This window comes from Ruegeria sp. AK4, assembly GCF_056541025.1.
The window spans coordinates 1-51,297 of record NZ_JBQFXS010000024.1; the positions used below are offsets into that span (position 1 = coordinate 1).

The 51,297-nt window shown below is 59.1% G+C and carries 60 protein-coding genes and 1 pseudogene; 44 read left to right on the forward strand and 17 right to left on the reverse strand.

Annotated elements, in window-relative coordinates; genetic code table 11:
* Positions 1–141: 141 nt before the first annotated feature.
* The 13 genes from ACR0EZ_RS22615 (at position 142) to ACR0EZ_RS22675 (ending at position 12,429) form a co-directional block, all read left to right on the forward strand.
* Complete coding sequence (locus ACR0EZ_RS22615; protein WP_480617060.1) at positions 142–1,089, forward strand: hypothetical protein; 948 nt, start codon at positions 142–144, stop codon at positions 1,087–1,089.
* An 84-nt stretch (positions 1,090–1,173) separates the two neighbouring features.
* A complete protein-coding gene (locus ACR0EZ_RS22620) occupies positions 1,174–2,130 on the forward strand; it encodes an AAA family ATPase (protein ID WP_480617061.1) in 957 nt (318 codons plus the stop codon).
* Positions 2,127–3,032 (forward strand): DUF58 domain-containing protein, encoded by a 906-nt coding sequence (locus ACR0EZ_RS22625; RefSeq protein WP_480617062.1) that lies wholly within the window; start codon positions 2,127–2,129, stop codon positions 3,030–3,032. Before ACR0EZ_RS22620 ends, ACR0EZ_RS22625 begins: the two co-directional genes overlap by 4 nt.
* Positions 3,029–3,391 carry a hypothetical protein gene (locus ACR0EZ_RS22630; RefSeq protein ID WP_480617063.1) on the forward strand — a complete coding sequence of 121 codons (363 nt, stop codon included), beginning with the start codon at positions 3,029–3,031 and terminating at the stop codon, positions 3,389–3,391. Before ACR0EZ_RS22625 ends, ACR0EZ_RS22630 begins: the two co-directional genes overlap by 4 nt.
* On the forward strand, positions 3,384–4,346 hold the full coding sequence (locus ACR0EZ_RS22635; protein WP_480617064.1) for a VWA domain-containing protein: 963 nt from the start codon (positions 3,384–3,386) through the stop codon (positions 4,344–4,346). Before ACR0EZ_RS22630 ends, ACR0EZ_RS22635 begins: the two co-directional genes overlap by 8 nt.
* Positions 4,346–5,242, forward strand: a complete 897-nt coding sequence (locus ACR0EZ_RS22640) for a VWA domain-containing protein (RefSeq protein ID WP_480617065.1) — start codon at positions 4,346–4,348, stop codon at positions 5,240–5,242. Before ACR0EZ_RS22635 ends, ACR0EZ_RS22640 begins: the two co-directional genes overlap by 1 nt.
* Positions 5,239–5,913, forward strand: a complete 675-nt coding sequence (locus ACR0EZ_RS22645) for a hypothetical protein (RefSeq protein ID WP_480617066.1) — start codon at positions 5,239–5,241, stop codon at positions 5,911–5,913. Before ACR0EZ_RS22640 ends, ACR0EZ_RS22645 begins: the two co-directional genes overlap by 4 nt.
* Complete coding sequence (locus ACR0EZ_RS22650) at positions 5,910–7,091, forward strand: hypothetical protein (RefSeq protein ID WP_480617067.1); 1,182 nt, start codon at positions 5,910–5,912, stop codon at positions 7,089–7,091. The genes ACR0EZ_RS22645 and ACR0EZ_RS22650 overlap by 4 nt, the downstream gene beginning before the upstream one ends.
* Positions 7,092–7,200: 109 nt before the next feature.
* Entirely contained in the window at positions 7,201–7,920 is a 720-nt protein-coding gene (locus ACR0EZ_RS22655; RefSeq protein ID WP_480617068.1) for a response regulator, read from the forward strand.
* Between the two features lie 9 nt (positions 7,921–7,929).
* A complete protein-coding gene (locus tag ACR0EZ_RS22660; protein WP_480617069.1) occupies positions 7,930–9,087 on the forward strand; it encodes an FIST N-terminal domain-containing protein in 1,158 nt (385 codons plus the stop codon).
* A 2-nt stretch (positions 9,088–9,089) separates the two neighbouring features.
* Positions 9,090–11,345, forward strand: coding sequence for a hybrid sensor histidine kinase/response regulator (locus ACR0EZ_RS22665; RefSeq protein ID WP_480617070.1), 2,256 nt, complete (start codon positions 9,090–9,092; stop codon positions 11,343–11,345).
* A 47-nt stretch (positions 11,346–11,392) separates the two neighbouring features.
* Positions 11,393–12,067, forward strand: a complete 675-nt coding sequence (locus tag ACR0EZ_RS22670) for a hypothetical protein (RefSeq protein ID WP_480617071.1) — start codon at positions 11,393–11,395, stop codon at positions 12,065–12,067.
* Positions 12,064–12,429, forward strand: coding sequence for a hypothetical protein (locus ACR0EZ_RS22675; RefSeq protein ID WP_480617072.1), 366 nt, complete (start codon positions 12,064–12,066; stop codon positions 12,427–12,429). Before ACR0EZ_RS22670 ends, ACR0EZ_RS22675 begins: the two co-directional genes overlap by 4 nt.
* 18 nt (positions 12,430–12,447) lie before the next feature.
* Here the strand turns inward: ACR0EZ_RS22675 and ACR0EZ_RS22680 are convergent, their stop codons facing one another.
* A complete protein-coding gene (locus ACR0EZ_RS22680) occupies positions 12,448–13,260 on the reverse strand; it encodes a quinoprotein dehydrogenase-associated SoxYZ-like carrier (protein ID WP_480617073.1) in 813 nt (270 codons plus the stop codon).
* Between the two features lie 122 nt (positions 13,261–13,382).
* Between ACR0EZ_RS22680 and ACR0EZ_RS22685 the strand changes: the two genes are divergently transcribed.
* Positions 13,383–14,414: a quinoprotein relay system zinc metallohydrolase 2 gene (locus tag ACR0EZ_RS22685; protein WP_480617074.1), complete on the forward strand. Its 1,032-nt coding sequence runs from the start codon at positions 13,383–13,385 to the stop codon at positions 14,412–14,414.
* Between the two features lie 6 nt (positions 14,415–14,420).
* Here ACR0EZ_RS22685 and ACR0EZ_RS22690 read toward each other — a convergent pair whose 3' ends face one another.
* Positions 14,421–15,029, reverse strand: coding sequence for a hypothetical protein (locus tag ACR0EZ_RS22690; RefSeq protein ID WP_480617075.1), 609 nt, complete (start codon positions 15,027–15,029; stop codon positions 14,421–14,423).
* Positions 15,030–15,193: 164 nt separating this feature from the next.
* On the opposite strand from ACR0EZ_RS22690, the gene ACR0EZ_RS22695 reads away from it, so the two are divergent.
* The 7 genes from ACR0EZ_RS22695 (at position 15,194) to ACR0EZ_RS22725 (ending at position 21,433) form a co-directional block, all read left to right on the forward strand.
* A complete protein-coding gene (locus tag ACR0EZ_RS22695; RefSeq protein ID WP_480617076.1) occupies positions 15,194–16,306 on the forward strand; it encodes an S-(hydroxymethyl)glutathione dehydrogenase/class III alcohol dehydrogenase in 1,113 nt (370 codons plus the stop codon).
* 1 nt (position 16,307) lies between these two features.
* Entirely contained in the window at positions 16,308–17,141 is an 834-nt protein-coding gene (fghA, locus tag ACR0EZ_RS22700; RefSeq protein ID WP_480617077.1) for an S-formylglutathione hydrolase, read from the forward strand.
* A 55-nt stretch (positions 17,142–17,196) separates the two neighbouring features.
* Positions 17,197–17,553 carry a c-type cytochrome gene (locus ACR0EZ_RS22705; protein WP_480617078.1) on the forward strand — a complete coding sequence of 119 codons (357 nt, stop codon included), beginning with the start codon at positions 17,197–17,199 and terminating at the stop codon, positions 17,551–17,553.
* A 132-nt stretch (positions 17,554–17,685) separates the two neighbouring features.
* Positions 17,686–19,488 carry a lanthanide-dependent methanol dehydrogenase XoxF5 gene (gene xoxF5 / locus ACR0EZ_RS22710; RefSeq protein WP_480617079.1) on the forward strand — a complete coding sequence of 601 codons (1,803 nt, stop codon included), beginning with the start codon at positions 17,686–17,688 and terminating at the stop codon, positions 19,486–19,488.
* A gap of 64 nt (positions 19,489–19,552) precedes the next feature.
* Positions 19,553–20,056: a c-type cytochrome, methanol metabolism-related gene (locus tag ACR0EZ_RS22715; RefSeq protein ID WP_480617080.1), complete on the forward strand. Its 504-nt coding sequence runs from the start codon at positions 19,553–19,555 to the stop codon at positions 20,054–20,056.
* Complete coding sequence (locus ACR0EZ_RS22720; RefSeq protein ID WP_480617081.1) at positions 20,040–20,882, forward strand: substrate-binding domain-containing protein; 843 nt, start codon at positions 20,040–20,042, stop codon at positions 20,880–20,882. Before ACR0EZ_RS22715 ends, ACR0EZ_RS22720 begins: the two co-directional genes overlap by 17 nt.
* A complete protein-coding gene (locus tag ACR0EZ_RS22725) occupies positions 20,879–21,433 on the forward strand; it encodes a PQQ-dependent catabolism-associated CXXCW motif protein (protein ID WP_480617082.1) in 555 nt (184 codons plus the stop codon). The genes ACR0EZ_RS22720 and ACR0EZ_RS22725 overlap by 4 nt, the downstream gene beginning before the upstream one ends.
* A 1-nt stretch (position 21,434) precedes the next feature.
* Here ACR0EZ_RS22725 and ACR0EZ_RS22730 read toward each other — a convergent pair whose 3' ends face one another.
* From ACR0EZ_RS22730 to ACR0EZ_RS22740, 3 genes are read right to left on the reverse strand one after another with little or no spacing between them, the layout of a single operon-like run.
* Entirely contained in the window at positions 21,435–22,253 is an 819-nt protein-coding gene (locus ACR0EZ_RS22730) for a quinoprotein dehydrogenase-associated SoxYZ-like carrier (protein WP_480617083.1), read from the reverse strand.
* Positions 22,250–23,194 carry a YncE family protein gene (locus ACR0EZ_RS22735; RefSeq protein WP_480617084.1) on the reverse strand — a complete coding sequence of 315 codons (945 nt, stop codon included), beginning with the start codon at positions 23,192–23,194 and terminating at the stop codon, positions 22,250–22,252. Before ACR0EZ_RS22735 ends, ACR0EZ_RS22730 begins: the two co-directional genes overlap by 4 nt.
* Positions 23,181–23,720, reverse strand: a complete 540-nt coding sequence (locus tag ACR0EZ_RS22740; RefSeq protein WP_480617085.1) for an SRPBCC family protein — start codon at positions 23,718–23,720, stop codon at positions 23,181–23,183. The genes ACR0EZ_RS22735 and ACR0EZ_RS22740 overlap by 14 nt, the downstream gene beginning before the upstream one ends.
* A gap of 306 nt (positions 23,721–24,026) precedes the next feature.
* Here ACR0EZ_RS22740 and ACR0EZ_RS22745 point away from each other — a divergent pair, with 306 nt between their 5' ends.
* Genes ACR0EZ_RS22745 through ACR0EZ_RS22775 form a run of 7 tightly spaced genes read left to right on the forward strand, consistent with a single transcriptional unit; the run spans position 24,027 to position 29,239 of the window.
* The gene (locus tag ACR0EZ_RS22745) at positions 24,027–25,208 is read left to right on the forward strand and encodes an ABC transporter substrate-binding protein (RefSeq protein WP_480617086.1); all 1,182 of its coding nucleotides are present in this window, start codon (positions 24,027–24,029) and stop codon (positions 25,206–25,208) included.
* Positions 25,209–25,220: 12 nt separating this feature from the next.
* Entirely contained in the window at positions 25,221–26,192 is a 972-nt protein-coding gene (locus ACR0EZ_RS22750; protein WP_480617087.1) for a YVTN family beta-propeller repeat protein, read from the forward strand.
* Positions 26,193–26,211: 19 nt separating this feature from the next.
* Positions 26,212–26,649, forward strand: a complete 438-nt coding sequence (locus ACR0EZ_RS22755) for a cupredoxin domain-containing protein (protein WP_480617088.1) — start codon at positions 26,212–26,214, stop codon at positions 26,647–26,649.
* Positions 26,650–26,663: 14 nt separating this feature from the next.
* Positions 26,664–26,912 carry a PepSY domain-containing protein gene (locus tag ACR0EZ_RS22760; RefSeq protein WP_480617089.1) on the forward strand — a complete coding sequence of 83 codons (249 nt, stop codon included), beginning with the start codon at positions 26,664–26,666 and terminating at the stop codon, positions 26,910–26,912.
* Positions 26,913–26,924: 12 nt separating this feature from the next.
* Positions 26,925–27,890: an ABC transporter substrate-binding protein gene (locus tag ACR0EZ_RS22765; protein ID WP_480617090.1), complete on the forward strand. Its 966-nt coding sequence runs from the start codon at positions 26,925–26,927 to the stop codon at positions 27,888–27,890.
* Positions 27,891–27,896: 6 nt separating this feature from the next.
* Positions 27,897–28,646, forward strand: a complete 750-nt coding sequence (locus ACR0EZ_RS22770; protein ID WP_480617091.1) for an ABC transporter permease — start codon at positions 27,897–27,899, stop codon at positions 28,644–28,646.
* Positions 28,643–29,239 carry an ABC transporter ATP-binding protein gene (locus ACR0EZ_RS22775; protein WP_480617092.1) on the forward strand — a complete coding sequence of 199 codons (597 nt, stop codon included), beginning with the start codon at positions 28,643–28,645 and terminating at the stop codon, positions 29,237–29,239. The genes ACR0EZ_RS22770 and ACR0EZ_RS22775 overlap by 4 nt, the downstream gene beginning before the upstream one ends.
* Before the next feature lie 4 nt (positions 29,240–29,243).
* On the opposite strand, the gene pqqE is transcribed toward ACR0EZ_RS22775, so the two are convergent.
* The 9 genes from pqqE to ACR0EZ_RS22820 all read right to left on the reverse strand — a co-directional run bounded on the left by pqqE (position 29,244) and on the right by ACR0EZ_RS22820 (position 36,321).
* Positions 29,244–30,353 (reverse strand): pyrroloquinoline quinone biosynthesis protein PqqE, encoded by a 1,110-nt coding sequence (pqqE, locus tag ACR0EZ_RS22780; protein ID WP_480617093.1) that lies wholly within the window; start codon positions 30,351–30,353, stop codon positions 29,244–29,246.
* Positions 30,353–30,625 (reverse strand): pyrroloquinoline quinone biosynthesis peptide chaperone PqqD, encoded by a 273-nt coding sequence (gene pqqD / locus ACR0EZ_RS22785; protein ID WP_480617118.1) that lies wholly within the window; start codon positions 30,623–30,625, stop codon positions 30,353–30,355. Before pqqD ends, pqqE begins: the two co-directional genes overlap by 1 nt.
* Positions 30,625–31,374, reverse strand: a complete 750-nt coding sequence (gene pqqC / locus ACR0EZ_RS22790) for a pyrroloquinoline-quinone synthase PqqC (RefSeq protein WP_480617094.1) — start codon at positions 31,372–31,374, stop codon at positions 30,625–30,627. The genes pqqD and pqqC overlap by 1 nt, the downstream gene beginning before the upstream one ends.
* On the reverse strand, positions 31,371–32,267 hold the full coding sequence (gene pqqB / locus ACR0EZ_RS22795; protein WP_480617095.1) for a pyrroloquinoline quinone biosynthesis protein PqqB: 897 nt from the start codon (positions 32,265–32,267) through the stop codon (positions 31,371–31,373). The genes pqqC and pqqB overlap by 4 nt, the downstream gene beginning before the upstream one ends.
* Before the next feature lie 24 nt (positions 32,268–32,291).
* A complete protein-coding gene (pqqA, locus tag ACR0EZ_RS22800) occupies positions 32,292–32,393 on the reverse strand; it encodes a pyrroloquinoline quinone precursor peptide PqqA (protein WP_480473037.1) in 102 nt (33 codons plus the stop codon).
* A gap of 102 nt (positions 32,394–32,495) precedes the next feature.
* Positions 32,496–33,179, reverse strand: coding sequence for a response regulator transcription factor (locus tag ACR0EZ_RS22805; protein ID WP_480617096.1), 684 nt, complete (start codon positions 33,177–33,179; stop codon positions 32,496–32,498).
* Positions 33,180–33,188: 9 nt separating this feature from the next.
* The gene (locus tag ACR0EZ_RS22810) at positions 33,189–34,790 is read right to left on the reverse strand and encodes a sensor histidine kinase (protein ID WP_480617097.1); all 1,602 of its coding nucleotides are present in this window, start codon (positions 34,788–34,790) and stop codon (positions 33,189–33,191) included.
* A complete protein-coding gene (locus ACR0EZ_RS22815) occupies positions 34,787–35,578 on the reverse strand; it encodes an ABC transporter permease (RefSeq protein ID WP_480617098.1) in 792 nt (263 codons plus the stop codon). Before ACR0EZ_RS22815 ends, ACR0EZ_RS22810 begins: the two co-directional genes overlap by 4 nt.
* Entirely contained in the window at positions 35,575–36,321 is a 747-nt protein-coding gene (locus ACR0EZ_RS22820) for an ABC transporter ATP-binding protein (protein ID WP_480617099.1), read from the reverse strand. The genes ACR0EZ_RS22815 and ACR0EZ_RS22820 overlap by 4 nt, the downstream gene beginning before the upstream one ends.
* A gap of 181 nt (positions 36,322–36,502) precedes the next feature.
* Between ACR0EZ_RS22820 and ACR0EZ_RS22825 the strand changes: the two genes are divergently transcribed.
* From ACR0EZ_RS22825 to ACR0EZ_RS22840, 4 genes are all read left to right on the forward strand, one after another.
* Positions 36,503–36,940, forward strand: a complete 438-nt coding sequence (locus ACR0EZ_RS22825) for a thiosulfate oxidation carrier protein SoxY (RefSeq protein WP_480617100.1) — start codon at positions 36,503–36,505, stop codon at positions 36,938–36,940.
* A gap of 15 nt (positions 36,941–36,955) precedes the next feature.
* Positions 36,956–37,285, forward strand: a complete 330-nt coding sequence (gene soxZ, locus ACR0EZ_RS22830) for a thiosulfate oxidation carrier complex protein SoxZ (protein ID WP_480617101.1) — start codon at positions 36,956–36,958, stop codon at positions 37,283–37,285.
* 72 nt (positions 37,286–37,357) lie between these two features.
* Positions 37,358–37,687 carry a c-type cytochrome gene (locus ACR0EZ_RS22835; RefSeq protein WP_480617102.1) on the forward strand — a complete coding sequence of 110 codons (330 nt, stop codon included), beginning with the start codon at positions 37,358–37,360 and terminating at the stop codon, positions 37,685–37,687.
* Between the two features lie 24 nt (positions 37,688–37,711).
* Positions 37,712–38,980: an FCSD flavin-binding domain-containing protein gene (locus ACR0EZ_RS22840; protein ID WP_480617103.1), complete on the forward strand. Its 1,269-nt coding sequence runs from the start codon at positions 37,712–37,714 to the stop codon at positions 38,978–38,980.
* A 158-nt stretch (positions 38,981–39,138) separates the two neighbouring features.
* Here ACR0EZ_RS22840 and ACR0EZ_RS22845 read toward each other — a convergent pair whose 3' ends face one another.
* A complete protein-coding gene (locus ACR0EZ_RS22845; protein WP_480617104.1) occupies positions 39,139–39,783 on the reverse strand; it encodes an IS6 family transposase in 645 nt (214 codons plus the stop codon).
* Between the two features lie 88 nt (positions 39,784–39,871).
* On the reverse strand, positions 39,872–40,552 hold the full coding sequence (locus tag ACR0EZ_RS22850) for a GntR family transcriptional regulator (RefSeq protein WP_480617105.1): 681 nt from the start codon (positions 40,550–40,552) through the stop codon (positions 39,872–39,874).
* Between the two features lie 125 nt (positions 40,553–40,677).
* Between ACR0EZ_RS22850 and ACR0EZ_RS22855 the strand changes: the two genes are divergently transcribed.
* From ACR0EZ_RS22855 to ACR0EZ_RS22910, 12 genes are all read left to right on the forward strand, one after another.
* Complete coding sequence (locus ACR0EZ_RS22855) at positions 40,678–41,184, forward strand: TRAP transporter small permease (protein WP_480617106.1); 507 nt, start codon at positions 40,678–40,680, stop codon at positions 41,182–41,184.
* Positions 41,185–41,187: 3 nt separating this feature from the next.
* A complete protein-coding gene (locus ACR0EZ_RS22860) occupies positions 41,188–42,474 on the forward strand; it encodes a TRAP transporter large permease (protein WP_480617107.1) in 1,287 nt (428 codons plus the stop codon).
* A gap of 19 nt (positions 42,475–42,493) precedes the next feature.
* Complete coding sequence (locus ACR0EZ_RS22865) at positions 42,494–43,504, forward strand: DctP family TRAP transporter solute-binding subunit (protein WP_480617108.1); 1,011 nt, start codon at positions 42,494–42,496, stop codon at positions 43,502–43,504.
* 21 nt (positions 43,505–43,525) lie between these two features.
* Positions 43,526–44,494, forward strand: coding sequence for a C-terminal binding protein (locus tag ACR0EZ_RS22870; protein ID WP_480617109.1), 969 nt, complete (start codon positions 43,526–43,528; stop codon positions 44,492–44,494).
* Positions 44,488–45,147 carry a bifunctional 4-hydroxy-2-oxoglutarate aldolase/2-dehydro-3-deoxy-phosphogluconate aldolase gene (locus ACR0EZ_RS22875; RefSeq protein WP_480617110.1) on the forward strand — a complete coding sequence of 220 codons (660 nt, stop codon included), beginning with the start codon at positions 44,488–44,490 and terminating at the stop codon, positions 45,145–45,147. Before ACR0EZ_RS22870 ends, ACR0EZ_RS22875 begins: the two co-directional genes overlap by 7 nt.
* Positions 45,144–45,794, forward strand: coding sequence for an RraA family protein (locus ACR0EZ_RS22880; RefSeq protein ID WP_480617111.1), 651 nt, complete (start codon positions 45,144–45,146; stop codon positions 45,792–45,794). Before ACR0EZ_RS22875 ends, ACR0EZ_RS22880 begins: the two co-directional genes overlap by 4 nt.
* A 69-nt stretch (positions 45,795–45,863) precedes the next feature.
* A complete protein-coding gene (locus ACR0EZ_RS22885; RefSeq protein ID WP_480617112.1) occupies positions 45,864–47,054 on the forward strand; it encodes an L-dopachrome tautomerase-related protein in 1,191 nt (396 codons plus the stop codon).
* Positions 47,055–47,114: 60 nt separating this feature from the next.
* Complete coding sequence (locus ACR0EZ_RS22890; RefSeq protein WP_480617113.1) at positions 47,115–48,032, forward strand: sugar kinase; 918 nt, start codon at positions 47,115–47,117, stop codon at positions 48,030–48,032.
* Positions 48,033–48,035: 3 nt separating this feature from the next.
* On the forward strand, positions 48,036–48,740 hold the full coding sequence (locus tag ACR0EZ_RS22895; protein WP_480617114.1) for an SDR family NAD(P)-dependent oxidoreductase: 705 nt from the start codon (positions 48,036–48,038) through the stop codon (positions 48,738–48,740).
* Positions 48,741–48,754: 14 nt separating this feature from the next.
* On the forward strand, positions 48,755–49,282 hold the full coding sequence (locus ACR0EZ_RS22900) for a 2,4'-dihydroxyacetophenone dioxygenase family protein (RefSeq protein ID WP_480617115.1): 528 nt from the start codon (positions 48,755–48,757) through the stop codon (positions 49,280–49,282).
* Positions 49,260–49,706: a methylglyoxal synthase gene (locus ACR0EZ_RS22905; protein ID WP_480617116.1), complete on the forward strand. Its 447-nt coding sequence runs from the start codon at positions 49,260–49,262 to the stop codon at positions 49,704–49,706. The genes ACR0EZ_RS22900 and ACR0EZ_RS22905 overlap by 23 nt, the downstream gene beginning before the upstream one ends.
* A 168-nt stretch (positions 49,707–49,874) precedes the next feature.
* On the forward strand, positions 49,875–51,005 hold the full coding sequence (locus tag ACR0EZ_RS22910; RefSeq protein WP_480617117.1) for a glycine cleavage T C-terminal barrel domain-containing protein: 1,131 nt from the start codon (positions 49,875–49,877) through the stop codon (positions 51,003–51,005).
* Between the two features lie 75 nt (positions 51,006–51,080).
* Here the strand turns inward: ACR0EZ_RS22910 and ACR0EZ_RS22915 are convergent.
* Positions 51,081–51,209: pseudogene (locus tag ACR0EZ_RS22915) on the reverse strand (IS6 family transposase); the annotation flags it as partial.
* Positions 51,210–51,297: the final 88 nt, after the last annotated feature.

The following is a 51,297-nucleotide window of genomic DNA, read 5'->3' on the forward strand; positions in this document are numbered from 1 at the left end:
AATTCACGCCCGGACTCCATCCGTTTCAGCAGTTTGTTCAACTAGCAGGATAACCAACCCACCTGCGCCATCTCCCCAGCCTTCAATGAAATTTGCGACAGAACCCACACTTGGATATATGTAGAACTCCGGTTACGCTGAATGAAAATTCAGAGGTACAGCGTGCGGCGTTTCATCCTTCAGATCGCAGCGATCCTGATTTTCGCCGGGGAGCTTCATGCCGAGAAACAGGATTATCTTGAGCTTGCCCGGCGTGGCTGGGGGTACGAGCTTCGCGCCACGATGCTGGGTCGCGACTTGGCCATTCCGGTCCACATCAATGGACGGGACCTTGCCGGAGCCTCGCTGTGCCTAGTTGGGGAACGGCCGCATCCGCTGACGCTGGCGGTTCTGAACACCTTTCGGGACCTTTTGAAGCACAGCTATGGCCATCCCACGCCAATGCGGTATGCGGGACGGTCCGCCAGCGATTGCGGCACCGGGCGGAGCGTGGTTCTGCGCCTTTACTCGGGATATCCGCCGGAACGGGAACTGTCTTCGGACCTGGATTGGCTGAGCGAAACCCATCAGCTTGGCCTGCCTGCCGGGCGCAGATATCTGGTGACATCTCCGGCGATGGCGCAAACCTTCTTTGGCCATCGCGGACAAGGGACACATCTTGTGGTCAAGCAACCGGCGCATGGCCGGCCCGACCTGTTGGAGGCTGCGTTCCACAAATCGATCCTGCTGGAAGAGCTTTTCCAGTCTTACACGTTCGGCATGGACATTCTGCTTAGCGACAGGACAGCCGGGTTTTTGTCGAAGCTGCAAGAAACGCCGGTGAACCTGCACCGGTTTCCATGGAACTCGCACGCTTTCATGCGGGCGCTGCTGAATTCCAACCCCGGCGGACTATGTGCCTTTGACGTGTTCATGCTGCACGCGGTAGCTCAGTCGCCGGTGGATCAGACCATTGATCCGGGGTTCATCGACTATATCGATGACGAATATGATCGCCTTTGGGCCCAAACCGATGAAACGCTGACGGACCCGCAGTTTGCGTCTCTGTTCGACGATGGCTGCACCCGCGCGGTTCAGGTTTCAAGGTAATACCATCGGGTGTATTTTGCGAGGCAGGGGACTCCGGTTAGCCTGTATTTGGGTCCCGTACCGTCGGAACCCAGGGGAGGTCATATGGACACAAGGCCTGAAAACCCGCCGCGCGCGATTGCGGAGGTGTCGGGGTATCTGTCGCAAGGGCTTGTCGGGCACGAGCATCTGGTCGAAAGCCTGCTGATCGCGCTGCTCGAAGGGGGGCACCTGCTGGTCGAGGGCGCACCCGGTCTGGCCAAGACCCGCGCGGTCAAATGGTTGGCGAACGCTGTCGAAGGCAGCTTTGCCCGCATACAATGCACACCCGACCTGATGCCATCCGACGTGACCGGGACACCGGTCTATCAGCCGCAGGAAGGCCGGTTCGAATTTGTTCCCGGGCCGGTTTTTCACACTCTGGTTCTGGTTGATGAGATCAACCGGGCCCCGCCCAAGGTCCAGTCCGCTTTGCTGGAATCGATGGCGGAACATCAGGTGACCGTCGGGAATGAGACCCACGCTTTGCCCGATCCGTTTCTGGTTATAGCCACCCAGAACCCGATCGAACATGACGGGACCTTTCCCTTGCCCGAGGCGCAGTTGGACAGGTTCCTGTTGCATGTGGTTCTGTTGCTGCCGGATATAGAGACCGAGCGGCAGATACTCGATCTGGTGATCTCCGAAACACAGGACGGCCCACCCGACGTGCAGCGCATGACGCTTTCGGAATTGCGGGCTGCGCGGGCCGAGGCGCGCGCGGTGCATGTGGCCCCGGAATTGCGCGACTACATCGTGCGCCTTGTATCTGCGACGCGCCAAGGGGAACTGGCCGAACACATAGAACATGCGGTCTCGCCGCGCGGGTCGCTGGCGCTGGCGTCGGCCGCACGGGCGCGCGCCTATCTGCGCGGCCGTGACTTTGCCTTGCCCGAGGACGTGGCCGCCGTGGCCCCAGACGCGCTGGCTCATCGGATGGTTCTGACCTGGCGCGCGGTTGCGGATGGTCGCAAGCCGCGCGGATTGGTTGCGGATATTCTGAACACGGTCGAACCGTTGTGACCGCCGTTCTGTCCCTTGCCGGTGTGACTTTGACCTCGGACGCGTTGATTTCATTGAGGCGCGTGGCTTTGACGTCCCAGGCCGATCCGCCTGTGGTTGCCTTGCCCGGCGGGTTCCTGACACGAAAGCGCGGGCCGGGCGTTGAGGTGGCCGATGCGCGGGAATATGTGGCCGGTGACGATATCCGTCATCTGGACCGGGGGACAACCGCACGCACCGGGCGGCTGCATGTGCGTCAGTTTCAGGAAGAACGCGACCGGGTCTCGCTGCTGGTGGCCGATTTTCGTGCGCCGATGTTCTGGGGGTTGCAGCGGGCTTTTCTGTCCGTTGCAGCCGCCGAGGCGCTGGTTCTGATCGGCTGGCACCTGATTGAAAGCGGCGGGCGTGTTGGTCTGTTGGCACTTACGACCGGGGTGCCGATCGTCATTCCGCCACGCGGCAGAACCCGCGGCATGCTGGATGTGATCGGCGGCCTGGTGCAGGCCCATGGGCGCAGCCTTGCATCACTGCAAAACGGTCGGGATGACGCGCGATCACTGGAACAGGCGCTGGAAGGTGTGGAACGCCTGACCCGATCCGGGTCAGAGGTCATTGTCGCCTCGGGCTTTGATACGCCGGATGCCGCTTTGGCGGATCGGCTGGACCGGATCGCCCATCGGCGCAGCCTGCGGCTTATCCTGATCACCGAAAGCAAGGCCCATGACATGCCACGCGGCTGGTATCCCATGCGGTTGCCCGACGGGCGGCAGAAACGCGTCTATCTGACCGGAGCCGAAACCGACGGTGAGCTGTTGTATCAGAACATCGAGACTCATCAGGCGCTTGTTCTGAACGCAAGTGATCCGGTGGAAGACACCGGTCAACGCATTGCGCTTGCGTTATCGGAAAGGTTTGCCGCATGAGCGAAACGGCGATGTCCGACACCACAATGCTGGCCAGCCTGCGGGACATACGTTTACCGGCAGAAGCCGCAGGTGGCGTTTGGGCGGACTATGCGGTGGTCATCGGCCTGTCGGCACTTATTGCCATCTGCGTCGTAATTGTGTTGCGGGTGTTAAGCACCCGGCGGCCCGCGACCCGGGTGGGCCACGAGGTTGAAGACGTCACAGGCTGGCCGGAAGACCGGCTCAGGGTGGCGCTGCTGCACCAGCTTCGCGAGCAGAACCCGCAACGGTACTCGGAACTCTCAAAAGGTCTCTATCGCCCGGACGGCGAACCAAGTCTTGCGACTTTGAAGGATGAGGTGGCGCATAGTGTTTGAGCTTGCCGATCCCTGGGTGTTGCTTCTTCTGCCTGCCCCGTTGCTGATCGCGCGTCTTCTCAACGCGCGGCCCATGCTGGATCGCGGCTTCCCGGTTCCCGAACGTATCGGCGCGATGCTTGACGCCGCAAGCGCTGGCGGTGATCCCGGCAGGCGCAGGTTCGTAGATCAGGCATTATTATGGGCCATCTGGATCCTGCTAGTTTTTGGGCTGTCCGGCCCGCGTGAACTGACGCCGGTGAGCGCGCTGAAAGTCTCGGGCCGTGATCTTGCGATTGTTCTGGATCTGTCCGGATCAATGGTGCGAGACGATTTTTATCTGGACGACCGCCAGATCACACGGCTTGAGGCGGTCACGACCGTAGGTGCAGATTTCGCCAGACGCCGGGCAGGGGACCGGGTCGCGCTGATTGTCTTTGGGTCCGAGGCCTATTTCGCCACCCCGTTCACCTTCGATACCGAAGCTGTGGCCAACCGGATCGAAGAAGCCAGCATCGGCATTTCGGGCCGTGCAACGAACATCTCGGACGGTCTTGGACTGGCGTTGAAAAGGCTGGCAGACAGTCGGGCGGCATCCCGGGTCGTCATTCTGCTGTCGGACGGGGTAAACAATGCCGGCGCCACCAATCCGCGCGGTGTCGCGGAATTGGCCGCCGGGATGGGGGTGCGTGTCCATACCATCGCCTTAGGGCCGAAAGACCTGGACAGCGCTGCGGTCGGTGAGCGCGGTGTGGTCGACGCGGCAACCCTGCGGGCCATTGCGCAGGTGTCGGGCGGTGAAAGCTTCCGCGTCAAAACCACCGATGATCTGATTGAGGTCACACAGGCGCTGGATCGACTGGAAGCCAACGACAGCGCGGGTCTGACTGCCGAGGTCTATCGCGACTACTGGACCTGGCCCGCCGCGCTGGCCGCAGCCCTGGCGCTTTTGGCAGCGTGGAGGCATTCGGGATGATGGAAACGGATTTCAGCCTCCTCAGACCCTATTGGATGCTGGCTGTTCCGGTTGTCGCAGGTCTGGCCTGGTGGGTTCTGTCAAGCGCCCGTGGATTTGGTACGTGGGACAAGGTCGCTGACGCCGCATTGATGCAGGCGATGGCGGCAATTGGCCGGATCGAAGGGGCGTCCTTGCCTCTGACGCGGATTGCGCAGCTTTCGGTCGCCGGGCTCTGCGTGATTGCCCTGACCGGTCCGGCGATCGAACGGCGTGGCGCCGAGACCTATCGAAACCTGGACGGGGTTTTGTTTCTGGTCGATGCGTCGGCAAGTGTGTCCGACAGCGAGCGCTGGCCGCAAATGCTGACCATGGGGCGATTCGGTGTCAGTGCGTTGGGGTCACGGCCCGGCGGGATCATCGTTTTTGCGGGCGACGCCTATGTCGCGACCGACATGACAACCGATCATCGGCAATTGGGCCAGACCTTTTCTCTGATTGATGCCGATACCGTGCCGGACAAAGGCTCGCGCCCCGAGCGCGCGCTGGCATTGGCCGCGCAGCGGATGGATGAGGCCGGTATTCTGGGCGGTGACGTGGTTCTGTTCGCCGATGGCGAAGGTCTGGGGGTGGCTTCGCTGCAGGCTGCCGCCGCGCTAGCGGATCGAGGTGTCAGAGTGTCCCTGGTTTCGCTGGACGAACCCTCCGCGCAGATCCAGACCCATGCCAGCGTCGGCAGTGGCGCGGTTTTCACATTGGATCAGACCGATGATCTGGGGGGGTGGTTGTCCGAAGACGCCGCGACGCGGCTGGAGAAGTCGGATTTCCCGGTGCTCTTCTGGCACGATCTGGGGCGATATCTGCTGTTCCTCGCGCTGTGCCCGATGCTGCTGCTGTTTCGGAGGGAACGGGCATGAAGTGGCTCGCGGTCTTCAGCGCGGCCCTGATTGCCATTGCGATTGCACTGGGGGGCGCGGCCCCGTTTGGCCGGGTCGCCCTGGCGCTTGGGATGAATACGGTTGCCGCCCATCTGTTTGAAGACCCGGATTGGCAGGGTGTGGCCCTATACCGAGCGGGCGAATTCGATGAAGCGGCGCTGGCATTTGAGGATGCAGGGTCGTTGTATAACCTCGGGAATGCTCAGGTTCATGGCGGTCGCATCGCCGCCGCGCTAGAGGCTTATGATCAGGCGATTGTGACGGGTGACGCGGACGCGCACGCCAATTTCGATGTTGTCGCCGCCTTTTACGCAGGTCTGCAGATCGATCCCGAAGCGCTTGGTCTGTCCCCCGAGCGAAAAACCGGGCCTCAGGCGGACAGCTTTATAGCGCGCGGTAATGCGCGTGCGGCGGGCACGGGCAGCGAGGTCACCAATTCCAACACGATGCTCGGGCTGGCGGAACTGGACAGTCGCGGGCGTCTTGGGGTGCGTCGTATTTTTGACGACAAATTCATGGTGGCGGATGAACGATGGCTCAACCAGTTGTCCGACGTGCCGGGGGAATTCATGGCCGCCCGGATCGCGCAGGAACACAAACGCCGGGTAAAACTGGGGCTTTCACCGCCGGAACCGGAGGACGCGCAATGAAGTGGTTGGTTCTTGCATGGCTGTTTTTTCCTCTGCAGGCATTGGCGCAATCGAAAACCGTTTTGCCGTCGGAACTGTCGATTGAGGTGACGGTCGAGGACAGCAGCGTCGTGCCGTTCACACGCGAGATGATCCTGATCACCATTCGGGGCGTGTATCGGCGTCATATTACGCGGGAAAAGCTGATACAGCCGGATTTCGATGGTTTCAGCTGGGCGCAGCTTGGGCCGGATCACTGGACCGAGGAACGGATCAACGGGCGGAACTTCAAGGTTTTCACCCGGCGCATGGCGGTCTACCCGGTCAGGTCCGGTGAACTGACCATTGGTCGGTTCACCCATAGCTTGACGCTGACGGATGAAAGTGACGACTGGTTCGAACATAACATCCAGTCCGAACCGCTGACCATCGAGGTCGCCGAGGCCCCGGCCTCGGCGGACTGGTGGTTTCCCGTGCGTGACCTGCAAATCTGGGACCAGTGGTCGAACGCACCGGATCAGCTGTCGCCGGGTGAGGGCGTTCTGCGTGTTATCCGGATTGAGGCGCTGGGGGCGACGCCCGAGATGGTTCCCCCGATGCCCGATCTGCGCTCACCTTCCGCCATGATCTTTGCCCATCCGGAAAAACGGTTGGTGGAACTGACACCGGAAGGTCCGGTGACCTATGCTTTCTGGCGCTGGACCATTCGGCCCGGCAATGACACGTCGGGCATCGTGGAACCCCTGCAACTCAGCTACTTTGACACCGTCGCGCGCGAGGCGCGCGAGGTTACAATCTCGGCGCAGCGGGTGGCCTATGGGGCCATCGCAAACAGTGAAATCGCCGAGGCATCCCCACCTGTTCCCTCCGCCGCCCGGTTACCAGGCTGGCCGGCATTTGTTCTGGCTGTAATCGTGTTCGCGGCCGCTGTGTGGATGGGCATGTCGGGTCGCAAGCTGACCGGTTTGAAGGCGTTGCAGCGCTTTGCGGCCTTTGATCCTCTGGCGCGGGATCTCAGGGCGTGCGCCAGAAACGGAAGCGCCCGCGGTGTGCGTCAGGCCGCGGCTTCAATCCTGCGGCGCGATGGGCCATCACCGGCGCGCGTTGCGCAGTTGCAGGACTTTGACCGATGCTGTTTCGATCCAAAATCTCCGGCGCCCGATTTGCAGCGGTTTGCCGGGACGTTCCTGCGCAATTGACCCTTCATGAACGGCAAGGTTCTGTTTATTGGCGCATTTTTTCCGGTTTCATCCTGAAACAGTTGAACTGACGCGGAATTGCTGTACCTTTCCCAGCGGAGGAAAAACAATGCATACGGTGGGGTACTCCAAAGCGGTGGACCAGGTGTCCAACGTTTTGATTGTGGATGATCATCCGCTTTTTAGCGATGCGCTGGCTGCAGCATTGCAACTGAGTTTCGACGACTGCTGTATCAAAAAAGCAAGCACGCTGAAACAGACGTTCGAAGTGCTCGGCGGTGGCTTCAAAGCTGACCTGATCATGTTCGACCTGAAGCTGCCGGATGTGACCGGTATTTCGGGGTTCCAGCAGTTGCGCGACCGGTGGCCCTCGGTCCCGGTTCTGGTGATCTCGGCGCTTGCGTCGGGTGAACTTGTCCGGTCTTTGCTCGACTATGGAGCCATGGGGTTTCTGCCCAAGGACACCTCGGCGCAGACGCTGAAATTCGCCATTCAGGAAGTTGTCGCAGGGCGCAGGTACATACCGGCAGAGTACAGCCATGCGGAAGAGCCGAAATCGCCTGAAAACACGGTGTATCAGTCAAGCCCCGAGCTTTCGACACTGACACCGCAACAGGTGCGTATTCTCAAGCTTATCTGCGTGGGAAAGTCGAACAAGCAGATCGCATATGAACTGTCTTTGGCAGAAGCCACCGTCAAAGCGCATATCACCGCTTTGCTGCGCCGTCTGGGGGTTCGCAACCGAACGCAGGCCGCTGTTCTGGTCGACTCTGTCATGGCCCGGCAAACACGACATGAGCCGGAGGTCAAATCCTTTCTGCAACACTGAGGATCGCAAATGCGGGACCTGAAGCTAGGACCAAACTTCATCGCGATTGGCAGGTCGCTTGCCTCGGACCCGCATGCCGCCGTCGAAGAGGCATGTGCGGATATCGACAGCCAGAAATCCTGCTTTGTGCTGGCATTCATTCCAAACAGGCTGGACCCGGCCGAGGTATCGCGCGGTCTGAACCGAAAACTGTCCGGCGTGCCGGTTTTTGGGTGCACCACCGCCGGGCAGATCACCGAGCTTGGATATGAATCTGATGCCCTGCTTCTGCTGTCCTTTCCAAAATCGAACTTCCGCTGCTCGTCCATCCTGTTCGAAGAACTCAGACCATTAAACTCCACGGAAATCGCCGCAGTTGCGCAACGCCAGGCCGAGCGTTTCCGGCACACTGCAGGCTGGAACAGGCTGGCGCTGGTGTTTTCAGACGGGCTGTCGAAACAAGAGGACCTGCTGGTCTCGACGCTTGAGGCCGTTCTGGATGGCCTGCCGATTTTTGGCGGATCAGCGGGTGACGGTCTGCAATATGAAGAAACGTTTATTCTACACAGCGGCAGGTCCTACAGCAATGCCGCTGTCTTGCTGCTGATTGAAACCAACCTGAGATTCCAGGGCATTGGGTTTGATCACTTCCTGCCCATCGGATCCGAGATCATCATAACCGATGCCGACCCGGACGAGCGCATGGTCTATGAGATAAACGGCGCGCCTGCGGCGCAGGAATATGCCCGGCTGGTCGGGTGTGCGGCCTCGGATCTGTCACCGCTGGTTTTTGCCGAAAACCCGCTCTTGCTGCGGCAGGACCTGAACTACTATGTCCGCGCCATACGCGAGGCTACGGATACGCAGGCCCTGTCATTTCTGGCGGCCATTGACGATGGCCTTATCATGACGCTGGGACGCGGCAAAGAAATCATCAAGACGCTGGAAGCCGGGTTGGACATTCGCGACAACGCGGGAAACGCTCCGGATTTCATTCTTGGGTTCGATTGCGTCCTGCGCAAGCTGGAAATCGAGCAAAAACAACTGGGCAAACAGGTCTCGGACGTTTTGCAAACCCGTCGGGTGGTTGGGTTCAACACCTATGGCGAGCAACAGTCCGGCGTACATATGAACCAGACCTTCGTGGGTGTGGCCTTTTTCAAACCCGAGAAACGTGAACTGAGCTGACCATGTTGAACCCCGACGATCCGCTGGAACTTCAGGTCGTCAAACAGGCGAAAATCATCAATGCGCTGATGCGCCGCGCCAATCGCCAAAAGGATGTGGGCCCATCCGCGTTTCGCGCCTTTCAGTCCGCAATCGAGCTTCAGCAACGTGTGGTCGAGCAAAGCCGGGATCTGGAACGCGCAACCACCGAACTGGAAAGCGCCCGGTACGAGCGCGAGCAGACGCGAAAAACGCTGGTCAAAGCCCTGTCTTCGATGGAGGAAGGGTTTGCCCTGTTCACCGACGGTGAGTTGAACCTGTGTAACGAGCTGTTTCAGGCCGTGTTTCTGGATGTGTCTGAACTTGTCAGGCCGGGACTTCGCCTAAGGCGGTTCTTCTCACTGGTGAAGGACAGCGGGCAGTTTGTTTCCTCGGACCGGGGCGTGTCGAACATGATGGATACGCTGGAACGCAATTCGCATTCCGGGATGGTATCGAGTGAGGTGATCGAACTGCGCGGCGACCGCTGGTACAAGCTGAGTGCGCAATATACCTCACCCGAGAATGTGGTCATTCTGCTGACCGACATCACGTCGGTTGTGCGCCGAAATCGCGACGAAAAAGAAACCCTCATCGACCGGCAGGAGGACTATCTTCAGGCGGTTTTTCAGAACATGAGTTCGGGCGTGTGCACATTTTCGGCCAATGGCGACATCATGATGCACAACGCGCGGTTTCGGGACCTTCTGAATGTGCCCAGATCATTGCTGCAGGGCAATGTGCCGGTGCAGACACTTTTGGATTTGTTGCGCGCGCGCGGGCTGATCAGAGCCGATGATCAACTGAAGATCGCAAAGTGGCAGCTTGAGCTGAACAGCCGGGGCTGGCTGCGCAAACGCGTGCGCGACGGAGCGGACCGGGTTCTGGACATTCAGGCCAACAAGTTGCCGGATGGTGGGTTTCTGGTTGAACTCAAGGACGTGACGCTTGAGGCGCGCGTGACAGAAACGCTAGAAAACCGCGTCATGGAACGCACCGCCGAACTGACCCGCGCCAACGAAAAACTGACCCGCGAATATGAAGAAAAGGCCAACGTAGAAGAGGCGCTGCGGATCGCCAAAGAACGCGCCGAGGCTGCGGTGTCGTCCAAGACCCGTTTTCTGGCGGCCGCCAGTCATGACCTTCTGCAGCCGATCAATGCCGCCAAGCTGATGATTTCGACCCTGTCCGAAATTTCGCGCAATACCGAGCTTTACGAGATGGTCGAGCGTCTGGATGGTGCCTTTGGATCAGCCGAGCAACTGCTGCACTCGCTGCTCGATATCTCGCGGCTTGAAACGGCCGATTCGGACACGGTGTCGCCAACCAACGTCAGTCTCGCGTCGGTCATTGCCGGTATTCAGGGCGATCAGTCGCTGGTGGCCGAGAACAAGAACATCCGGCTGGACGTGGTGACTTGTTCGGGCTTTGTGTATTCCGACCCGGTCTATCTGTTGCGGTCGATCCAGAATCTGGTCGTAAATGCCATTCAGTACACCAAACCTGGCGGCAGGGTTTTGGTGGGGTGCCGCAACCGCGGTGACAAAATCGTGCTGCAGGTGTGGGACACCGGGATAGGCATCGCGCGAAAGGATCAGGCGCGCGTGTTCGAGGAATTCGCCCGGGCGGACAACGTGCCTTTGGGCTCGGGCATGGGTCTGGGTCTGTCCGTGGTCGACCGGGCCTGCCGCCTGTTGGGGCACAAATTATCCCTGCGGTCCAAGCCGGGCGTCGGTTCGGTGTTCAGCATCGAAATGGACCGGGTCGAGGCGGAGCGCGGTGCAAGCGAGCCCCTTGATTTGCTGCCAAACTCCGGGGACGTGCCGCTGGATTACATCGCGCTTGTCATCGAGAATGATCGCGATGTTCTTTTTGGCACAACCCAGTGGCTGGAACAGAATGGTGCCAGCGTCCTGCCCGCCGGATCTCCGCAAGAGGCCATTCAGTTTGTCACCGATATCGGGATGCCGCCCGACATCATACTGGCGGATTATCAGCTTGATGACGGCGAAACCGGCGTGGACGCGATCCGTCAGATCCGCGAAATGAGCCAAACGCGCGTTCCCGCCATTCTGATCACCGCAGATCGCAGCGAAGCCGTGCGCAAAGCCGGTCTGCGGCATGAGATCTCGGTGATGACGAAACCGGTGAAACTGTCGCGATTGCGGCCATTGATTATATGGAAAATCCAGCGCAGCGCGGTGACCCAGGCGCTGTACACCGACAAAAGTCGGCAATGACACGACCGCTGAAGGCCATACTCTCAACTGTGGGAGGAGATTGACTCATGAGGATGATTTTATTCGGGCTGGCGATGGTCGGCCTAAGTTTCAATCCGGCCCATGCGGCACCGGTTGAGGCGGAGCAGGCCTATGATCTTCTGTTTCAGGGGGGTGTTCTGGATGCGATCGGCCGGGACAAGGAGCTTGTTTACCAGCGCACTGTGACAAACCGGCTGAAACCCGAAGCCGCCGAGCGCAATACTGGGGACATCGCGCTTAGTTTCACCGAGGACGGAACAGAGATGGCACAGCTAGAGTTCCGTCAGGACGAAAAGCACCGTGCGATGGGGGTCTTTCCGGCCAGTGTCGGCAACCCGATGATCATGGTGTTCTATGAAAGCACCATCCGAGATATGGCGGAATCCGCCGGTGGCAGCCCGTTCTACATTCGCAACCGGGTCAAGGACGCATTGGTGCAACCGGCCGAAATGGTTGAAGGCGAGGCCGTTGTCGACGGCAAAACCGTGCCCGTGCAGACCATTCGAATGCGCCCCTTTGCACAGGACCCGAACAGGGATCGGATGCAGGGGTTTGGGGATCTGGTTCTCAGCGTCACTGTTTCCGAGCAGGTGCCCGGGTGGTATCTGCGACTTGTCGCCGAGACCGAACCCGCAGACGGCGGCAACGCGGTTTACCGGTCGGAAATGCAGTTCGAAGGGGTACAGGAGGGGCGGCAATGACCACAACGGTACAGCTCGCAATTTTCGCCGCTGCGCTATGCGCGGCGACCCCATCCGTATCCGTGGCGCAAAGCGTTGCAGAGCGGTTGAATGACTATCCCACCGCTGCACGGGCCGATTACGTGTTCGCCTGTATGGTCACAAATGGTCAGTCCCGCGAAATGCTGGACCGGTGTTCGTGCTCGATTGATCTGATTGCGTCGATTCTGCCCTATGAAAGATATGAGCAGGCCGAAACGGTCCTGTCGATGCGCCGGGTTGGCGGCGAGCGCATGGCGTTTTTCAAAAGCGCGGTCATGGCAGAAACAATGGTGGCCGACCTGCGCAGGGCACAGGCCGAAGCTGAAGTGGTCTGTTTCTGAACCCGAACAGCCCGCTGATTAACTTGACGTTGATTTCGGCAGGTCGGCTTGAAAACTGTTGCCTTCGGTATCCGTTGCCTTGACCGTCAGCGTGGTTGTTCCGTTGTCGTTATACGCAAAGCGGAAGGCCGGGTTTTCCGAAATGGAAATGCCGCCTTCCATGGTGAACAGCAACTCGTCGCCCTGCCAGACCTCAAGATGATCGATGAAATGCGCCGGGATAAACAATTGGGTGATCTGATCGCGTTGCAGACCGGAATAGTTCGGGTGCCGGATCATGATCTGGGCTTCGCGGCGCGGGGTCGAGATTTGTGCCTGCTCCCCAAAGCTGCGCAGCTTCATCTTGCCCATCGACGCCAACGCCACCTCGGGGTCGCGGCTGGCTGGCGCGGAACATCCACCAGACGCTTTTACAAAGCGGCCCGCCATATGCAGCCCCTCTTGCGTCTCGGCAATCACACGGATGTTCGAGTACTGGTCAACGCGCACCCGCATTTCGAAATCCAGTTCCCCCATGGCCGGTGAAAAGGTGAAAACGCCGGCAATCGGGGCCGGGTTTTCGTCAATCACGACGGTCGCGGATTTGATTTGCGTGTTTGGATCGAGTTGCTTCAACAGGATCGGAACCGTCGCCGCATCATGGGCGCGGTAGGGCGCGTCCACGGACAGAAACGTTTCGGCGCTACCGAGCTGGGCATCACCGACAACATCGTAGCGCAAATCCTGCCAGGTCTCGCTTTCGACCAGCGGATTCTTGGCGGATTGGTCTGCCCAAACAGGCAGCGACAGTGCAAGTGAAAGGACCATTGAGGGTCCGACGAATCTGGCCATGTTGTCTCCTCCGGCAACCGGTGCCGCAAAATATGCCATAAAACCCCAATAAAATATACGCCGACAAAAGGCTGTGTGGCTTCCACGGCGCGTTATGCCAAAGTTCCGGGCGGAGGATTGCGATGTTTGAAGCCGTTTTCATGTTGTGTCTGGAAGCGTCAGACGGGCTGTGCCGAAATCAGCTTTTGCCGGGATACGAGGCCTCAAGTCAGGAGGCGTGCGAGCAGATGCTGGCCGCGGACCCTCCGTTTGACGATCCCGAACAGACTTCGGGCGCCTATTGCCAACCTGTTGGCATTTCGCTGGAATTTGACGAGATCGCGCCCGGTCTGTTTGTCCATCGCGGCCGGATCGAAGAACCGAACGCCGACAATCGTGGCGACGTGTCCAATATCGGGTTCGTCATCGGTGAGGACAGTGTCGCAGTAGTGGACACCGGAACCGCCCCCTGGATGGGAGAGGCCATCTGGCGCGCCATTCGGCAGCGAACGGACAAACCCGTCAGTCACGTAATTTTGACCCATATGCACCCGGATCACGTTCTTGGAACCGCTCCCCTGGCGCGATCCGGTGCGCAAGTGGTGGCCCATTCGGGGCTGGAAAGGGCGCTGCTGGACAGACAAGCCAACTATGTCGAAAGCCTGAGTGCCTTGATCGGCCCCATGGAATACCTCGGCGCCGATCCAGTAACGGTCGATGTGCCGACCACCGGGAACGGCGAGATTGATCTGGGGAACCGCAGGTTGGCCCTGCGCGCTTGGCCGTCTGCGCATACCAGCAACGATCTGACGGTGTTGGATCAGGAATCGGGCATTCTGTTCACCGGTGATCTGGTTTTCCACATGCACACGCCAGCGCTGGATGGGCGGCTGGTCGGTTGGCGGCGTGTGTTGAATGAGATGTCAGATATGGATGTCACTCGGATCGTGCCGGGGCATGGTGGTCCGGTTCTGGCATGGCCCGAGGGCGGGCAAGATATGCAACGGTATCTGGACGTGCTGGAAACCGACTCGCGGGCGGCAATTGACAGCGGCCAGCGGCTTGGCGACGCGGTGGAAACCATCGCGCAGGGCGAGGCCGGAAAATGGGAGTTGTTCGAGGCCTATAACCCCCGCAACGCAACCGTCGCCTTTACCGAGCTTGAATGGGAATAAGCCGGCTTAACCCTGATCCGACGCGAGTTGCTGCAGCATCTGCGAAATGGCGAACAGGCGGCGCTCGATGATCTGCGGGGTTTCGCACAGATAGGTGATCGAACGCTGGCGGTCGGAATAAATCAGCTGATCCCAATCCAACTGCTCTTCCAGCGCATCGACCCTGTCATAGTCCGGGGGATCGGCGGTCAGAGCCTGATCCATATCGGCGCGGGCCAGGTCGATCTTGTCTGCCAGATCGATCTGTTTCAGCGAAAACTCTCCGATGCCACCGATGATACGGGCACGCCGCTTGGACAGCGTATCAAACACTCGCTGAAAGACCCGGCCCAGCACATCCGTATCGCCGTTGTGGCGCGCAGCGAAAGCTGCGACCCGGGGCTGAAGCTCTTCCAATTCGATGCGCCGCAAAGCCAGAAGGCCTGCCATTTCGTCGATCTCGGGCTGCAGGTCGGTTGCCGCGTCGTCGATCTGATGCGGCCACATTAGGCCCAGTGACAGGTTTTCGACCTTGCGTTGAATGCAGGGCCAGGTCGGGTCGGAAAAATCCGCCGCAAAACCGGGGCCCGCCACACTGATCAAGGCCAGGGCCGCTATGGTCTGCCTGTTCAACATTGCAGGTCTCCTTCCCCCTGACACTATGCCCGAAGCCTGCGCGCTGAGTCCACCAAACCCAATACACACCATTGTCTTAATTGTTTGAGTGACATGCCAGCCGTCATACTCGAACCAAGCACACGGTGTCTGAATGATTCCGGTGCAAGGGAGGACAGACACATATGAGAACGCGCGCGGCAGTTGCTTTGGCGGCAGGTCAGCCTTTGGAGATTATGGAGGTTGAGCTTGCTGGCCCCAAGGCGGGCGAAGTTCTGATCGAAGTCAAGGCAACGGGGCTTTGCCATACGGACGAATTCACCCGGTCCGGAGACGATCCCGAGGGCATCTTTCCGGCCATCTTGGGTCATGAGGGCGCGGGTGTTGTTCTCGAGGTGGGCGAAGGTGTCTCCAGTCTGGAGGTTGGTGATCACGTGATCCCGCTTTACACGCCCGAATGTCGTGAATGCGAATATTGCCTGAACCCCAAAACAAACCTCTGCCAGAAAGTGCGGGCCACGCAGGGGGCGGGCTTGCTGCCGGATGGCACCACGCGGTTCAGCATGTTGGATGGAACGCCGATCCATCACTACATGGGCTGCTCGACCTTCGCCAATCACACGGTGGTGCCCGAGATTGCGCTGGCCAAGGTCCGCAAGGACGCCCCGTTCGACAAGATCTGCTATATCGGCTGCGGTGTCACCACCGGCATCGGCGCGGTGATCAACACCGCCAAGGTCGAGATCGGCTCGCGCGGGGTTGTGTTTGGTCTGGGCGGCATTGGGCTGAACGTGATCCAGGGTCTGCGTATGGCGGGTGCGGATCAGATCGTTGGTGTCGATCTGAATGACGGCAAGGCTGAAATGGCGACCCATTTCGGCATGACCGATTTCGTGAACCCATCGAAAGTCAGCGACGATCTGGTTGCGCATCTGGTCGAATTGACCGGTGGCGGCGCGGATTACACCTTTGACGCAACGGGCAATGTGGGCGTGATGCGGACCGCGCTGGAATGCGCGCATAAGGGATGGGGCGAAAGCATCATCATCGGCGTGGCACCTGCGGGGGCCGAAATCTCGACCCGTCCGTTCCAACTGGTCACAGGCCGGTCATGGCGCGGGACGGCGTTCGGAGGTGCAAAGGGCCGTACCGATGTGCCCAAGATCGTCGACTGGTACATGGACGGAAAGATCGAGATCGACCCGATGATCACCCACAAACTGAAGCTTGAAGAGATCAATCACGGGTTTGATCTGATGCACGAAGGCAAATCGATCCGGGCGGTAGTGGAGTACTGACATGGATCTCAAGGTCATCTCACAAAACCGCAGTTTCGGAGGGGAGCAGACAGTCTATTCCCACCAGTCCGAAACCTGCGATTGTGAGATGACCTTTGCAGTTTATCTGCCGCCTCAATCGAGGACCGGTCCCGTCCCGGTTTTGTGGTACCTGTCCGGACTGACCTGCACCCATGAAAACGCCATGACCAAAGGCGGATTTCAGGAAGCCGCAGCGGATTTCGGGGTCGCGGTGATCTTCCCCGACACATCCCCCCGAGGGGAAAACGTTGCTGACGACGATGCTTATGATCTTGGGCAGGGGGCTGGCTTTTATGTCAACGCAACACGCGATCCATGGCGGTCGCACTTCAGGATGTATGACTACATTGTCGAAGAGTTGCGCGACATCGTGCTCAGGAACTTCCCGGTTCAGGACGTACATGGAATTACCGGCCACTCCATGGGGGGGCACGGGGCCCTGACGATCGCGATCCGCAACGCCGAGAAGTTCCAAGCGCTCTCGGCCTTTGCGCCGATTGCCCACCCGACCCGATCCGATTGGGGCCGCAAGCAACTCAGCAGCTATCTGGGCGATGACGAGAACACGTGGGCCGAACACGATTCAACGCTACTTTTGGAAGAATACGGCTGGAAAGGCGATCTGCTGATTGATCAGGGCGCGGATGACCAGTTCCTTGACCTGCTGAAGCCTGAAGCCCTGGCCAACATGATGGCAAAGCGTCGCCAGCCCGGACAGATCAGAATTCAGCAGGGGTATGACCACTCGTACTTCTTCGTGAACAGCTTTGCGCGGGACCATGTGGAATGGCACGCCGAACGTCTCAGCCAATGAAAACAGCAAGGAAAAATCAGTAGTGTTCAGAACAGTGATATCAGCGGCCTGCCTCATGATTGTGCCGATTGTTGCAAGCTCCGAGGGCGACCCGGATGCAGGGGCCAAGGTGTTCCGCAAATGCAAGGCCTGCCATGCGGTCGGCGAGGGGGCGGAAAACAAGGTCGGTCCGGTGCTGAACGGCATTGTTGGCCGACAGGCCGCCACGATCGCGGATTTCGGCTATTCCCCCGCACTGATCGAACTGTCTGAGGGCGGTCTGGTCTGGTCGCCCGAGGAACTGGACGCGTTCCTGACCAAGCCGCGTGACTATGCCAAGGGCATCAAGATGACATTTGCCGGTCTGCGCAAGGAAGAGGACCGGGTCAACATCATCGCCTATCTTGCGACCTTCCCCGACGAAGGATCGTAAGACGCGAAATCGCTCGCCCCCGAACTTGGCCAGAGGAGAGGCCGCCCGGGTGAGCAAACTACGGCACCGTAGTCCAACCTGGCTGAGGTGTTTCATTGCAGCGGCATCGCTGCACATAAGGGAGGAGTTTGAATGAAAAAGTTATCGCTTTGGACCTCCGGGATTGCCATTGCCATGGCCAGCACGGCTTATGCCAATGACGACCTGATTGCCCAGATGGATAACCCGAAACAATGGGCGATCCAGACGGGTGACTACAAGAACCAGCGCTATTCGGAACTGGATCAGATTACTGCGGACAACGTGGGTGATCTGCAGGTTGCGTGGACATTCTCGACCGGCGTACTGCGCGGGCACGAAGGTTCGCCGCTGGTGATCGGCGACATGATGTATGTCCACACGCCGTTCCCCAATATCGTTTACGCGCTTGATCTGGCCAACGAGGGCAAGATCGTCTGGAAGTATGAGCCCAAGCAGGACCCGGACGTGATTCCGGTGATGTGCTGTGACACCGTGAACCGCGGTGTGGCCTATGCGGACGGCAAGATCTTCCTGCATCAGGCGGACACCAAGGTTGTCGCGCTGGACGCCAAATCCGGTGACGTGGTCTGGGAAGTGCAGAACGGCGACCCGGCGATTGGTGAAACCAACACGGCCACTGTGCTGCCGGTCAAGGACAAGGTCATTGTCGGCATTTCTGGTGGCGAGTTCGGTGTGCGGGGGTCGGTCACGGCATACGACATGAACTCGGGCGAGCAGGTCTGGCGCGCCTATTCCATGGGACCGGATTCCGACATCCTGGCCGATCCGGAAAAAACCACCCATCTGGGTAAACCGGTTGGCGCGGACTCGGGCACCAATACTTGGGAAGGCGATCAGTGGAAGATCGGTGGCGGCACCACATGGGGCTGGTACTCGGTCGATCTGGACGAGAACCTGATGTACTACGGCACCGGGAACCCGTCGACATGGAACCCGGCGCAGCGTCCGGGCGACAACCGCTGGTCGATGACCATCATGGCGCGTGACATCGACACTGGTATGGCACGCTGGTTCTACCAGATGACGCCGCATGACGAATGGGACTACGACGGCATCAATGAAATGATCCTGACGGAACAGGAAATTGATGGCACCGAGCGCAAGCTGCTGACCCATTTCGACCGCAACGGTCTGGCCTATACGATGGACCGCGTGACGGGTGAGTTGCTGGTGGCCGAAAAGTATGACCCGGTTGTGAACTGGACAACAGGCGTCGACATGGACCCCAACAGCGACACCTATGGTCGTCCGGCTGTGGTTGCTCAATATTCGACGGAACAGAACGGCGAGGACGTGAACTCGACCGGTATCTGCCCGGCGGCTCTGGGCACCAAAGACCAGCAGCCAGCAGCCTACTCGCCGAAGACCCAAGTGTTCTACGTGCCGACAAACCATGTCTGCATGGATTATGAACCCTTCCGTGTCTCCTACACAGCAGGTCAGCCCTATGTGGGTGCGACTCTGGCGATGTATCCGGCCCCCGACAGCCACGGCGGCATGGGCAACTTCATCGCGTGGGACAACATCAACGGTGAGATCAAGTGGTCGCTGCCCGAGCAGTTCTCGGTCTGGTCCGGTGCTCTGGCAACTGCGGGTGACGTCGTGTTCTACGGCACGCTAGAAGGCTATCTGAAGGCCGTTCATGCCGAAACCGGTGAGGAGCTTTATAAGTTCAAGACACCGTCGGGTATCATCGGTAACGTGATGACCTATGAACAGGGCGGCAAGCAGTACATCGGCATCCTGTCGGGTGTTGGTGGCTGGGCCGGTATCGGTCTGGCGGCTGGTCTGACCAACCCGAATGACGGTCTGGGTGCTGTGGGTGGCTATGCCGCGCTCAGCGACTATACCGCGCTGGGTGGCCAGCTGACCGTGTTCGCTCTGCCGAACTAAGCAAAACCCCGGCGCGGCCCCTGATGGCCGCGCCGGATTTCCACTTGCAGCAAATGAGACATCCATGACGCATCTAAAACGTCTTTCGGCAGCTTTACTTTTGTCCGGCCTTCCGCTTGCTGCGGCGGCCGACAATCTGACGGTCGCGTATTCCGAGGATGGGCGGTACTACACCGAAGACGATATCCCGACGTTCAACATCGCCGAAGACGGAACGGTGGACTGGATGACTTTCTCGGGCTTTCGCCGCTATCACGCGGAATGCCACGTCTGTCACGGCCCGGATGGCGAGGGATCAACCTATGCCCCGGCTTTGAAGCAATCCGCGCTGGACATGGACTATTACGATTTCGTCGATGTTGTCACCAATGGACGTCAGGTGGTCAACGCCGCCGAAAACTCGGTCATGCCGGGTTTTGGCGACAACCCGAATGTGATGTGCTTTCTGGACGACATTTATGTTTATCTGAAGGCGCACGGATCTGACGCGATCCCGCGCGGACGCCCGCCGAAGAAAGAAGCGAAATCGGATGTAATCCGAGAGGATGAAGATGCCTGCATGGGCTAGGACCTGCCTTGCCGTTCTGGGGATTGCCGTCTGTTTTTCGCAGGCGTCGCCTGCTGTTGCGCAGACGTCTGATCTGGTTTCGAACACAGCTTTTCGTGTCTGCGCTGACCCGGCCAATCACCCTGTCTCGTCCGAGGACGGATCGGGATACGAAAACAAGCTGGCCGAGCTGATGGCAGGGAAACTGGAACTGCCGGTTCAATATGTCTGGTTTCCGCAGGCTACCGGGTTCATTCGCAACACACTGACCGCCAAGCGCTGTGATGTCGTGATCGGCTATGCGCAGGGGCATGAGCTGGTTCAGAATACCAATCACTACTATACCTCGGCCTATGCGCTGATCGTGCCCGATGACAGTGACCTGGCCCAGGTTGATACGCTGGCCGACCCGGCGCTTCAGGGGCGGAAGATCGGCGTCGTGGCCGGCACGCCGCCGGCGGCCCATATGGCGCGTAACGGCCTGATCGGAAAAGCCAAGCCTTACAACCTATTTGTTGACCGCCGTGTGGAAAGCCCCGCCATTGACATGCTGGACGACCTGCAATCCGGCGAGATCGACGCCGCGATCCTGTGGGGTCCGCTGGGCGGCCCTCTGGTCAAAGCGGATTATCCGGGCTTCAAGGTGATCCCTCTGGTCAAGGAAGAGCTGCCGCCGCGTCTGTTCTACCGCATCACTATGGGTGTGCGACAGGGTGAGAAGGTGTGGCAGCGGAAGCTGAATTCTCTGATCCGGCGCAATCAGGATGAGATCAACGCGGTTTTGGCCGAAGCAGGTGTGCCGCTGGTTAACGATCTGGGAACCGAGGTGCTGGAGCTGTCGCAATGATCCGCGCCCTTGTGGCGTTTGCGATCTGCGCAGGCGCTGCCGCGGCCCAAACCGTCCCAGAGCCTTCCGACTATCGCGTGGATCATTACCGGGCACCGGTGCCGGACCGGATTACCGGCGGCATCACCATAGGCCCGGAACAGGCGCACGCGCTGTGGCGGGACAAAAGCGCCGCTTTCATTGACGTGCTCCCTCAGGCCCCCAAGCCTGCCAATCTGCCCAAGGGCACGATCTGGCGCGACAAGCCGCGCAATAGCATTCCCGGCGCGGTCTGGCTGCCCAATGTGGGCTACGGTGCCATTGCCGATGTCACCGCCGATTACTTTCGCAGCGGGTTGGAAACGGCCACCTCGGGTGACGCCGATCAGGCCGTAGTTTTTTTCTGTCTCGAAGATTGCTGGATGAGCTGGAACGCCGCCCGCCGTGCTATCGAGTGGGGCTATTCCAACGTCTATTGGTTTCCCGAAGGCACCGACGGCTGGGCGCTCTGGGACTACCCGACGGAACGGGTCAAACCGGCCCCCGGTCAGCCCGTTACCGGAGACGGGTAAGCTAGAAGCCCGCCAGTTTCTTATGCAGATGACTGACCGTGCCGTCGGTATCCGTCATGGTCACATCAACTGCCTGCGCTCGGCTGGGGACTGAAATGCCGACCCTCGGATTCTCGGACAGGGAAATCGAGCCGGTCATTTGAATGTAACCTGCACCGTCAAGGTCGATATCCACGGTTTCCACGTAACGCATCGGAATGAAAAGAAGCGAAATCTGATCCATCTGCATCCCGGAATGCGACGGGTGGTCGATGTTCAGATCCATCTTGTTCGCGCGACCCGTACCCAGTTGGGACAACCGGGTCAGCGTGTTCATCGCCGGAACGCGACCAACCAGTTCGGCCTCCATCGTTCCCAGGTTTTCAAGGGCCAGTTTCGGGTCGGTTCCCGGTGGCGCAGCGCACGCGCCGAGGCCGGATGTTTTGACATAGGTCTCTGAAACCCAAAGGCGTCCGTCCGTCGTTTCCGCGATCACATGCATGGGTGTGGGCCCGTTCACCCGCATGGTCACATCGAAATAGAAACTGGGTAGCGGTTCCTCCAGTTCGAACACGGCGGAAACCGGCATCGGGTTTTCATCCAGCACCAACGTCACTTTTGCGACTTCGGTTCCCTGTGGCGCAACCACCTGCGCGGCCAGTTCCGCCCGCGCGTCGTCAGGGGTCCGATAGGGGGCATCAATCGCGATCAAGGCGTCCCCGTTCTGCATGGGGCGATCACCGTACAGCAAGGCGCGCACGTTTTCCCAGGCTTCGCCAGCCGCCATGGCCGGGGCCGCTGACACCCAGATCAAAGCTGCTACCAGATGAGAAGTCCTCATTGCATTCCTCCTCCAAGAAACCTGCCGAAGGCGCGGGGGCCGTCGCAGGTTTCCAAAGTTTCTACCACAGTCAGAACCTTCGGGTCCACGATGCTGACCGTGTTGTCGAACCAGTTTGCAACAACCAGCAGGTCCTGTTCTGCGGTCGCGTCGATGCCTTCGGGGTATTCCCCAACCTCGATCAGGGCCTGCGGTTCGAGGGTTTCAAGCGAAATCACGCTAAGTGTATTGGCATATTGGTTTGTCACAAATGCCCGACTTTGGGCAAAAGCAATGCCGTAAGGGCGTTCGCCGACCGGAACGGTTGCGGTGATGGCTGCGGCATCAAGGTCGACAACGCTGACATCATTGCTTCCGACATTGCCGACAAACAGCCGCCCGTCCGGCGCAAAGCGCAGTCCAAAAGGGCGTATGCCAACCGGAATCTGGTGCAGGGGTTGCAGTGTTTCGGCGTCAAATACCGAGACCTGATTGGCATCCTTGTCCGCCGACGCCACAAATCTCCCGTCATCCGATACCGCAATGCCTGCCGGTGCCAGCCCAGTCGGCAGGTCAGCCTGAACCGACAGGGTTTCGCTATCCAGAACCCAGATCCGGGCATTGTACCAATCGCTCACAAACACCCGCTTGCGCTGCGGGTCCAGTGCAATCCCGATCGGACCGCCATCCAGCGCGGCCTGGGCAACCGTTTCCCCCGTCTCTGCCGAAATGCGCCGCACGTGTTTGCTGTCGGGGGAGACTGTGAATACAACGCCGTCTTGCCCTACCGCCACGCCAGCGGGTTTGCCGGGCAGGGGCCAGCGGGCGGTTTCGCGCAGGCCCGCGAGCTCGATCCGGCTGAGTTCTTCGCCATTCTGACAGGTGACAAAGGCCGTTTCAGCCGAACCGGGATCAGCAAGCAGGGACATCAGCAGGATCAGGCCGAAATCAGCTCGCCGCACCGAAACGCCCGACCAGTGCATCCAAACCTGCCTGATACACACCGGTCACAGCCGCAATCGCGGCTTCGTCGTTCAGTTCGGGCGGCGGATCATTGTTCGGATAGCCGCGATAGAACGCACCGCGCCATTCGACAATCGACCCGCCCCCATCGCGTGGCTTTACCGTCAGGTGGGACGAGTAGTTGGTGACCGGCAAAACCTCGACCGCGACCTCGGTGATCCGGTAGGAATAGCTCATCTTTTCGTCGCTGAACTTATACAGGACCTCGGCAATGGTCGGCCCGCCCTCTTGCCCAAGGGTCAGCAGGCGGGTGGCGTCGACCGCATTGCCGCCACTTCCTTCGGTCGAGAACACTGCCGGGTGCCAGGACATGTCGTCGAAATTGCCGATGGCGGCCCAGACCTCGTCCGGTGGGGCGGCAACTTCGGTGGTCAAGGTGACTTTTTGCCGGGTCGGGCCGTGGGCCCAGACGGCGGCCGGAACCACAGCGGCCGCGGTTGCCGCAAGAAAAGTTCGTCGCTTCATTTGGTATCCTCCCTAGCTGCGCCGATGGCTGGCCCAGGCGGGTTGCACTGCCAGCGCGGATCGGCACGCGACCAAGCATGCCCTGTCCTTCCCGAACACCTGTCATTCTGACCGGCAAGGCGGGAAACAGAAGCAAGTTCAATCGCATACGTGCATTCTTATAAAATAAGAATCGAGGTTAATGATGAAGCTGATAGGCTTGAGATCACAACACGGCCAAAAGTATTGGTTCCGTTTTGCAGCGCATTGCGCTGAAGAATAAGAGCCTGCCAAAAAACTGGCAGGGACCGGGAGGACATCTTGAACATGAGCGCGCTGCCGCTTTTTGCGGCACTTTTTTGGTGTGTTTCTGCGATAGACGCAGTGGCGATTGATGTGAAAGCAGCGGTCCTGAGGATCGACTATCCCAGCCTGCTGCCGATCTCTCGCTACGATTTGAAACCCGATGATCTGGGCTTTGCCGGTGCATCGCTTGGAACCGAAGACAACAGCACCACAGGTGGCTTTCTGGGCCACACATACGAAACAACCACGGTGGCCACTCTGCCCGAACAGGCCGATGAAGCGATGGATCAGATTCTGGCCGATGGGGCCCGGCTGATCATCCTTCTGGCCGATGCACCGGATGTCTTGCGCCTAACGGACAAGGCGGCCGAGGCCGGTGCGCTTGTGTTCAACGCCTCGGCCCCGGATGTCGATCTGCGGGATGCGAACTGCCGTGGCAACCTGCTGCATATCGCGCCGTCGCGGGCAATGAAGGCGGATGCGGTGGCGCAGTTTGCTGTCTGGAAGAAATGGGGCGATTGGTTCCTGCTGGCAGGGTCGAACCCCGACGATACGAAGCTGGCCGATGCCTATCGCCGTGCCGCCACCAAGTTCGGCGCGAAACTCGTCGAGGATCGTATTTTTGAGGATACCGGCGGCTCTCGTCGTACGGATTCGGGGCATGTTCTGGTGCAGCGGCAATTGCCTTTGGACACGCAGGATGTTCGGGACCATGACGTGGTGATCGCTGCGGATGAAAGCGATTATTTCGGGCGTTATCTGTCCTATCACCTCTGGACCCCACGCCCGGTGATGGGGTCGGGCGGACTGCGCCCGGTGACGATCCATGGCGCGCACGAGGCCTGGGGTGCCACGCAGTTTCAGACCCGTTTCGAGGACCTGACCGGTCGCTATGTGCGGCCAGAGGACTACAATGTCTGGCTTGCCCTGCGCGTCATCGGCGAAGCGGTCACACGCGCCAACACAGCCGAGCCCGACGGGGTGCGGGACTATGCCCTGTCGGATGAGTTCGAACTGGCGGCGTTCAAGGGCCAGAAGGTGACCTTTCGCGATTGGAACGGGCAACTGCGCCAGCCGATCCTTCTGTATGACGGCTCGATCACCGTCAGCGTCAGCCCGCAAGACGGGTTCCTGCATCAGACATCACCGCTCGACACGATGGGATTGGACCGCCCGGAATCCAGCTGTCAGGCATTTGAGTAACCGGAGGACTTGATGAAACGATTATTGCTTACCGCTGCTCTTGCCGCCCTGACTGCAGGCCCCGCGCTGGCCGGTAAGGCCTTTGTGTCGAACGAGCGGGGCAACACCATCACCGTGGTCGATACCGAGACATGGGAGGTATTGACCGAGTTTCCCGGCGGCAACCGCCCGCGCGGCATCACTGTAAGCCCGGATGGCAAAAAGTTGTATGTCTGTGCCTCGGATGACAATATCATTCGGGTTTTTGATACCACGACTTACGAAGAATTGCCCAGCCTGCCCTCTGGCCCGGACCCAGAGCTGTTCATACTCGAACCGTCGGGCAAACGGCTTTACATCGCCAACGAGGACGACAACCTGGTGACGGTCACGGATACCGAAACCCGCACAATTCTGGCCGAGGTTCCCGTCGGGGTCGAGCCCGAAGGCATGGGGATGAGCCCGGATGCCAAATTCGTGGTCAACACGTCCGAGACCACCAATATGGCCCATTTCATCTCGACCGAGGACTATACGATCAAGCACAACGTGTTGGTCGATCAGCGCCCGCGCTACGCGCAATACACGGCAGACGGGACGCGGCTGTTCGTGACCTCGGAAATCGGCGGCACTGTGTCGGTGATGGACATTGCCGAAGACGGTACGCCCACGGTTGTCGGCAAGATCGGGTTCGAAGTGCCCGGCGTTCAGCCCGAATGGCTGCAGCCGGTGGGCGCCAAGGTCACCTCGGATGGTAAGCGTCTGTTCGTTGCGCTTGGACCGGCCAACCGGGTTGCGGTTGTGGATGCGCAGAGCCTTGAGGTTCTGGACTACATCCTTGTGGGACAGCGTGTCTGGCAATTGGATTTTACGCCGGATGAAAAATACCTGCTGACCACAAACGGCAATTCCAACGACATCACGATCATCGACGTGGCTGCAGAAAAGGCCATCAAATCGGTTCAGGTCGGTCAGCAGCCCTGGGGCGTGGTGACAATCGACTAAGGTTCTGGGAGGAACGGGAATGAAGAAATTCATGATTGCGGCGCTGGTTGCAATGTTGGGCGGGCCGGTGGCCGCTGCTCCGCTATGCGACGACCTTGGGTTCGCCGGGCTGTTGGCCAAATGCAATCGCGGTGAGACCATCATGCTGACGCTGGCCTCGGGGCAACCCCTGGGCGAGGACGTGGTGCTGCAATCCGGTGCCTATTACAAGCTTGAGATCACGGCGGACGGCTCGGCAGAACTGGCCATCGAGGGGCCCTCCTTCTTTCGGGCAATCTGGATGAACGAGATTGTCATCAACAAGATCGAAATCCGCCCCATGGCCGTGGACAGTATCGAGTTTGACAAGGCGGGCGTCGCCGAACTGTCCTTTATCGCCATCAAACCCGGCAGCCATGAAATACGTATCCCCGGCTCTACCGGAGACTCGCAACGCATAACGGTCAGCATTCAATAACGAAAGGACAGAGGATGAAGAAACTTGGCATAGTGGTATTCGCAGGTGTTATGGCGGCTCCGGCTTTGGCGGATGAGTTGGATGCCGAAACTGTAAGCAAGATCGAAGCCTATCTAGCATCGATCGAATGTCAGATGGACCCCGATGACATCGAGGTCGAGGATGACGGCTACGATCTGGATGATGTGATCTGCAAAGGCGGCAATCAGTTCGACATCAAACTGGACAAGGACCTGAACGAGGTCAGCCGCAGGGCTGAATAACGCGGGGACGTGATGACAAAGCTGTTCGCGATCTGCACTGCGCTGGTTCTGATGGCGGGGGCGGCCTTGGCCGAAACCCTGCCGACCATTCGCGCCGCCGTCCTGAAAATCGGCACCGTGAATTGGGAGCTTGAGACCATCCGGCAAAATGGTCTGGACAGGAGACACGGCTTTGTCCTTGACGTGCAGCCCTTTGCCGACAACGGCGCGACCCGCATCGCCGTAGAAGGGGGCGAGGCTGATCTGGCCGTGGCAGACTGGATCTGGGTGGCCCGGCAACGGGCGGCTGGCAAGGATTATGTGTTCATACCCTATTCCAAAGCCGTCGGCGGTGTGGTCGTGCTCGCCGACAGCCCTGCGCGCACTCTCAAGGACCTGTCCGGGGGAAAGATCGGAATTGCAGGTGGGCCGCTGGACAAATCCTGGCTGATCCTGCGCGCCTATGCGGCGCAGGAATACGGCATGGACCTGAAGGCTGATACCGAACAGGTCTTTGGTGCACCGCCGCTGATCTTCAAATCCGCACTTGGCGGTGACTATGCGGGCGCGATTAACTTCTGGCATTTTCTGGCCAAGATGAAAGCGTCCGGCATGCGGGAACTGATTTCCGTTGAAGACGCGGGGCAGGCGCTTGGTCTGGATACCGACACACCTTTGCTGGGGTATTATCTAAAGGAAAGCTTCCTGGCAGATCATCCCGATCTGGCACAAAGCCTGTTCTCAGCCAGCCGCGATGCCAAGGATTTGCTCGCAACCTCTCCTGACGCGTGGGAGGCGATTAGGCCGCGCATGAACGCCAAATCGGATGCGCAATTCGAGCAGCTGAGATCCGACTGGATTGCGGGCATCCCGAACCGGGGCCCGGTGGACACCGAAGCGGCCAACAGGATGCTGGCGTTGATGGCCGAACTGGGCGGCGCTGAACTGGTGGGTGACGCCACTGCGGTACCGCAGGGTCTGTTTGCGGACGTGGACTAGCCGTCAATGCCGGACCCGCGCCTCACGCCGCTGCTGTCTATCGGGTGTCTGGTGCTGCTTTGGGTGGTCGCCGCGTTTCTGACCGCAGATCCGCAAATCCTGCCGCAACCCTGGGATCTGATCCCCCGGTTCCAACAGGAGCTAGACACCGGAGAGTTGCAGCGCAGTATCGGGGCGACCCTGCTGCGGGTGATCTGGGCCTTTGCGCTGGCCATGGCTTTGGGCGGCCTCATCGGCCTGTCCATGGGCCGGTCGCCTGCAGTCAATCGCTGGCTGGACCCATGGCTGGTGATTTTTCTGAACCTGCCCGCGCTGGTTCTGATCGTGCTGTGTTACCTGTGGATCGGGCTGACCGAGGCCGCCGCGATCACGGCAGTGACGCTGAACAAAATTCCCAATGTTGCGACCATCCTGCGCGAAGGCGGCCGAGCGCTGAACCCGGACCTCGACGCGATGGCGCAGGTTTACCGGGTGCCGCGGTGGACACGTCTGCGGCATGTGATCCTGCCGCAGCTTGCGCCCTTCATCGCCGCCGCCGCCCGGTCGGGCCTGTCGCTGATCTGGAAAATCGTGCTGGTGGTCGAGTTTCTGGGGCGCTCATCCGGTGTTGGCTTTCAGATACACCTCTATTTTCAACTCTTCGATGTCGCGATGGTGCTGGTCTACGCGTTTTCCTTCATCGCGGTGATGTTGCTTGTGGAATGGCTGATCCTTCAACCGTGGGAGCGCAGCGCCCGCAGGTGGAGAGCCGCATGATCCGCATTGATATCCGGCAGAAACGGTTCGGGTCAGACCCGGTTTTGGGGCCCGTAACTTTCGAGATCAACGCGGGTGAAACAGTCGCCCTTATCGGCCCGTCCGGTATCGGCAAGACGACCTTGCTGCGCCTGGTGGCCGGTATTGATCCGGATTTTGACGGGCGGATTGAACGCCCTGACCAAACGGCAATCGTGTTTCAGGAACCCACCTTGCTGCCATGGCGCAGCGCATTGGACAATCTGACGATCATCCATCCCGACCTGTCCCGAACCGAGGCCGAGGCTGCGCTTGGTTCGGTTGGATTGAGTGACAAAGGCGACCTGTTTCCGGGTCAATTGTCGCTGGGACAGCAGCGACGCCTGTCGCTGGCGCGGGCCTTTGTCGGTCAGCCAGAGCTGCTGATCATGGACGAACCCTTTGTTTCGCTGGATGCCGAAACAGCTGACGCGATGCTGACGCTGACCGAAGAACTGATGGCGCGGCACCGCCCGGCGACGCTGTTCGTCACCCATTCAGGGACCGAAGCTGAACGGCTTGCAGATCGGGTCCTTAAGTTGAAAGCCACGCCACAAGGTGCAGTTTTGGCCTAGCGGATCACTCGGATGTTTCGGCCACCGCACCGGGTGCCAGGCGATAGACGAACGGTGCATCAACGCTGGCCGCGTGCTGGTTGGCCTGATCCTGCAGTGCCTGATGATGCGGAGATTTAACACAGACCGGATCGGTTGCGCTGGCATCCCCGACCAGGGCCATGGCCTGACAGCGGCACCCTCCGAAGTCGATGGTTTTGCGATCGCAGCTTTGGCAGGGTTCCGGCATCCAGTCGGTGCCCCGATAGGCGTTGAACGCCGCGCTGTGATACCAGATGTCCGACAGCGACTTGTCCTGCACGCGGTCGAAAGACAGATGCGGGATGGATTGGGCCGCGTGGCAGGGTAACACCTGCCCATCAGGCGTCACGTTCAGACCGCTTGTTCCCCAGCCTCCCATGCAGCGTTTGGGGAAATCCTCGTGATAATCTGCGGGCACATAGTCGATCACAAGCGCGCCCTTGAGGGCCTGTCTGGCCTCATCAACCTGCTGCGTGACCACCTGCGCCTGCTCCCGTGTTGGCATCAGCGCATCTCGGTTCTTAAGCGCCCAGCCGTGAAACTGAACCGTTGCAACTTCGATCCTGCGCGCGCCCATCTCCTGCGCCATTTCAAGCGCTCGGGGCAATTGGTGGGCGTTGTGGCGATGCAGGACAAAGTTCAATGTCAGGGGGAATCCTATGTCCCTGATCCATTCGACGGCCTTCATCTTGCGGTCGAACCCGCCGCGATAGCCACCCACCTTGTCCGCCATCGCCACATCGGTGCCTTGCAGAGACAGTTGGATATGGTCCAGTCCGGCGCGATCCAAATCGTTCATGCGGCGCTCTGTCAGCCCGATGGCCGAGGTGATCAGGTTGGTGTAAAGCCCGGCGTCCCGCGCCGCAGTCACAAGTTCCACCAGATCGCGGCGCGACGCCGGTTCGCCACCGGACAGGTGCAATTGCAACACTCCTAACGCGGCGGCTTCCTGAAACACGCGTGCCCAGGTGTCCGTGTCCATCTCGCTGCCCTGTTTGGCCATTTCGACGGGGTTGGAACAATACGGGCAGGACAGGGGACAGCGATGAGTCAGCTCGGCGAGCATGGCGATAGGGGGTGCAGTTTTGACCATTACGATACGTCCAGAAAACGCCGGGCGCGCAGGGCATCAAGGAAACCCGAACTGTCCTCGGCGATCTGATCCACCGGGGCATTGTATTTTTCGGACAACGCGGTTGTGATCTGTTCGAAGCTTCGCTGGCCGTCCACCTCGTTCAGAATGGCGTGTCCGATCTGATCCAGCGTCACGGCCCGTTCCGGTGCCAACAGCACCCAGTTTTCCCGCACCTTGTCGAAATGCAGGCGTACGCCACGGGGCAGGGTGGGGATGTCTGCGGCCTGCATCACGACGCCTGCCGCATCAGCAGCCCGGTGCCGGGCTGCCATGCACCGGGGGGAATACGCGCGGGTTCCACATACGCCCCCCAAAGGGCATCCAGTTGCGACCACAATATATCCGTCTTGAAGATCAGCGCCTTAGCCGCCGCGTCCTGTTTTTCGGCCGTATTCGCCTTTTCCAGAACCCAGGCCAGACCAAAGGCCACATCCTTGGGCGCTTCCTTCAGACGGTTCCTGAAATAGGACAGGGAACTGTCATCGGCGAAATCGTAGTGCTGCAGCAGACCTTCAATTCGGTTGGCATGAATCTTGGGGGCAAACAACTCGGTCAACGAGGCGGCAACGGCTTCGAGCAGAGTTTTTTCGCGCACATAGCGAACATAGGCATCCACCGCGAATTTCGTCGCGGGCAAGACACCTTCGCACGAGGCGACATAGTCGGGATCGAGACCCACGGCCTCGGCCAGACGCAACCAGCGTCTGATGCCGCCTTCGTTTTCTTCGGTGCCGTCATGATCCTCGATCCGGGATCGCCATGCGCGCCGCAGCTTCGGGTCCTCAACGCGGGACATGAAAGCGGCATCCTTCATCGGGATCGAGTGTTGATAATAATACCGGTTGATAACCCAGGCGCGCACCTCGTCCGGGGTGCAGTGCCCGCCATGCAGACGGTCATGAAACGGGTGCAGATCATGGTAGCGTTCCGCGCCGATCTGGCGCAGGCGGGCTTCGAAGTCTTCGCGGCTTTGGGTCATAAAGCGATCTCCATCCCATCCTGTCCAATTGTCCAGCCTGCGGCCTCGGCCGCCGCTTTTTCCGCGCTGTCGGGGCGCAGAACCGGATTGGTGTTGTTCATATGGACGAATATTTTCCGCCCGATCTTCATATCGTCAAAGCTGGCGATGGACCCGTCGCTGCCATCCATCGACATGTGGCCCATGCGCTTGCCGGTTTTCTGGCCCAAACCTGCGCGCACCATTTCATCATCCTGCCAGAGGGTTCCGTCAAAAAACAGTAAATCTGCACCCTCAAGCGTGGCCCGCAGGTCCGGTGTCAATGCGGCACAGCCCGGAATGTAATAGGCGGTTTTGCCGCCCGCTTTCAGCGCGACACCGACGGTTTGTTCGCCCACCAGATCCGTCTGGACATGCTCACCTTCCAGGTACAAGGGCACCTTGCCGGGAACGGGGAACAGTGTCGCCTGCAAGCTGGGAACCATCTCAAACGGCTGGTTCAGAGAGATCGAAGTGCGACTCACAACCGACGCGTTCAACGCGTCGAAAATGGGGTTCTGGGCAATCACGTCCTGAATGCTCTGCGTCGCGAACAGGTTGAAGGGCTGCATCTCGCGAAGCGTCAGCAGCCCGGCGACGTGATCGATATCGCCGTTTGTGACCAGAACCGAATGAATGGGCATCTCACGCAACCCCGTGGGAAACAGAGGTTCCGTGTTGCTGAGTTGGTGTCGTATGTCCGGAGACGCGTTCAAGACGGCCCAGTTCTGGCCGTCAGGAGAAACAGCCAAAGACGACTGTGTTTGAGCAGGTATTTTTCCGGCTCTGGCGAGAACGCAGTTCTTACATCCACAATTCCATTGCGGCAGGCCGCCGCCAGCAGCGGCCCCAAGTATTATCGCGCGCAACGTCATCTAGTGTTGGCGCCAGGTCTGAGATCAGATCAGGCCGCCGCCGCGCTCATCATCATGATCCGGGCCGTACATGTTGATTTCCATGCCGCACTCGATCTCGCGAATAATCGGTTTACTCCAGGCCATAACGGGCTCCTCCTCTTGGAATGTCCTTGCAAGCAATCTGGCAGGTAATGGGGGTCAGAGCGAATCTTAATTTGTAAGAACAGGGTAGACTTTGGTGGGTATTCAGCCGTCATCAGACAGCGGTGCACGACCCTGCAGACAGAAACCCTGATTGCGTAGTGTTCTGATTTCAAAACCGAAATCATCCGCGCCAAGTTTTTTGCGCAGATATCCGATATAGACATCGACCACGTTTTCGTTACTGGACCCTTCCTGCGACCAGAGCGTGTCAAACAACTCACCCCGCGAGATGGGCGACCCCGCTTTGCTGTTGAGCAAGGCCAACAGATCGAACTCGCGTTCCGTAAGGGCAACGGATGTTTCTCGGATGGTTATGGTCCTGTTCTGCGGCGATATCCGGGCCGGGTCGGGGTGTTGGGACTGCGCGCGATGTTCCTGCACCTGCAACCGCGCGACAAGTTCCCCAAAGCTGAACGGTTTGACAACATAGTCGTCCGCCCCGGCGTCAAGCCCGGCGGCCCGGTGGTCGACATCGGACAGGGCAGACAGCATCAGGATGGGGATCGAGACCCCGATCTCGCGCGCGGACCTGACCAGTTCGATCCCGCTATCCTCGCCCAGCATGACATCGACAATCGCGCCAGAATACGCGCCGCTCTGCAATCGCTCTAGCCCTTTGTCGGCGCGGATTTCGAACTCGGCATCATAGCCGTGTAGCGACAGGCCCCGCACAAGGGCCGAGGCGATTTTGGGGTCGTCATCTATGATCAGCAGTCTGGACGCCATGCGCGTATCCTATGCCTTTGCCCGGGGTAATCGAATGCAGACATTTGTACCGGGCGCGGGTCCGATCGCCTGATCTTTCGGCACCGGACTGGTGAGGGTAATCGTCCCCTCATGGGCCTCGACAACCCAGGCCGCGAGGGCAAGACCAACGCCAAAGCCCTGCCGATTGGCCGCCCCGCCCTGAACGAACCTCTCAAAAACCCGGCCTTGCGCCGCTTGCGGGATGCCGGGGCCGTTATCCGTCAGCGAAATCTCGACCGCTTTATCGGATTGCGTGGCGCCCACAGAAATCACCCTTCCGGCCCGGGCGTGCCGGATGGCATTGCGGATTAAGTTCAACAGCACTTGCCGCATCCAATTCGGATCGCAGTTCAGCACGCAATTCGGGGTCTCACCGGCATCCAGCTGCATGTTGGCGCTGTCGATTTCCGGCTGAATGTCCTGAATGACCGTTTGTATCAGTTCCGGCAGGGCAACGCTGTGCGGGTCCAGCGCCAGTTCGCCGCTTTCCGACCGTGCCACCCGCAACAGGTCATCAATGCGCTGGTTCAGTTTCGCCGCGCTGCTTTCAATGGTTGCCAAAGCCCCCGGCGCACTTTCGGCGTCCTGCTGGCCGATCTGGGATTCCATCATGATCACGGTCAGTGGCGTGCGCAATTCGTGGCTGATATCGGCAAAAAACCTGCGGCGATTTTCATCTATTCTGGACAGGGTCTTGTTCGCCGCGCTCAGTTCCTCGGTGCGCCGTTCAATGGTTTCGTTCAGGCGGTCCCATTCCGCCTCGATCTCGGTCTGGCGGTGTTTCAGGGCGGCAGCCATCCGGTTTGTCTCACCATAAAGCTGGCCGATCTCGTCGTTACGCGTGTCCGGCAAGGCCACCGAAAACTCGGCCTTGCCAACCTGCTCGGCAGCCGCGCGCAGCCGGTCCAGACGGGTGAACTGGGGGCGGATCAGGCCAAAATAGAACCAGACCGTACTGAGGATGGCAAACCCGGCAAACCCAAACGCAATCCATGTCAGGGTCAGACGGGTTTGTTCAATACCGGCGAGGATGGCGTTGCGAAACAGAACCTCGGTGTTCACGGCCTGGCTGAGCAACGGATCGAACCCCGAGGCAAAGGAATCGATATAGGCCCGCAGATGCGCCTGATCCGCATCGGGGTCGCCCAGACCTTCGAGCGTGTTGCCCAAAAGCGCCTCCATCCGCGCCAGGCCCAGCGACTGCGTGCCATAGCGGGATTGTTCATCCAGCCCCAGTTTCTCGACCGCAGCCACCGCATCTTCGACATCCCCGCGTAGCTGCTCAAAGGTCGCGCCAATCTGGCCACGGATCGGCTCCAACCTTTCAAGCCGGATGTCGGCGGACTGGCCGGTCTGAACAGCCTCGGTCGCGATCACCAGAAAGGTGGCCGCGCGGGTGGACAGTGCTGCGTAGCGCGCCATGCGGGTTTCCGAGGCCAGCGCAGTGTCCAGCCGGTTGGCGACCGTTTGCATCCCCAGATACAGAACCGCCGCCGTCAGCAAGGTTCCTGATCCCAAAACCACGGCACCAATCCCCAGGCGGGTTTTCAGCAACAGGCTGCGGCGGGTGGTTTTGGCCGTTTCGGTCATGACTTCCGCTTCATCAGGCCACGTGCGGGATCATATCCCCAGACAGCGATCAGACACAGAATGGCGGTCGATGCCAGCACCCAGAGCAACGCACCCCAGTTGATCTGCAGGTAGAGCAGAAACCGGATCAGCTCGACCACGTGGGTGAACGGGTTTAGCGCGCAGATATCGCGCAACAGCGACGAACTTTCGGCCATTTTCCACAACGGATAGAGCGCGGAGGACAGAAAGAACATCGGGAAGATGACAAAATTCATCACGCCGGCAAAGTTCTCTAACTGTTTGATGAAACTGGACAGCACCAGCCCCAACGCGCCCAGCATGAGCCCGCCCAGTATGAGGCCGGGCAGGACCGCAATGTATCCGGGCAGGGGCAAGACGATACCGAAAAGCGCGGCCAGCGCCAGAAAGGTATAGACCTGTAGGATCGAGATTGCCGTTGATCCCAGCAGGCGGCAGAACAACAGCCACCAGCGCGGGAAGGAACTGGTCAGCAACAGGCGCATCGACCCCATCTCGCGGTCATACACAAGGCTGAGCGAGCTTTGCATGCCATTGAACAGCAGAACCATCGCGCACAGGCCGGGGACGATATAGGTCTCGTAGGTGATGTAGGTCTGATAGGGCGGGATTATCGAAAGCCCCAGGGCGGCGCGAAAGCCTGCGGCAAAGATCAGCAACCACACCATGGGCCGGACCAGCGCGGCCAGAAAACGTTCGCGTTGATGGATGAAGCGCAGAAACTCACGCCCGATGATCGCGCGCGCGACGCCCCAGAACCCGTTCATGCCGGAACCTCGGTCTGTGACAGGAACCAGTCGGACAGGGTCGCTTGTCCGCGCAGGTCGCCCGTTTGCCCTGCGGCCAGAATGCGACCGCGATGCAAGACCAGCAATTGGTCGTCGTCGCGCACCTCATCCGTCAGGTGGGTTGCCCACAGAACACATAGGCCCTGCGCTGCTAGATCGTGAACCTGATCGGTAATGGAGTGCCGGGCTGCTGCGTCCAGGCCGACCGTTGGTTCATCCAGCAACAAGACGCTGGGATCATGCAGCAGGGCACGGGCCAGTTCCATCCGGCGGCGATGGCCGCCATTCAGCGCCCGGACCTTTTCATCCGCGCGCTCGCGCATGTTCAGACGATCCAGCGCGGCGTCGATGCGTGCAGGCACCGCGGTCCGGGGCAGCCCGTGCAGCGCCGCGAAATAGCTCATGTTCTGGCGCACCGTCAGGCTGAGGTCGAGGGTCGGCTGCTGAAACACCACACCCAGCCGCGCCAAAGCCTTGCGGGGTGCCCGGCGCAGGTTGTGGCCCGCCACGCTGATCTCGCCCTCGGGCGCGACCAGCAGGCGGGTCAGCAGCGAAACCAGCGTCGATTTTCCGGCACCGTTCGGGCCCAGAAGCGCGCAGAAGGTACCGGGCATCAGTTCGAACGACACGGCATCCAGCGCGGTCTTTGCGCCGTAGTGAAAGCTCAGATCGCGGACGGCGAGGCCGGGGCTGGCCCCCTCTGGCGACTTTGCATGCGGCATCTAACCCTCGGTCCTGACTTTGTAATCTGAACAGCAGCTTGCATGTTCGGCGCGGTTTTCTCAACTGCACAAGCGGATGCCGGACCACGACTTAAGTATGCGAAGGCTCACGAACTTGTTATGTAGGGACAAAGCGGCGTCAGGGCTAACATCTCTGACGTATCAGAAAGAAAGGCCCGCCATGACCCTGACTCGGCGCGACGCGATGCAGGTAAGCCTGTGGGCTTTGCTGTGCCTTGCGGCACCGGTTCGGGCGCAGCAGATGGTCGCTGTGCCAGCGTCTGCGACGCTGGAGGACCTTGTCGCAGCCTTTGCACCCGGCGGGCCGATTGACGACAGTGGCGTGGTCCTGATCTTGCCCGCTGTCGCCGAAGACGGCTATCGGGTTTCCGTTTCCATCGACGCGCCCGGCGCGCAGGATGTTCTTCTGGTTGCACCCGGCAACCCGGTTCTGCCGGTGCTCAAGGCCACGTTCGGCCCTCTGGCGGGGTCCCAGGCGATATCAACCCGGATGCGCCTGGCCCAAACACAGGACGTTCTGGCCCTTGCGCGTATGCCGGACGGCGATGTGCACCGGGGCCATCAACCGGTCTCGGTCGTCGTCGGCGGTTGCGCTTGAGCGCGGGAGGGGACAATGGCGTCAGGTGTCAAAACCCGCATAAAACTGCCCAAAGAGGTTCGGGCGGGCGAGGTCATTACGATCAAGACACTGATCACCCACCGCATGGAATCCGGTCAGCGTGTCGACCCGGATGGCAACCCCATTCCGCGTTCGATCATCCATCGGTTCCTGTGCACGTTCGAAGGCGAAACCGTTATCGACCTTGAGATCGGGCCCGGCATATCGACAAACCCATTCTTCGAGTTTCAGGCCCTCGTTCCCGGCCCGGGTGTGTTTACCTTCGCATGGTATGACGACGATGGCGCAATTTATACCGACAACCGCGCAATCACGGTGGTTTAGGAATGCCGACGAAAGTGTCGGTTCTGATAAAGGTCTGAATTTGCAAGCGTTGGGTGTTGCTGGGGTTTTTGGATGGAGATGAAATACCTCAACCTGCTCATGTATGGATCTGTTCTGAGTTTGCCCGTTCCTGCTGCGATGGCCGAGGGTGCAGTCGCGGCAGCGCAGGCCGATCTGGAACTGGGCGCGTATCTGTCGGCGGAATGCGTGAGCTGTCATCGGAACACCGGGCAGACCGATGGAATTCCGAAGATTTCGGGGATGAACTCCAAGGACTTCGTGGCAGCCATGCTGGCCTACAAACAGGACGAACGCGAACATCCCATCATGCAGATGATGGCCGGGCGACTGAACAACGACGAAATAGCGGCGCTGGCCGCCTATTTTGGCACGATTGACTGACAACGGAGAGTGGGAGGGAGACCAATGACATTGGATCGGCGTAAATTTCTGGGCACTGGTGTCGCCGCCACGGGCGTTTTGTCGGCCCCTGCCGTGCTGTCAGAGGGCAGCGGAAAGCCCCGGGTAATCGTCATCGGCGGCGGTGCCGGTGGTGCAACTGCGGCGCGCTACATCGCCAAAGACAGCGACGGGGCGATTTCGGTCACGCTGATCGAGCCTTCCAAGGTCTATTTTAGCTGTTTCTTTTCCAACCTCTATATCGGCGGTCTGAACTCGATCGACGATATCGGTCACACCTACGGAGCGCTTGCTGCCAATTATGGTATCAACGTGATCCACGACTGGGCCGTTGGTGTGGATCGCGCCGGTAAAACAGTGGCTCTGGCCGGAGGCGCGGTTCTTCCCTACGACAAGCTGATCATCGCTCCGGGCATCGATTTTGTTGAAGGCGCAGTAGAGGGGTGGGACGTTTCTGCGCAGAACAGGATGCCGCATGCCTATAAAGCGGGATCGCAGTCCGAGCTTTTGCGGGCGCAGATTGAAAACATGCCCGAAGGCGGCATTTACGCAATGGTCGCGCCGCCCAACCCCTACCGCTGTCCGCCTGGACCATATGAGCGTATTTCGATGGTGGCCCATGTGCTGAAAACCACCAACCCCACCGCCAAGATCGTCATTGCGGACCCAAAGCCGAAATTCTCGAAAATGGCGTTGTTCGAAGAGGGCTGGGCCACGCACTATCCAGGCATGATCGACTGGATCGGAGAAGATTTCGGTGGCGGCAATGTCTCGGTCGATCCGGACCAGATGACGCTGACGATTGATGGCGAAGACATGGCCGTGGACGTCTGCAACGTCATCCCCGCGATGAAAGCGGGGCATATCGCCGAACTGGCAGGCGTGACCGAGGGCCGGTGGGCCCCGGTGAACGCGGCTGATATGTCATCAAAGCTTGATCCGGATGTTTACGTTCTGGGTGATGCCAGCCAACAGGGCGACATGCCAAAATCCGGGTTTTCCGCGAACTCACAGGCAAAGGTGTGTGCCATTGCGATCCGCGGGGCGTTGACCGGCTCGCGGGTGTTTCCGCCACGCTACGCCAACACTTGCTGGTCGCTGATCGCGGTCAATGACGGGGTCAAGGTTGGGGCGACCTATGAAGCGACGGAAGAAAAAATAGCGCGCGTTGATGGCTTCATCAGTCAAACCGGAGAATCTGCCGAAACACGTCAGATAACGTACGAGGAATCGGTTAACTGGTATGCTGCGATCTCAGAAGACATGTTTCACTAGCTGGCTTTGTTGCAGAATTTCGACGACTTTCGATCGTGCGGCCGGGGCGTCTTGGTTTCGCGGTGATGATCAGTTTATTGCTACCAGAACCAGCCCACACTTTGATTTGGAGGGATGAAATCCGTTCCAGGCTGTGGACCGGGTTCTGTCGCAAACTTTTAGATGGCAGATTGACCTTTGCGGATCATGTTGACCAGTTCTGTGCCTACCAGGACAGATGCGGCTGAGGCGAAAGATTTGAATCCCAGCATCGGTCTGATCCGTCGTTTGATGAATCGATGGTCTTGTTCAATGATGTTATTGAGGTATTTCCGCCTCAATATCTCGATCGGGATCGGGCGACCAAAGCCTTTCAGCATCTTGTTGATCGCCTTAATGCCAGCTGTGTTGGCGCCACTTTTGTCGATAACGATCTTGCGCGCCAATCCGTTCACCTCGAGAGCGCGGGCGAAGAACCTCGTCGCAGCGGCCTTGTTCCGGCGCTCGGACAACATGAAATCTAAGGTCTTTCCGTGTTTGTCGATCGCTCGATAAAGGTAAATCCATTCGCCTTTCACTTTCACATAGTTTTCATCCATGCGCCACGAACGGTCTGCGGGACGCTTTCTATACCGCGCTGTTTCAGCAATGAAGCCGGCATATCGACTGACCCGCCGTTTCAGCGTTGCGTGATCCAGATCAACGCCGCGTTCCGCCATGATTTCTTCCAGATCCCGGTAGGAAACACCGTAGCGCAGGTAGAAGAAAACCGCGTGCAATATCACGTCCTTCGGAAAATGCGCGCCCTTAAATGAGATCGTCACGGTCTGCTCCTGTCATTTAGAGCACGTGTTACCAGAAATACAGTCGAACTGACAGGTAGGGGCGAAGTTTGCGACAAAACCCTCGAGCTCAGCTCGAATGTTGGATTGGTTTATTCAAACTCGTTGCGTCACTCCAATAGGACCCTTCTTTCCTGTCTATATGGAGTTTCAGCACATCCAAGGCTCGTGGAACGTTTCCATCCTGAACGCACTGAGCCAACTCAATGTGTTCTCGATAGGATTTCGTCATGTGATCCGGATGGTGCCCCAACCGGCTGCGCAATGCCGCCATTTTAAGAGCAATCGTCTGGTATGCGTCATTCAGAAACCGATTATCCGCACAATCGAACAGGCATTGGTGGAAAAGAGTATCCTGATACAGGTACTCTGAATCATCCGCCGCCCCTCGCGCCGCTTTCATCCGATCGATGCAATCGTTAAGCGCGGCATAAAGCTCTTGCGGGTTTGCCTGCATGGCCGAGGTTAGGGCGGTTGTCTCAAGGCAGACCCGCGCGTCGCAGAGCTTTGCCAATTCTTCGGGCTCCAAGTTGAACACAAAAGACCCACGTTGCGGTTCGACGACGAGTAGTCCCTCCATTTCAAGTCGATTTATTGCCTCACGAACAGGAGTACGACTGACCTCAAGATTCTTGGCGATTCGAGCTTCAGACAACTGCTCACCCAACTCGAACTCACCTTTGACAATCCGCTCGCGCAGGTTTTCGGTTACCAATTCCGTCAATGATTTCGGTCTGTTGAATGGGCTCATATCGCTCTCCTCAGAATAACAGTAACAGCCCTTCATCTGGCATACAATGTGTTAGTGTTGACAGACTAGCATACTGTATGCCAGTTTTTGATTCTCACGAGGAGACGGCATTGGGAGGGGCGTCTTTGCAAACTCTGGAAACATGGATTGTTGCGTTGAACCGGGGGCTGGTGGCTTTGGCCCTGGCTGCGGTATTTGCAATCGTCTTTGCCAATGTGGTGGGGCGCTACGGTTTTGGTACGTCCCTGGCCTGGGTCGAAGAAGTCGCCAGACACCTGATGATCCTCGGCGCGTTTTGCGGTGCCGGTCTTGCCTTGCGTGAGGGTAGGCTGGTCGCGATCACCACAATTCCGGATTTGCTGCCCGAAGCTCTGGCCCGCCTGCTGCGCTGGGCCATCCTCATCGTCATGTTCGGTTTTATGGCGACGATGCTTTGGCTGGGCATCCGGTTCGTTGAATTCGGCTGGAACAAGGAAACCATGTCCACCGGCATTTCGCGCGGCATTCCGTATCTGGCAATCCCGATCGGCTGCGCGTTGTTCCTGATACAGTTGGCCTTTTTTGCCAAACGCTTCGTCGCCCAAGAATTTGAATACGGCCCCAGCCCCGAGGGCGATGAGGCGGAGGTCTGAGCCGTGGCGAAAACTCTGATCATCCTGTTTTTTGCGACGCTGTTTCTGGGTGTTCCCGTGGCCTTCACGATGGGGATCGCCGGGTTGTCGGCGATCTTTATCGACGGCTCATTGAACCCGCTTGTCGCAACACAACGCATGTTCGCCGGGATCGACAGTTTCCCACTGATGGCGGTGCCGTTCTTCATACTGGCGTCCGAGTTGATGACCACCTGTGGCCTGACCAACGCCCTGTTGCGGTTCGCAAACGCGCTGGTTGGGCATGTTCGCGGCGGGTTGGGGCACGTGAACATCCTTGTGTCTATGCTGTTCGCCGGGATCAGCGGCTCTGCACTGGCGGATGCCGCTGGGCCTTCTGCCATCGTCATGCGGATGATGCGTGAAGCAGGGTACGAGAAGAACTATGCTGGCGCCTTGTCCGCTGCGACGGCAACCATTGGTCCGATCATTCCGCCATCCATTCTGGCTGTGATCTTTGCGATCTCGACCAATGGTGTAACGGTCGCCGGGCTGTTTCTGGCCGGGATCGTGCCAGGGGTCCTGCTGGGCGTCGCACTGGCCATCGCCAACCACATCGTGTCCACACGCTATGGCTATCGCGGCCGTGAACATCGCGCCACCATGACTGAGCTCCGCAGTGCAACCCTGTCGGCCATTCCGGCCCTGATCATGCCAGCAATCATTCTGGGCGGCATTCTGTTCGGTGTGTTCACCCCGACCGAGGCAGGCGCAGTGGCCTCAGCCTATGCGTTGTTCCTTGGCTTCATCCTGCGCGCCTTTACGGTCCGCGCTCTGTACGCCGCTTTTGTGCGGGCTGCGGTGGTGACATCTTCAGTCTTCCTGATCGTGGCGATGGCGTCGATCTTTGCCTGGCTTTTGACCTACCTGCAAATTCCGCAGGAATTGGCCAAGTTGATTACTCAGGTTACCGACAGCCGTCTGGGCATTCTGTTCATTCTGGCCGCTTTTGCCCTGATCTGCGGCTTCTTCATCGACACGCTGCCCGCGCTGATCATCCTGACTCCGATCCTCGGTCCCATTGCCTATTCCGCCGGGATCGACCCGCTGCAATTCGGGATGATGCTGGTGTTGAATCTGACCATTGGCATGATCACGCCGCCGGTCGGTCCGGTGCTGTTTGTGATAGCCACGGTCGGGCAATTGAAAATCGAACGCTTGTCAAAAGCGGTTCTGCCGCTGCTGCTGGCTGAACTCGTGGTGCTTCTGCTGGTCATTCTCGTGCCCGGCGTCAGCACCTTCATCCCCAACTTTTTTGGATTTGCGAACTGACATGAAAGGGAGGAACCTCATGAAAACCATGTCGAAACTGATGACGGCCACAGCTGTTGTCGCAATGACCGCCGCTGGCGCTGCCTCGGCCAAGGAACTGAAATACGCACATTTTCAGGCCGCCGACCTAAGCTCGCCAAAACACGCCGCTGCGCTGGCATTTGAAACCTGCGTTGAGGGTAAGACCTCGGGCTCGATCGAAGTACAGATCTTCCCGGCTTCGCAACTGGGTGGCGGGTCCGAGATCATGGAGGGCCTGCAGTTGGGCACCGTTCAAATGGCGGCGATCCATGATGGTCCGATCTCGGCCGTCTACAAGCCCTTCTCGGTTCTGGCGATGCCATACTTGTTCGACGACCAAGCCATGGCGTGGTCGGTCATGGATGGTGAATTCGGTGACGCACTGGCCGAAGACATGCTGGCACAAACCGGCATCCGCAATTTTGGCGTGGCCGACAACGGGGTGCGCAATTTCACCAACAACGTCAAGCCCGTGGCCGAGCCTGCCGATATGGAAGGCCTGAAAATGCGCGTAATGACTGCACCGGTCTGGGTGACTCTGGTCGAAAGCCTGGGCGCCTCGGCTACTCCGGTTCCGTGGCCTGAACTGCCCGGCGCGCTGCAGCAAGGCGTTGTGGACGGACAGGAAAACGGCGTGACCAACATCGTCAACGCCTCGCTCTATCAGCACCAGAAATACGTCTCGCTGGATGGCCACGTGTTCAGTTGGCACGCCTATCTGATGTCGGACATGTTCTTCGAAAGCCTGACTGACGACGAGAAGAAGGCCGTCGAACAGTGCGTTGAGATCTCGAAAACCATCCACCGTGGCATGACCGCCGCACAGGACGCGAACGCAACCGTTATCCTGTCGGAAAAAGGCATGGAAGTTGTGCCTGTCAGCCCCGAGCAGAAAGCGATGTTCCGAGAGGCGGCCCAGCCTGCCGTGCGCGAATACATCGTGGGTGAGATTGGCGAGGAGTGGCCCGATCGCCTCGACGCCGCTGTCGAAGCCTACAAAGCGCAGTAACCCATGCCGAGGGACCGTCACATGACCCGCCAAACCATCGCAATCCTGGAACCTGGCTATGCCGCCTATAGCACCGAGGCCTCGGTTCTGGCCGAGCAGGACGTCAAGATCGCGCTGATCGGGCCAGAGACTGAGGCGGTCCCGGCTTTGCGGGCATTGGATCCGGTCGCCATCCTGGTGCGGGAACGTATCGTGGATGCGGCCGTGATCGACGCCTGCCCAAACCTGAAAGTCGTCGTCCGCTATGGGGTGGGCGTCGACAATATCGACCTGGATTACGCGCAGTCGCGCGGAATCTATGTCGCAAACGTCCCCGATTACGGGGCGGAAACTGAGGTCAGTGAACACGCGCTGGCGCTGTATCTGGCGGTACAGCGGCGTATCCCTTCGCGCGATGGCGAGGTTCGGAAGGGCCGATGGGGTATCGGACAGGCCGCCCTGATTCCCAGCCGCGAGAATGCCGTTCTGGGCCTGATCGGTTGCGGCAAGATCGGCTTGCAGGCGGCGCAGAAATTCCGGGCGCTGGGATTCACATCGGTTCTGGTGTTCGACCCCTACCTGACGGACGACACGGCCGCCGCCGCCGATGTGCAAAAGGTCGGTCTGGCCGAGCTTTGCATGACAGCCGATGTCGTCAGCCTGCATGCGCCGCTGACGCCCGAGACGCGGCATATTCTGGACGCCGATCACATTGCGCTGATGAAACCGACCTCGGTCGTGATCAACGTCTCTCGCGGCGGGCTGGTGGATGAGGCAGCGCTGGCCGAAGCCCTGAATCACGGGCGCATTTTCGGGGCTGGTATCGACGTGTTCGAACAGGAACCGGTCGACCCAGCCAACCCCCTTTTGCACAGCCCCAACACCATCGTCTCGGATCATGCTGCCTGGTATTCCGAACGTTCAGTTGCGGTGCTGCAGCGATGCGCGGCGCGCGAGGTCGCGAGGGTTCTCAACGATGAGCATCCCGACCACTGGGTGAACAAATGGTAGATTTCGTCAGCACTTTACGATCTGCGCAAATTGTTCCCGTAATCCGGCACAGCGACCCCGAGATTGCTTTGACGGCCTGCGACCTGCTGGCCGAGGCCGGAATTCGCGCATTGGAGATCACCACGACGGTCCCGGATGCCGCTGCACTGATCGCCGAACTGCGCCAACGCTATCCTGAAATTTGCACCGGCGCGGGAACAGTTCTTGACACGGGTCAGGCTGACAATGTGTTGGCGGCCGGCGCCGAATTTGTTGTCTCTCCATGTTGGAGCGAAGCTGCCGCGCGGGAAGCCGGGGATGCGAAATTGCCTTACCTGCCCGGTGCAATGACTCCGGGTGAAGTTCATCACCATGCGGAAAACGGCGCTGCGGTGATCAAGATTTTTCCAGCCGATGCTGCCGGTGGTCCCGGGTTCCTGAAGGCCGTCAAATCCGTGTTTCCCGACCTTGCCCTGATGCCGACCGGCGGCGTGTCTCCTGACACAGCGCAATCCTATCTGAACGCCGGTGCGCTTTGCGTCGGCATGGGTGGAAATCTGCTGCCCGCCGAGGCGCTCGAGGCCGGTCACATCGACTTGGCCCGTGCACAAATAAACGCGGCTCTCACGGCCGCATCCTTTCAATCTTCCCAACGTAAGAGGATACTCTCATGAACACCCAAGAACTCGTTGCCGGGTTTCGCGACGTGGCCACCGCATCCGTCGCGGATGCCGTGGACAAGGTGGCCGGCAAGACCGGATTTCTGCCCGCTTCGATCAAACCGCGCATCAACGAAAAGAAGATCGTCGGTCCAGCCGTAACAATTCTGGAAGGCCCTACCGACGAGTTCCTGCCGCCGCAGCACGCGCTGGACGCCATCGACGAATCCGAGGCCGGTTCGGTCATCGTGATCTCGACCAATGGCACCACTGATGTGGCGCTGTGGGGTGGCTTGATGACCGCCGGAGCTGTTGCCAACAAACACGAAGGTGCCGTTCTGGACGGTGGCGTGCGTGATCTGGTCGAGATCAAGCGCGACTATGACTTCCCGGTCTATTCTCGCTGCGTTAACCCGGGCACCACTCTGGGCCGCGTTCGTACGCTGGCATCGAATGTAGAAGTTGACATGGGCGGTGTGATTGTACACCCGGGCGACATCATCGTGGCCGATATCGACGGTGCGGTTGTGGTCCCCCGTGAACATGCGGAACCCATCTTGGAAATGGCGCGCGAGATTGATGAGCGCGAAGCCGAACAGGCACGTCTCATCATTGAAAGCGGCTCGCTGCGCGAAGGTCTGGCGAAATACGGCCGCATCTAAAACAACAAACCGTCCCGCAGGCTGCTGCAACAACCTGCGGGACACCAGTACTCAGCAAGGGAGGAATACATGCTGAAACGAATGCTCAACACGGTGGCCCTTACCGCCGTTCTGGCCACCCCGGCGCTCGCGAACGGGCTCGAGGTAGTCGCGGAATGGAACAGTCTGCCCTATGCAGTCAAGGACGATGCGACAAAATTAGCTTGGGAAGGCAGCGAAATTTTCGGCAAAGCGCTGGTTCAGGGCGCCAAGGTTGACAGTCAGGGCAACATCTATGTGTCTACCGCGCGCTGGGGCGGCGCCGAGATCCCCGCGACCGTCTCCAAGCTGGTCAAGAACGGCGACACGTGGGAGCTGGAGGCGTTTCCGTCTGAGGAAATGAACAGCATGTCGAACCCTGATGGCCTGAAGGCCGTGTTGGGTTTTGAGATCGACCGCAACGATGTGATGTGGATCCTGGATCAGGGCCACGTGGCAGGCCCTCCGTTCGAGGATGGTGATGCCAAGCTGGTGTTGTGGGATCTGAAAGAGAACAACGAAATCCAGCGTTATGTCTTCACGGCAGAAGAAGCGGATCGCCAATGTTCTTTTCTGAACGATCTGGCCGTCGATAACGACACCGGCTTTGCCTATATCGCTGATAGCGGCATTTTTTGTGACCCGCTGCACGGTGGTCTGATCGTCTATGACAGCAACACCAACTCGGTACGCCGCATTCTTGATCAGCACCAGTTCACCAATGATGAGCCGAATTTCTTCTTCAACATCGACGACCGCCCGGTGCTGAAGAATGGCGGGATGCGAACGGGTGCTGACGGCATCGCGTTGTCGGGCGACAAGGAAACGCTCTACTGGACCAATCTGACCGGCAATCACCTGTATAGCCTGCCGACCGAAATCCTGCGTGATTTCGAGACCAATGAGACGGTGATTGAAAACGCGGTTGAGGTTGCCGCCGTGCTGCCGTCGAACACCGATGGAATGACGGCGGACAACGCAGGCAACATCTACATGACCGCATTGACGCTGGACGGGATCATGAAGTTCGATGAATCCACCCGTCAGGTCAGCCGTTTCGCCCACCACCCGGAAATGAATTGGCCAGACACGCTGGCCTGGGGTCCGGATGGCGAGATGTATGTGGTCTCGAACCACCTGCATATCTGGGTCGATGGCGACATGAACTTTGAAGACTCTGAAATCCCGAACTTCCGTATCTGGAAGATTCCGGGTGTCGGCCAAAGCTATACGGCCGAATAATCCTCCCAACACCTTGGTCAGCCCCGCGGGGCTGGCCCATTTAGCAAAGATGAGATGACCATGACCCCCGATATTCTGTGCCTTGGCGAACCGATGCTGGAGTTCAATCAGCAACCAGACGGGAATTACCTGCCTGGACATGGCGGTGACACCTCGAACTGTGCCATCGCCGCTGCGCGTCAGGGTGCATCCGTTGGGTATGTGACACATATCGGGGCCGACACATTCGGCAATTCGTTTATCGACCTTTGGCAGGCCGAAGGGGTAAATACGTCGACCGTTCGTCAGGTTACGGACGCTCATACCGGGGTTTACTTCGTGACTCATGGCGCGAACGGGCATGAGTTCAGCTATTTCCGCGCAGGCTCGGCCAGTAGCCGGATGGAGCCAGACGATTTGCCAGTGGCGGCACTGCAATCGGTAAAGATCCTGCATGTGTCGGGTATCAGTCAGGCGATTTCCGACGTCGCCGCGGATGCGGTGTTTGCAGCCATCCAGATCGTGAAAGAGGCCGGGGGGATGGTTTCTTATGATACCAACCTGCGCTTGAAACTGTGGCCCATCGAACGCGCGCGCGCTGTGACGCACGCCGCAATGTCACAATGCGATATTGCCCTTCCCGGCCAGGATGACGCCGAGCACCTGACCGGCCTGTCTGATCCGGATGCCATCGCAGATTTTTACCTGAACCTCGGCGCAAAAATTGTCGCCCTCACGCTTGGTGCCGAAGGGACTCTAGTTGCGACACCTGACAAGCGCGAGCGTGTCAAAGGTCGCCGAGTCGAGGCGGTGGATGCCACCGCTGCAGGCGACACATTTGACGGTGCCTTCCTGTCTCGTATTGTGGCGGGCGACGACCCGTTTCAGGCCGCACGTTATGCCAACGCCGCAGCCGCCCTATCAACCCAAGGGTACGGCGCAGTTGCCCCGATGCCGCGCAAAGATGCTGTCGAGGCGTTTCTGTCGGAAGGAGACTGACCCATGAAACACGCCGTTGTTATTGGCGGCACCCGCGGCATCGGCGCCGGTATCGCAGGGGAACTTCGCCGCAAGGGATGGCGCATCACCGTAACGGGCGTTGGGTCTGACGAAGTCTCGCGCTATGCAAAGCTGAATCCCAATGATACCAGCACGCAGCTTGACGTGCGCGATACGCTTGCCGTGAACACCTTCTTTACGAATATGCAACGCTTGGATGGTTTGGTGAATTGCGCGGGCATTCTGGTACGCGATGCTGAATACGAGATTGAGACCTTTGAGAAAGTGGTCGACATCAACCTGACAGGGACCATGCGTTGCTGTTTGGCAGCCCAGCCACTGTTGGCACAAACAGGCGGGGCCATCGTCAATACGGCCTCGATGCTCAGCTATTTTGGTGGTCCGTTGGTTCCGGCCTATTCCGCCAGCAAAGGTGGGGTGGCCCAGTTAACTAAGGCACTGGCCGGGAAATGGGCCGCAGATGGTGTGCGCGTCAATGCGGTTGCCCCAGGATGGATCGAAACCGAAATGACCGAAGCACTGCGCTCAGATCCGTCCCGAAACCAGCCAATCCTTGGTCGAACGCCCTTGGACCGCTGGGGCAAGCCCGCGGAGGTTGGTGCGCTGGCCGCTTGGTTGCTGTCGGACGAGGCAGCATTTGTAACCGGAGCCGTATACCCGGTCGATGGCGGTTATTCCGCGATGTGACAAAGGAGCAGCAAATGCCTGTACAAGAACACGACGACGATCCGAGAATGCCGTATCAACTGCCGTTTCCCAAGGAGGCGCAGGAAGAGATCGTTATTCCCGACGCGGTTGCCCAGGATGAGCGTATCTGGGTTCCGCAAACCGAGAACGTGTCGTTCCGGCCATTATGCCTGAACCGGTCGCAGGGCTATTGGATGAACTTGTTGCGCGTCCGGAAATCCGGGGTTCTATCGAGGCACCGGCATCCGCAGCCCGTTCACGGTTTTGTTCTGAAAGGCCGCTGGCATTATCTGGAACATGACTGGGTAGCGCAGGAAGGCGGCTACGTGTTCGAGCCACCGGGCGAAACCCACACGCTGGTTGTGCCCGACGATGTCGACGAGATGATCACCTATTTCCAGGTCAACGGCGTGATGCTTTATGTCGATCCATGGGGCAAAACCATGGGTTACGAGGACGTCTTTACCAAGATTGACATGTGCTGCAACCACTATGAAGAGGTTGGTCTGGGGGCGGATTATGTCGACCAATTCATCAGATAGACCGCTGAATCTGGCCCTGGTTGCCCATGACGCCAAGAAAGATCAAATGGTCGAATGGGCGCAATCGCATGCAAATATATTGTGCCAGGCCCAACTATTTGCGACAGGAACCACAGGGGGGCGCATCAACGCTGCGGTTCCCGACCTACAAGTTACACCACTGAAAAGCGGCCCTTTGGGAGGGGATCAACAGCTTGGCGCAATGATCTGCGATGGCAAGCTCGATGGTCTGTTTTTCTTCATAGACCCGATGTCGCCAATGCCGCATGACGTGGATGTCAAAGCATTGAGCCGTCTGGCGATTGTCTACGACTTGCCGTTCGCATGCAGCCCGAGTACAGCGGGTTTCGTACTGGCAGGACTGACCAGATCAAATTCGGTATCAGATCCCTCGCAGGGTGCAACCTTCAAATCCGACCCGTAGTTTATGGAAACTATTACTTTGCGGCGTGGGCGTGTTTTGGGGATGTGTCAAAGTCTTTTAAGCCGACCACAACCAGCTAATTTATGGGCACATCTATACTGCTGTGCTGAGCTTGCGCTTTGCCGCGCGCCGCGCAATGACAGTAACGAGCGAAGCTGGAAAAATGACATGACATTCAACATCGGAATCGGCCCCAACCTGCGCAAATCACCCTATTTCGACGCTACCGTCCGCGACGGAGTGCGTAGTTTTTCGGTCTACAACCATATGCTTATTCCCGGCCATTTTGGTGATCCCGAAGCCGAGTATGACCGGCTGTTGCACGGCGTGGCGATGTGGGACGTTGCGGCGCAGCGGCAGGTGGAGCTAAGAGGCCCGGATGCCGGGCGTTTGGTGCGATACCTGACACCCCGCAATCTATCGAAAGCTCGCGTTGGACAAGGGCTCTATGTTCCGTTGTGCAATCATGACGGCTGGATGATAAACGATCCTGTCCTGCAGAAGCTGGCCGAAGATCGCTATTGGCTCTCTGTCGCCGATAGCGATATTCATCTTTGGGCGGCTGCGATCGGCCACGAGCGCGGTTGGGATGTAACTGTTTCCGAACCCGACGTCTCGCCGCTTGCCATCCAAGGGCCGAAAGCGGTCGAGGTCGCTGCCGTACTCTTTGGAGACAAGGTCAGAGGCTTCAAGCATTTCGGTTTCGAAGAAACAAAGCTGGATGGCATTCCGTTGGTCCTCGCCCGTTCTGGTTGGTCGAAGCAGGATGGGTTTGAGCTCTATCTGGCAGACAATAGCCAGGGAGGTGTCCTTTGGGACAAGGTTAAAGCCGCGGGTCGCGCCTTTGGAATCGGGCCTGGCGCTCCAAACGATATCGAAAGATTGGAAAGTGGCCTAATCTCGTATGGTGCCGACATGCGCCTGCAAACGTTTCGCGCCAACCCGTTCGAAATGGGTTTTGGGAAGCTGATAGACTTGGAAGGCGGTCACGAATTTGTGGGTCGTGCGGCACTTCAAAACATGGCGGCCCAAGGGGCCACACGCAGACTTGTCAACTTGGTTATTGACGGTACACCGGACTTGCCTGGTCATCAGGTTCCGCTTATGCGTGATGGTGCAGAAGTCGGTTACGTAAGTGAGTTTGCTTTTTCAAAACGCCTTGGCAAAACTATTGGCCTCGCCATTATTCAGGTCACCGCCATTGATGCCAAGGGCTCGTTGACCATTCAGTTGGACGAGGATGAGCACACGGCCGAAGTTATCGAACTTCCTTGGATGGAAGCGAGGTCGCAAGCATAATCCGGAACCGACTATTGTAGGCGGGATCTGTTGCGAAGTTTTTACTGGCGACAGCGATGGCATGGTACCGGCGGGCTAAGCGGCCAGATCTGCAAATTGCCGAAACGGACAGACTCCGGGCGTGATTTGACCTTTGCGGATCATGTGTGCCACTTCGATTCCGTCGAGGGTTGCCGCCGCTGAAGCGTACGCCTTGAACCCTAGGCTCTAGACCCATTAATTTGATTGCAGCCATCTCTGCTGCGTGATTCAAGCCCCTGAGTTTCAGGGGTATTTCATGAGCAATCTATTC

Excerpts from the sequence above, each read along its gene's own strand:
- ACR0EZ_RS22615 (WP_480617060.1), top strand. The coding sequence starts at position 142 with ATGAAAATTCAGAGGTACAGCGTGCGGCGTTTCATCCTTCAGATCGCA.
- ACR0EZ_RS22620 (WP_480617061.1), top strand. The coding sequence starts at position 1,174 with ATGGACACAAGGCCTGAAAACCCGCCGCGCGCGATTGCGGAGGTGTCG.
- ACR0EZ_RS22630 (WP_480617063.1), top strand. The coding sequence starts at position 3,029 with ATGAGCGAAACGGCGATGTCCGACACCACAATGCTGGCCAGCCTGCGG.
- ACR0EZ_RS22640 (WP_480617065.1), top strand. The coding sequence starts at position 4,346 with ATGGAAACGGATTTCAGCCTCCTCAGACCCTATTGGATGCTGGCTGTT.
- ACR0EZ_RS22645 (WP_480617066.1), top strand. The coding sequence starts at position 5,239 with ATGAAGTGGCTCGCGGTCTTCAGCGCGGCCCTGATTGCCATTGCGATT.
- ACR0EZ_RS22650 (WP_480617067.1), top strand. The coding sequence starts at position 5,910 with ATGAAGTGGTTGGTTCTTGCATGGCTGTTTTTTCCTCTGCAGGCATTG.
- ACR0EZ_RS22655 (WP_480617068.1), top strand. The coding sequence starts at position 7,201 with ATGCATACGGTGGGGTACTCCAAAGCGGTGGACCAGGTGTCCAACGTT.
- ACR0EZ_RS22660 (WP_480617069.1), top strand. The coding sequence starts at position 7,930 with ATGCGGGACCTGAAGCTAGGACCAAACTTCATCGCGATTGGCAGGTCG.
- ACR0EZ_RS22665 (WP_480617070.1), top strand. The coding sequence starts at position 9,090 with ATGTTGAACCCCGACGATCCGCTGGAACTTCAGGTCGTCAAACAGGCG.
- ACR0EZ_RS22670 (WP_480617071.1), top strand. The coding sequence starts at position 11,393 with ATGAGGATGATTTTATTCGGGCTGGCGATGGTCGGCCTAAGTTTCAAT.
- ACR0EZ_RS22675 (WP_480617072.1), top strand. The coding sequence starts at position 12,064 with ATGACCACAACGGTACAGCTCGCAATTTTCGCCGCTGCGCTATGCGCG.
- ACR0EZ_RS22680 (WP_480617073.1), bottom strand. The coding sequence starts at position 13,260 with ATGGCCAGATTCGTCGGACCCTCAATGGTCCTTTCACTTGCACTGTCG.
- ACR0EZ_RS22685 (WP_480617074.1), top strand. The coding sequence starts at position 13,383 with ATGTTTGAAGCCGTTTTCATGTTGTGTCTGGAAGCGTCAGACGGGCTG.
- ACR0EZ_RS22690 (WP_480617075.1), bottom strand. The coding sequence starts at position 15,029 with ATGTTGAACAGGCAGACCATAGCGGCCCTGGCCTTGATCAGTGTGGCG.
- ACR0EZ_RS22695 (WP_480617076.1), top strand. The coding sequence starts at position 15,194 with ATGAGAACGCGCGCGGCAGTTGCTTTGGCGGCAGGTCAGCCTTTGGAG.
- fghA (WP_480617077.1), top strand. The coding sequence starts at position 16,308 with ATGGATCTCAAGGTCATCTCACAAAACCGCAGTTTCGGAGGGGAGCAG.
- ACR0EZ_RS22705 (WP_480617078.1), top strand. The coding sequence starts at position 17,197 with ATGATTGTGCCGATTGTTGCAAGCTCCGAGGGCGACCCGGATGCAGGG.
- xoxF5 (WP_480617079.1), top strand. The coding sequence starts at position 17,686 with ATGAAAAAGTTATCGCTTTGGACCTCCGGGATTGCCATTGCCATGGCC.
- ACR0EZ_RS22715 (WP_480617080.1), top strand. The coding sequence starts at position 19,553 with ATGACGCATCTAAAACGTCTTTCGGCAGCTTTACTTTTGTCCGGCCTT.
- ACR0EZ_RS22720 (WP_480617081.1), top strand. The coding sequence starts at position 20,040 with ATGCCTGCATGGGCTAGGACCTGCCTTGCCGTTCTGGGGATTGCCGTC.
- ACR0EZ_RS22725 (WP_480617082.1), top strand. The coding sequence starts at position 20,879 with ATGATCCGCGCCCTTGTGGCGTTTGCGATCTGCGCAGGCGCTGCCGCG.
- ACR0EZ_RS22730 (WP_480617083.1), bottom strand. The coding sequence starts at position 22,253 with ATGAGGACTTCTCATCTGGTAGCAGCTTTGATCTGGGTGTCAGCGGCC.
- ACR0EZ_RS22740 (WP_480617085.1), bottom strand. The coding sequence starts at position 23,720 with ATGAAGCGACGAACTTTTCTTGCGGCAACCGCGGCCGCTGTGGTTCCG.
- ACR0EZ_RS22745 (WP_480617086.1), top strand. The coding sequence starts at position 24,027 with ATGAGCGCGCTGCCGCTTTTTGCGGCACTTTTTTGGTGTGTTTCTGCG.
- ACR0EZ_RS22750 (WP_480617087.1), top strand. The coding sequence starts at position 25,221 with ATGAAACGATTATTGCTTACCGCTGCTCTTGCCGCCCTGACTGCAGGC.
- ACR0EZ_RS22755 (WP_480617088.1), top strand. The coding sequence starts at position 26,212 with ATGAAGAAATTCATGATTGCGGCGCTGGTTGCAATGTTGGGCGGGCCG.
- ACR0EZ_RS22760 (WP_480617089.1), top strand. The coding sequence starts at position 26,664 with ATGAAGAAACTTGGCATAGTGGTATTCGCAGGTGTTATGGCGGCTCCG.
- ACR0EZ_RS22765 (WP_480617090.1), top strand. The coding sequence starts at position 26,925 with ATGACAAAGCTGTTCGCGATCTGCACTGCGCTGGTTCTGATGGCGGGG.
- ACR0EZ_RS22770 (WP_480617091.1), top strand. The coding sequence starts at position 27,897 with ATGCCGGACCCGCGCCTCACGCCGCTGCTGTCTATCGGGTGTCTGGTG.
- ACR0EZ_RS22775 (WP_480617092.1), top strand. The coding sequence starts at position 28,643 with ATGATCCGCATTGATATCCGGCAGAAACGGTTCGGGTCAGACCCGGTT.
- pqqE (WP_480617093.1), bottom strand. The coding sequence starts at position 30,353 with ATGGTCAAAACTGCACCCCCTATCGCCATGCTCGCCGAGCTGACTCAT.
- pqqD (WP_480617118.1), bottom strand. The coding sequence starts at position 30,625 with ATGCAGGCCGCAGACATCCCCACCCTGCCCCGTGGCGTACGCCTGCAT.
- pqqC (WP_480617094.1), bottom strand. The coding sequence starts at position 31,374 with ATGACCCAAAGCCGCGAAGACTTCGAAGCCCGCCTGCGCCAGATCGGC.
- pqqB (WP_480617095.1), bottom strand. The coding sequence starts at position 32,267 with ATGACGTTGCGCGCGATAATACTTGGGGCCGCTGCTGGCGGCGGCCTG.
- pqqA (WP_480473037.1), bottom strand. The coding sequence starts at position 32,393 with ATGGCCTGGAGTAAACCGATTATTCGCGAGATCGAGTGCGGCATGGAA.
- ACR0EZ_RS22805 (WP_480617096.1), bottom strand. The coding sequence starts at position 33,179 with ATGGCGTCCAGACTGCTGATCATAGATGACGACCCCAAAATCGCCTCG.
- ACR0EZ_RS22810 (WP_480617097.1), bottom strand. The coding sequence starts at position 34,790 with ATGACCGAAACGGCCAAAACCACCCGCCGCAGCCTGTTGCTGAAAACC.
- ACR0EZ_RS22815 (WP_480617098.1), bottom strand. The coding sequence starts at position 35,578 with ATGAACGGGTTCTGGGGCGTCGCGCGCGCGATCATCGGGCGTGAGTTT.
- ACR0EZ_RS22820 (WP_480617099.1), bottom strand. The coding sequence starts at position 36,321 with ATGCCGCATGCAAAGTCGCCAGAGGGGGCCAGCCCCGGCCTCGCCGTC.
- ACR0EZ_RS22825 (WP_480617100.1), top strand. The coding sequence starts at position 36,503 with ATGACCCTGACTCGGCGCGACGCGATGCAGGTAAGCCTGTGGGCTTTG.
- soxZ (WP_480617101.1), top strand. The coding sequence starts at position 36,956 with ATGGCGTCAGGTGTCAAAACCCGCATAAAACTGCCCAAAGAGGTTCGG.
- ACR0EZ_RS22835 (WP_480617102.1), top strand. The coding sequence starts at position 37,358 with ATGGAGATGAAATACCTCAACCTGCTCATGTATGGATCTGTTCTGAGT.
- ACR0EZ_RS22840 (WP_480617103.1), top strand. The coding sequence starts at position 37,712 with ATGACATTGGATCGGCGTAAATTTCTGGGCACTGGTGTCGCCGCCACG.
- ACR0EZ_RS22850 (WP_480617105.1), bottom strand. The coding sequence starts at position 40,552 with ATGAGCCCATTCAACAGACCGAAATCATTGACGGAATTGGTAACCGAA.
- ACR0EZ_RS22865 (WP_480617108.1), top strand. The coding sequence starts at position 42,494 with ATGAAAACCATGTCGAAACTGATGACGGCCACAGCTGTTGTCGCAATG.
- ACR0EZ_RS22870 (WP_480617109.1), top strand. The coding sequence starts at position 43,526 with ATGACCCGCCAAACCATCGCAATCCTGGAACCTGGCTATGCCGCCTAT.
- ACR0EZ_RS22875 (WP_480617110.1), top strand. The coding sequence starts at position 44,488 with ATGGTAGATTTCGTCAGCACTTTACGATCTGCGCAAATTGTTCCCGTA.
- ACR0EZ_RS22880 (WP_480617111.1), top strand. The coding sequence starts at position 45,144 with ATGAACACCCAAGAACTCGTTGCCGGGTTTCGCGACGTGGCCACCGCA.
- ACR0EZ_RS22885 (WP_480617112.1), top strand. The coding sequence starts at position 45,864 with ATGCTGAAACGAATGCTCAACACGGTGGCCCTTACCGCCGTTCTGGCC.
- ACR0EZ_RS22890 (WP_480617113.1), top strand. The coding sequence starts at position 47,115 with ATGACCCCCGATATTCTGTGCCTTGGCGAACCGATGCTGGAGTTCAAT.
- ACR0EZ_RS22895 (WP_480617114.1), top strand. The coding sequence starts at position 48,036 with ATGAAACACGCCGTTGTTATTGGCGGCACCCGCGGCATCGGCGCCGGT.
- ACR0EZ_RS22900 (WP_480617115.1), top strand. The coding sequence starts at position 48,755 with ATGCCTGTACAAGAACACGACGACGATCCGAGAATGCCGTATCAACTG.
- ACR0EZ_RS22905 (WP_480617116.1), top strand. The coding sequence starts at position 49,260 with ATGTCGACCAATTCATCAGATAGACCGCTGAATCTGGCCCTGGTTGCC.
- ACR0EZ_RS22910 (WP_480617117.1), top strand. The coding sequence starts at position 49,875 with ATGACATTCAACATCGGAATCGGCCCCAACCTGCGCAAATCACCCTAT.